General features: G+C 29.3%; 49 protein-coding genes and 1 pseudogene. 20 read left to right on the top strand and 30 right to left on the bottom strand.

Annotated elements, in window-relative coordinates; all coding sequences use genetic code 11:
• Positions 1-185: 185 nt before the first annotated feature.
• The 7 genes from lepB to Q8S45_RS12925 form a co-directional block, all read right to left on the bottom strand.
• Positions 186-1,721, bottom strand: coding sequence for a signal peptidase I (gene lepB / locus Q8S45_RS12955; protein WP_305605660.1), 1,536 nt, complete (start codon positions 1,719-1,721; stop codon positions 186-188).
• A gap of 2 nt (positions 1,722-1,723) precedes the next feature.
• Positions 1,724-2,437, bottom strand: a complete 714-nt coding sequence (gene dapB / locus Q8S45_RS12950; RefSeq protein WP_305605657.1) for a 4-hydroxy-tetrahydrodipicolinate reductase — start codon at positions 2,435-2,437, stop codon at positions 1,724-1,726.
• A 56-nt stretch (positions 2,438-2,493) separates the two neighbouring features.
• Positions 2,494-3,042 carry a DUF5683 domain-containing protein gene (locus tag Q8S45_RS12945; RefSeq protein ID WP_305605655.1) on the bottom strand — a complete coding sequence of 183 codons (549 nt, stop codon included), beginning with the start codon at positions 3,040-3,042 and terminating at the stop codon, positions 2,494-2,496.
• A gap of 26 nt (positions 3,043-3,068) precedes the next feature.
• Positions 3,069-3,968: a ParB/RepB/Spo0J family partition protein gene (locus Q8S45_RS12940; RefSeq protein ID WP_305605652.1), complete on the bottom strand. Its 900-nt coding sequence runs from the start codon at positions 3,966-3,968 to the stop codon at positions 3,069-3,071.
• On the bottom strand, positions 3,952-4,734 hold the full coding sequence (locus Q8S45_RS12935; protein ID WP_305605649.1) for a ParA family protein: 783 nt from the start codon (positions 4,732-4,734) through the stop codon (positions 3,952-3,954). Before Q8S45_RS12935 ends, Q8S45_RS12940 begins: the two co-directional genes overlap by 17 nt.
• 122 nt (positions 4,735-4,856) lie before the next feature.
• Positions 4,857-6,314 carry an aminoacyl-histidine dipeptidase gene (locus Q8S45_RS12930; RefSeq protein WP_305605646.1) on the bottom strand — a complete coding sequence of 486 codons (1,458 nt, stop codon included), beginning with the start codon at positions 6,312-6,314 and terminating at the stop codon, positions 4,857-4,859.
• A 15-nt stretch (positions 6,315-6,329) separates the two neighbouring features.
• Positions 6,330-6,965 (bottom strand): NAD(P)H-dependent oxidoreductase, encoded by a 636-nt coding sequence (locus Q8S45_RS12925; RefSeq protein ID WP_305605643.1) that lies wholly within the window; start codon positions 6,963-6,965, stop codon positions 6,330-6,332.
• A gap of 104 nt (positions 6,966-7,069) precedes the next feature.
• Between Q8S45_RS12925 and Q8S45_RS12920 the strand changes: the two genes are divergently transcribed.
• On the top strand, positions 7,070-8,341 hold the full coding sequence (locus tag Q8S45_RS12920; protein ID WP_305605640.1) for a DUF2851 family protein: 1,272 nt from the start codon (positions 7,070-7,072) through the stop codon (positions 8,339-8,341).
• Here Q8S45_RS12920 and Q8S45_RS12915 read toward each other — a convergent pair.
• From Q8S45_RS12915 to Q8S45_RS12885, 7 genes are all read right to left on the bottom strand, one after another.
• Positions 8,338-9,102 (bottom strand): MBL fold metallo-hydrolase, encoded by a 765-nt coding sequence (locus Q8S45_RS12915; protein ID WP_305605637.1) that lies wholly within the window; start codon positions 9,100-9,102, stop codon positions 8,338-8,340. The genes Q8S45_RS12920 and Q8S45_RS12915 overlap by 4 nt on opposite strands.
• A gap of 52 nt (positions 9,103-9,154) precedes the next feature.
• Positions 9,155-9,562: a hypothetical protein gene (locus Q8S45_RS12910; protein ID WP_305605635.1), complete on the bottom strand. Its 408-nt coding sequence runs from the start codon at positions 9,560-9,562 to the stop codon at positions 9,155-9,157.
• Between the two features lie 127 nt (positions 9,563-9,689).
• Positions 9,690-11,486: an acyl-CoA dehydrogenase family protein gene (locus Q8S45_RS12905; RefSeq protein ID WP_305605631.1), complete on the bottom strand. Its 1,797-nt coding sequence runs from the start codon at positions 11,484-11,486 to the stop codon at positions 9,690-9,692.
• Positions 11,487-11,608: 122 nt separating this feature from the next.
• Positions 11,609-12,793 carry an acetyl-CoA C-acyltransferase gene (locus tag Q8S45_RS12900; RefSeq protein ID WP_305605628.1) on the bottom strand — a complete coding sequence of 395 codons (1,185 nt, stop codon included), beginning with the start codon at positions 12,791-12,793 and terminating at the stop codon, positions 11,609-11,611.
• A gap of 13 nt (positions 12,794-12,806) precedes the next feature.
• A complete protein-coding gene (locus Q8S45_RS12895; protein WP_305605625.1) occupies positions 12,807-13,187 on the bottom strand; it encodes a four helix bundle protein in 381 nt (126 codons plus the stop codon).
• Between the two features lie 36 nt (positions 13,188-13,223).
• Positions 13,224-15,623, bottom strand: coding sequence for a 3-hydroxyacyl-CoA dehydrogenase/enoyl-CoA hydratase family protein (locus Q8S45_RS12890; RefSeq protein WP_305605623.1), 2,400 nt, complete (start codon positions 15,621-15,623; stop codon positions 13,224-13,226).
• Between the two features lie 13 nt (positions 15,624-15,636).
• The gene (locus Q8S45_RS12885) at positions 15,637-16,089 is read right to left on the bottom strand and encodes a MarR family winged helix-turn-helix transcriptional regulator (RefSeq protein WP_305605620.1); all 453 of its coding nucleotides are present in this window, start codon (positions 16,087-16,089) and stop codon (positions 15,637-15,639) included.
• A gap of 124 nt (positions 16,090-16,213) precedes the next feature.
• On the opposite strand from Q8S45_RS12885, the gene Q8S45_RS12880 reads away from it, so the two are divergent.
• From Q8S45_RS12880 to Q8S45_RS12845, 8 genes are all read left to right on the top strand, one after another.
• Positions 16,214-16,906, top strand: coding sequence for a hypothetical protein (locus Q8S45_RS12880; RefSeq protein ID WP_305605608.1), 693 nt, complete (start codon positions 16,214-16,216; stop codon positions 16,904-16,906).
• A gap of 164 nt (positions 16,907-17,070) precedes the next feature.
• Positions 17,071-18,000 carry an ABC transporter ATP-binding protein gene (locus Q8S45_RS12875; protein ID WP_305605606.1) on the top strand — a complete coding sequence of 310 codons (930 nt, stop codon included), beginning with the start codon at positions 17,071-17,073 and terminating at the stop codon, positions 17,998-18,000.
• A gap of 9 nt (positions 18,001-18,009) precedes the next feature.
• Positions 18,010-19,323, top strand: coding sequence for an ABC transporter permease (locus Q8S45_RS12870; protein ID WP_305605603.1), 1,314 nt, complete (start codon positions 18,010-18,012; stop codon positions 19,321-19,323).
• A 116-nt stretch (positions 19,324-19,439) separates the two neighbouring features.
• Positions 19,440-20,603: a sigma-54 dependent transcriptional regulator gene (locus tag Q8S45_RS12865; RefSeq protein WP_305605600.1), complete on the top strand. Its 1,164-nt coding sequence runs from the start codon at positions 19,440-19,442 to the stop codon at positions 20,601-20,603.
• A 53-nt stretch (positions 20,604-20,656) separates the two neighbouring features.
• Positions 20,657-21,505, top strand: a complete 849-nt coding sequence (locus tag Q8S45_RS12860; protein WP_305605596.1) for a PPK2 family polyphosphate kinase — start codon at positions 20,657-20,659, stop codon at positions 21,503-21,505.
• Positions 21,506-21,672: 167 nt separating this feature from the next.
• The gene (locus tag Q8S45_RS12855) at positions 21,673-22,491 is read left to right on the top strand and encodes a 3'-5' exonuclease (protein WP_305605593.1); all 819 of its coding nucleotides are present in this window, start codon (positions 21,673-21,675) and stop codon (positions 22,489-22,491) included.
• 1 nt (position 22,492) lies between these two features.
• Positions 22,493-22,987, top strand: coding sequence for an ABC transporter ATPase (locus tag Q8S45_RS12850; protein ID WP_305605590.1), 495 nt, complete (start codon positions 22,493-22,495; stop codon positions 22,985-22,987).
• 64 nt (positions 22,988-23,051) lie between these two features.
• Positions 23,052-25,970, top strand: a complete 2,919-nt coding sequence (locus Q8S45_RS12845; RefSeq protein WP_305605588.1) for a glycoside hydrolase family 3 N-terminal domain-containing protein — start codon at positions 23,052-23,054, stop codon at positions 25,968-25,970.
• Here Q8S45_RS12845 and Q8S45_RS12840 read toward each other — a convergent pair.
• Genes Q8S45_RS12840 through Q8S45_RS12815 form a run of 6 tightly spaced genes read right to left on the bottom strand, consistent with a single transcriptional unit; the run spans position 25,960 to position 31,405 of the window.
• Positions 25,960-27,012, bottom strand: coding sequence for a 1-acyl-sn-glycerol-3-phosphate acyltransferase (locus tag Q8S45_RS12840; protein WP_305605585.1), 1,053 nt, complete (start codon positions 27,010-27,012; stop codon positions 25,960-25,962). The genes Q8S45_RS12845 and Q8S45_RS12840 overlap by 11 nt on opposite strands.
• A 3-nt stretch (positions 27,013-27,015) precedes the next feature.
• Positions 27,016-27,921: a bile acid:sodium symporter family protein gene (locus Q8S45_RS12835; RefSeq protein WP_305605582.1), complete on the bottom strand. Its 906-nt coding sequence runs from the start codon at positions 27,919-27,921 to the stop codon at positions 27,016-27,018.
• A gap of 8 nt (positions 27,922-27,929) precedes the next feature.
• The gene (locus Q8S45_RS12830; RefSeq protein WP_305605580.1) at positions 27,930-28,622 is read right to left on the bottom strand and encodes a DUF4159 domain-containing protein; all 693 of its coding nucleotides are present in this window, start codon (positions 28,620-28,622) and stop codon (positions 27,930-27,932) included.
• A gap of 5 nt (positions 28,623-28,627) precedes the next feature.
• Entirely contained in the window at positions 28,628-29,335 is a 708-nt protein-coding gene (locus Q8S45_RS12825) for a 16S rRNA (uracil(1498)-N(3))-methyltransferase (RefSeq protein ID WP_305605577.1), read from the bottom strand.
• The gene (locus Q8S45_RS12820; RefSeq protein ID WP_305605575.1) at positions 29,335-30,453 is read right to left on the bottom strand and encodes a GTP cyclohydrolase; all 1,119 of its coding nucleotides are present in this window, start codon (positions 30,451-30,453) and stop codon (positions 29,335-29,337) included. The genes Q8S45_RS12825 and Q8S45_RS12820 overlap by 1 nt, the downstream gene beginning before the upstream one ends.
• Positions 30,454-30,466: 13 nt before the next feature.
• Positions 30,467-31,405: a transporter gene (locus tag Q8S45_RS12815; protein ID WP_305605572.1), complete on the bottom strand. Its 939-nt coding sequence runs from the start codon at positions 31,403-31,405 to the stop codon at positions 30,467-30,469.
• 99 nt (positions 31,406-31,504) lie between these two features.
• Between Q8S45_RS12815 and Q8S45_RS12810 the strand changes: the two genes are divergently transcribed.
• Entirely contained in the window at positions 31,505-31,768 is a 264-nt protein-coding gene (locus Q8S45_RS12810) for a DUF4834 family protein (RefSeq protein ID WP_305605569.1), read from the top strand.
• 25 nt (positions 31,769-31,793) lie between these two features.
• Positions 31,794-34,217, top strand: coding sequence for a YfhO family protein (locus Q8S45_RS12805; protein WP_305605566.1), 2,424 nt, complete (start codon positions 31,794-31,796; stop codon positions 34,215-34,217).
• Here the strand turns inward: Q8S45_RS12805 and Q8S45_RS12800 are convergent.
• Together Q8S45_RS12800 and Q8S45_RS12795 are read right to left on the bottom strand one after the other, a co-directional pair.
• The gene (locus tag Q8S45_RS12800) at positions 34,207-34,962 is read right to left on the bottom strand and encodes a LytTR family DNA-binding domain-containing protein (protein ID WP_305605563.1); all 756 of its coding nucleotides are present in this window, start codon (positions 34,960-34,962) and stop codon (positions 34,207-34,209) included. The genes Q8S45_RS12805 and Q8S45_RS12800 overlap by 11 nt on opposite strands.
• Positions 34,963-34,971: 9 nt before the next feature.
• Positions 34,972-37,905 (bottom strand): two-component regulator propeller domain-containing protein, encoded by a 2,934-nt coding sequence (locus tag Q8S45_RS12795; RefSeq protein WP_305605561.1) that lies wholly within the window; start codon positions 37,903-37,905, stop codon positions 34,972-34,974.
• A gap of 305 nt (positions 37,906-38,210) precedes the next feature.
• Between Q8S45_RS12795 and Q8S45_RS12790 the strand changes: the two genes are divergently transcribed.
• From Q8S45_RS12790 to Q8S45_RS12760, 7 genes are all read left to right on the top strand, one after another.
• Complete coding sequence (locus Q8S45_RS12790) at positions 38,211-38,726, top strand: methyltransferase (RefSeq protein ID WP_305605559.1); 516 nt, start codon at positions 38,211-38,213, stop codon at positions 38,724-38,726.
• Between the two features lie 6 nt (positions 38,727-38,732).
• Complete coding sequence (locus tag Q8S45_RS12785) at positions 38,733-39,920, top strand: glycosyltransferase family 4 protein (protein ID WP_305605556.1); 1,188 nt, start codon at positions 38,733-38,735, stop codon at positions 39,918-39,920.
• A gap of 84 nt (positions 39,921-40,004) precedes the next feature.
• Entirely contained in the window at positions 40,005-41,282 is a 1,278-nt protein-coding gene (locus tag Q8S45_RS12780) for a glycosyltransferase (RefSeq protein ID WP_305605552.1), read from the top strand.
• Positions 41,279-42,358 (top strand): non-hydrolyzing UDP-N-acetylglucosamine 2-epimerase, encoded by a 1,080-nt coding sequence (wecB, locus tag Q8S45_RS12775; RefSeq protein ID WP_305605549.1) that lies wholly within the window; start codon positions 41,279-41,281, stop codon positions 42,356-42,358. The genes Q8S45_RS12780 and wecB overlap by 4 nt, the downstream gene beginning before the upstream one ends.
• Complete coding sequence (locus tag Q8S45_RS12770; protein WP_305605547.1) at positions 42,358-43,827, top strand: lipopolysaccharide biosynthesis protein; 1,470 nt, start codon at positions 42,358-42,360, stop codon at positions 43,825-43,827. Before wecB ends, Q8S45_RS12770 begins: the two co-directional genes overlap by 1 nt.
• 201 nt (positions 43,828-44,028) lie before the next feature.
• Entirely contained in the window at positions 44,029-44,643 is a 615-nt protein-coding gene (locus tag Q8S45_RS12765; RefSeq protein ID WP_305605545.1) for a LysE family translocator, read from the top strand.
• 37 nt (positions 44,644-44,680) lie between these two features.
• Positions 44,681-45,178 (top strand): DinB family protein, encoded by a 498-nt coding sequence (locus Q8S45_RS12760; protein ID WP_305605542.1) that lies wholly within the window; start codon positions 44,681-44,683, stop codon positions 45,176-45,178.
• Positions 45,179-45,204: 26 nt separating this feature from the next.
• On the opposite strand, the gene Q8S45_RS12755 is transcribed toward Q8S45_RS12760, so the two are convergent.
• From Q8S45_RS12755 to Q8S45_RS12720, 8 genes are all read right to left on the bottom strand, one after another.
• Complete coding sequence (locus Q8S45_RS12755) at positions 45,205-46,263, bottom strand: D-alanine--D-alanine ligase (protein WP_305605539.1); 1,059 nt, start codon at positions 46,261-46,263, stop codon at positions 45,205-45,207.
• Positions 46,260-46,487, bottom strand: coding sequence for a DUF6095 family protein (locus Q8S45_RS12750; RefSeq protein ID WP_305605536.1), 228 nt, complete (start codon positions 46,485-46,487; stop codon positions 46,260-46,262). Before Q8S45_RS12750 ends, Q8S45_RS12755 begins: the two co-directional genes overlap by 4 nt.
• On the bottom strand, positions 46,474-47,295 hold the full coding sequence (gene murQ / locus Q8S45_RS12745; protein WP_305605534.1) for an N-acetylmuramic acid 6-phosphate etherase: 822 nt from the start codon (positions 47,293-47,295) through the stop codon (positions 46,474-46,476). The genes Q8S45_RS12750 and murQ overlap by 14 nt, the downstream gene beginning before the upstream one ends.
• Positions 47,296-47,363: 68 nt before the next feature.
• Positions 47,364-49,589: an NADP-dependent isocitrate dehydrogenase gene (locus Q8S45_RS12740; protein ID WP_305605531.1), complete on the bottom strand. Its 2,226-nt coding sequence runs from the start codon at positions 49,587-49,589 to the stop codon at positions 47,364-47,366.
• Between the two features lie 774 nt (positions 49,590-50,363).
• Positions 50,364-50,717 carry a 50S ribosomal protein L19 gene (gene rplS / locus Q8S45_RS12735; RefSeq protein WP_305605528.1) on the bottom strand — a complete coding sequence of 118 codons (354 nt, stop codon included), beginning with the start codon at positions 50,715-50,717 and terminating at the stop codon, positions 50,364-50,366.
• Positions 50,718-50,805: 88 nt separating this feature from the next.
• On the bottom strand, positions 50,806-51,483 hold the full coding sequence (gene trmD / locus Q8S45_RS12730) for a tRNA (guanosine(37)-N1)-methyltransferase TrmD (RefSeq protein WP_305605526.1): 678 nt from the start codon (positions 51,481-51,483) through the stop codon (positions 50,806-50,808).
• A gap of 116 nt (positions 51,484-51,599) precedes the next feature.
• On the bottom strand, positions 51,600-52,478 hold the full coding sequence (gene prmC / locus Q8S45_RS12725) for a peptide chain release factor N(5)-glutamine methyltransferase (RefSeq protein WP_371133027.1): 879 nt from the start codon (positions 52,476-52,478) through the stop codon (positions 51,600-51,602).
• A complete protein-coding gene (locus Q8S45_RS12720; RefSeq protein ID WP_305605523.1) occupies positions 52,457-52,948 on the bottom strand; it encodes a GNAT family N-acetyltransferase in 492 nt (163 codons plus the stop codon). Before Q8S45_RS12720 ends, prmC begins: the two co-directional genes overlap by 22 nt.
• 22 nt (positions 52,949-52,970) lie before the next feature.
• Here Q8S45_RS12720 and ribD point away from each other — a divergent pair, with 22 nt between their 5' ends.
• Positions 52,971-54,020 (top strand): bifunctional diaminohydroxyphosphoribosylaminopyrimidine deaminase/5-amino-6-(5-phosphoribosylamino)uracil reductase RibD, encoded by a 1,050-nt coding sequence (gene ribD / locus Q8S45_RS12715; RefSeq protein WP_305605520.1) that lies wholly within the window; start codon positions 52,971-52,973, stop codon positions 54,018-54,020.
• Positions 54,021-54,040: 20 nt separating this feature from the next.
• Positions 54,041-54,463 (top strand): annotated as a pseudogene (locus tag Q8S45_RS12710) (YigZ family protein); the annotation flags it as partial.
• Positions 54,464-54,608 lie beyond the last annotated feature (145 nt).

Genomic DNA, 54,608 nt, shown 5'->3' with positions numbered 1-54,608 from the left:
TTTTTAATATTTCTAAAATTTTGTCGTAATTTGATTTAAAGTTGTTCATATATTTAATTGCTTGATATACAAATAAATATACGACTTTATATAGTCAATGAACAACTTTTATTCCTGTTTTTATAAATGCACAACGGGTTTTATTATATAATTATTATCTTCCTAATTAGGCAGGAAGATAAATACTATTCAGCGTTTTTTCGTTTTCTATAGATACTATAACCAAACCAAAGTGCTAAAACACCTATAAAGTAATAGAAATAAGAAACGGGTGTTCCAGTGCCATGAACGGTAGTAAATAACCGCTCCCATCTTACTTTATTTGCAATTCCTTGTCCGCTGGTGTTCCAACTAAACCATATAAAAACTGGTTTTCCAACTACGTGATCGAAAGGAACAAATCCCCAATAACGAGCATCTTCAGAATTATGTCTGTTATCACCCATCATCCAGTAGTAATCTTGTTTAAAGGTATACGTTGTTTCTAATTTTCCGTTTATAAAAATATCATTACCATTAATGGTTAAGTTATTTTTTTCGTATTCCTCAATAATTCTTTTATAAAAAGGTATTGACTGAGCGTTTAAAGCAACGGTTTTACCAGCTTCTGGAATATAAATTGGACCAAAATTATCTGCAGACCAAGCAAATTGTTCGTTATGCGGAAAAACAGATGCATTATATTCGCCTTTTGGACTAATTTCTTTTGTTATGCTTTTAACTAATGGATTACTTTTAAGTTTTAGCGCATTTTCGTCGGTTAAATTTAAAATGTAAAAATCACTATAATAGCCTCCTTCTGTAACATTGTATCGTGCTAATGTAGAAGCACTAAGTGCTGCAGTGGTAACAACTTTATGAGTGTATTGTATTTTTGCTCTATCTGGTAAAATAGATAAATCACCATTAATATAAATATAACCATCTTTAATTTCCAATGAATCTCCTGCAATACCAACACATCGTTTTACATAATTAGATTTTTTGTCTATTGGTTTGTCAACGTGAATATTAGATTTATCAAAAAAGAATCGTACAGTATCTGTAGGCCAGCTAAAAACTACAATTTCATTTCTTTTTATTTTCTGAAACCCAGGGATTCTAAAATATGGTAATTGTGGTTTTTTAAAATAGGATCTGGTTTTAGTAAAAGGTAATGAATCGTGTACCATCGGTGCAGCAATGGTGGTCATTGGAGTTCTGGCTCCATAATGAAATTTACTAACAAATAAAAAGTCACCAATTAACAACGATTTTTCCAAAGAACTTGTTGGAATTGTGTAGGGTTGCATTATATAAGTATGAACAATTGTTGCTGCTATTACAGCAAAAACAATAGAGCTAACCCATTCACCAAGCTCTGTTTTTGATTTTAAGTCCCGTTCTCCGTTATAAGCATTATCCTTAGAATAATTTAAAACAAATGTATACAACCCCAATGTAAGAACTGCTAAAATGGAGTCTAACCTAGAGACCTTTCCAAAACTTTTAACAGTTTCTACCCATATTACAGGAAACATTAAAAGGTTTATAATAGGTATAAATAACAAAATTATCCACCAAAAAGGTCTTTTAATTATTTTCATTAAAATAATTCCATTGTAGATTGGGATTAACGCTTCCCACCATTTTCTACCTGCTTTTTCATATAATTTCCAAGTTCCTAAAAAATGTATTACTTGAATTACTATAAAAAATATGAACCATTCAGTCATTGTCATAATTATAAATTTTTATTGATACCTAAAACATCTTTCATTGTATAAATCCCTTTTTTGCCTACCAACCATTCTGCGGCAAGAACGGCTCCTAAAGCAAAGCCATTTCTGTTATGAGCCACATGTTTAATTGAAATTGAATCAACTTCTGAATAATAATCAACAGTATGAGTGCCAGGAACATCAGGAATTCTCTTTGACGTTATAGGTATTTCGTTTTCGTTTTTTGTTACATCAAGTGCCCAACTTTTAGCAGCATTATTTGCAATAACCCCTTCAGCTAATGTAATTGCGGTTCCACTTGGAGCATCTAATTTATTTACATGATGAATTTCTTCAATTGAAACATTATATGAATTGAGATTTTTCATCATTTTGGCTAAATACGCATTGAGTTCAAAAAATATGTTTACACCAACACTAAAATTTGATGCATAAATAAAAGCACCTTGTTCTACTTTACATAAATTTGTGGCATCTATATATTGATTTAACCAACCTGTAGTTCCACTTACAACAGGAATTTTGTTAAGTAGACAATTTGAAATATTGGAATAAGCTACCGTTGGAATACTAAAGTCTATGGCACAGTCTGCAATCCTAATGTCATATTCATGGGTATTTTCATCTACTTTTAAAACAATTTTATGTCCACGTTGCAAAGCAATTTGTTCAATTGTTTTACCCATTCTACCATATCCTAATAATGCTATATTCATTTGTTTAATTTTATTTTAAACCGATATATTACTTTAATGAAAGGTTTAATATATTTTTAAAAATTAAAATTTAGAGAGGCACCAACTACTGTTTTATTAGTTTTGAAATCTCGTGTTAAATTTGGTTTAAATGAAATGTTATCATCAATATCGTGTTGTAATAAATGAGCATTTGTACTTGCTTCTAAAATTTGCAATACGTAAAATGCAGCTGTGACCAACAGTGATAAATCTTTATCTTTTTTAAATGATTTTTGGGCTCTAACAAGTGCGTCTTTTGATAAAAATATATTCCCATCTTTTCCATCAAATTCATCTGGTTTTTCATTTAAACGAAGTTTATAAGCATTTCGAACTCTATTAAAATTTGAATTATTTGTACTATAAAAATAAATACTTGTTCCTAATGCTCCATATACGAATGGAATTTTCCAATATTTTTTATTGTATGCTTGTCCTAATCCAGGAAGTATTGCTGAATAAAAGGCTGATTTTGAAGGTGATAAAGCGTTAAATTCTTTATTATTTTTTACAGTATCTTTTATTTTAACTATTTCTTCTTTTTGAGAAAAAACAATAAAAATATTAGCAAACGCTACTACCATAAAAATATAAATTCTTTTTTTTATCACTATTGAAGCAGTTTTTTTATTCGATTAAAATCTTCTTCTGAATAAAATGGAATAATTAGTTTTCCTTTATTTTTTGCAGTTAATTTAACTTCAACTTTTTGACCAATAAATTCATTTATGCTTTTTAATTCTTTCGCAATAAACTCAGGCAATTCAAAAGTTGATGTAATTTTTTTTATTTTGGTAGTTGTACCTTCCTTTAAATTTTTTACCAAGTTTTCAGTTTCCCTGACAGATAATTTTTGCTTTATAATGTTTTCGTAAATTCTTAACTGGTCTTCAGAATTTTCAATATTAATTAAAGCTCTTCCATGTCCCATAGATAAAAATCCATCTCTCATACCAGTTTGGATAATTGGGTCTAATTTTAGTAAACGTAGGTAGTTGCTAATGGTAGAACGTTTTTTACCAACTCGTAGACTCATATCTTCTTGGGTTAAGTCTATTTCATCGATTAAGCGTTGGTAACAAAGCGCAATTTCAATTGGGTCTAAATCTTTTCTTTGAATATTTTCAACCAAAGCCATTTCAAGCATTTCTTGATCGTTGGCAATTCTAATATAAGCAGGAATCGTTTTCTTTCCAATTAATTTTGACGCTCTAAATCTGCGTTCACCAGAAACTAATTGAAATTTATTTCCTTCTAATTTTCTAATTGTAATTGGCTGGATTACCCCTAATTCTTTTATAGAACTTGCAAGTTCTCGTAATGCTTCTTCATTAAAATAAGTTCTTGGTTGAAAAGGGTTTACATCAATAGCATCAATATCTATTTCAAGAATTGAACCAACCAATTTATCAGCATTTTTATCATTTGCAGATAAAATATCTGAACTAGAATCGTTTAATAATGCAGATAAGCCTCTTCCCATTGCTTGTTTTTTAAACGCTTTTGCCATCGGTACTATTATTTTTTAAAATTTCGTGTGCTAAATTAATATAATTTACGGCTCCTTTGCTTGTAGCGTCATAAGATATAATACTTTCACCATAACTTGGTGCCTCACTTAAACGAACATTTCTTTGAATGATTGTATCAAATACCATATTCTGAAAGTGTTTTTTTACCTCTTCAACCACTTGATTCGATAATCTTAAACGGGAATCGTACATGGTTAACAACAACCCTTCAATATCCAATTCTGGATTGTGAATTTTTTGAACTGATTTTATAGTATTCAATAATTTACCTAAACCTTCTAACGCAAAATATTCACATTGAATAGGGATAATTACAGAATCCGCAGCAACTAAAGCATTTAAAGTAATTAAACCTAACGAAGGAGCACAGTCTATTAAGATGTAGTCATAATCATCTTTAATTGTGGCCAATGTTTCTTTTAATTTGTATTCTCTTTTATCCTTATCTACTAATTCTATTTCAATTGCAACTAAATCTATATGAGCTGGAATTATAGAAACATTTGGTGCATTGGTAGCTACAACTGCATCTTTAGCATCAACTGCATGTTCTAAAAGTTGATAGGTGCCTATTTCTACTTCTTCAACAATAATTCCTAATCCAGATGAAGCATTTGCCTGAGGATCTGCGTCTATTAAAAGTACTTTTTGTTCTAGAACACCTAAAGCAGCAGCTAAATTTATTGTAGATGTAGTTTTACCTACGCCACCTTTTTGGTTGGCAATAGCAATAATTTTTCCCATATATTAATTACTCGTTTTTTTAACGGTGTAAAAATACAATTATTTATGGTTTTTGAAAGCTAATAATGTTAACAAAGAGATAAAAAAGAAAGAGGGGCTTAAGCGTCCTCTTTCTTTTTAAATTACTTTTTAAATGGAATATTTTCTAGAATTGTAACTAGATATAACCAAAATTTTTGAGTAGATTTTATGTTTGCTTTTTCATCTGGAGAATGAGCACCCGTAATTGTAGGTCCAAAAGAAATCATATCCATTTCAGGATAATTTGTACCTAAAATACCACATTCTAAACCTGCGTGGCATGCAACAACACTTGGTTTTATTTTAAATAGTTTTTCGTACGTGTCTTTTAACAATCCTAATATTGGAGAATTTATGTTTGGCTTCCATCCTGGATATGACCCAAATAGTTCTACTTTATATCCAGCCATTTCATAAGTTGAAGTTAATGTATTTGCCAAATCCATTTTCGAAGATTCAACAGATGAACGTGTTAAACACATAATTTCAATGCCCTCATCTTTTACAATAACACGAGCTAAATTATTTGAAGTTTCAACTAAATCTTTCATATCATTACTCATCCTGTATACCCCATGAAGAGTAGCATACAAAGTATTTAATAATGTAGTTTGACTAATAAGGGTCATAACTCTTTTTGGAATTGTAATTTCTTCTAATGAAATATTTAAGTTTGAATCAACAGATTTCAACTCTTTTTTAATGTCTTTTGAAACATTATTAAATCTTTTTAAAAATGCATCTTTTTGAGAATTATAAACGGCTATTTTGGCAAAACTTTCTCTTGGTATTGCATTTCGTAAACCTCCTCCATCAATTTCAGAAACCCTCATATACTCCTGAGTTTCATACATTAAACGATTCATAATTTTATTAGCATTCCCTAAACCTTTGTGAATATCCATACCAGAATGCCCGCCGTTCAAGCCTTTTACAGCAATAATATATCCAGTTCCATTAGATGGAGAACTTACTTCATTATAACCATTTTTTGCTGAAATATCTATACCACCAGCACAACCTATGTCTATTTCAGAATCATCTTCTGTATCCAGGTTTAATAAAATTTCTCCAACTAAATAACCAGATTGAAGACCTTTTGCTCCAGTCATTCCCGTCTCCTCATCTATAGTAAATAGTGCTTCAATTGCAGGGTGAATAAGCTCTTTTGAAGCTAGAACACTCATAATTGCAGCTACGCCTAATCCATTATCTGCTCCTAAAGTAGTTCCTTCTGCTTTTACCCATTCACCGTCAATAACCATTTTAATTCCTTCTTTATCAAAATCAAAATGGGTGTCTGCATTTTTTTGATGAACCATATCTAAATGAGATTGAAGCACAACGGTTTTGCGTGTTTCCATTCCCTTAGTAGCAGGTTTTTTGATAATAACGTTTCCAACAGGGTCAACAACTGTTTCAAGGTTTAGATTTTTTCCAAAATCTACCATAAATTGGACAACACCTTCTTCTTTTTTTGAACCTCTTGGAACTGAATTTAAATCGGCAAAATTATTCCACAGGGCTTTAGGTTCTAGAGATCTTATTTCTTTACTCATAATTAAGTTTATTATTTATTCTTTTATTTCTATTATAGTTTCTTTTATAGATTTTCTTACTTTTTTCATAGTACTCATAATGTCATCTTCAGCTCTGTAACCAATAGGTAACATCAAAACAGATTGCAAATTTATTTTATTTAATTGAAGAAGTTCATCTATTTTACTTGGAATAAATCCTTCTATTGGACAAGCATCTATTTTTTCTAACGCACAAACAGTCATTAAATTACCCAAAGCAATATAAGTTTGAAAAATGGCCGATTGTTGTTTTTCCTGTAAACTTTTGTTTTCATACATTTCAATCAATTGCTTTCTAAAAGTAGCAACTACATCTTCATCAATTTCTCTAACTTTCTTTTCTAAATCAAAATAAGCATTAATATCTTTGGATGTGGTATCTTTTTCAATACACAAAATTAGTACATGCGAAGCGTCAGCAACTTGTCTTTGAAAATAAGAATGTGCAACAAATTTTTCTTGAAGTTCTTCATTTTGAACAACAATCATTTTTATAGGTTGTAATCCAAAAGAAGTTGGTGTTAAATTGAAGGCCTCTTTTAAAAGTTCAATTTTGGCAGATGATATTTTTTTTAAAGGATCAAATTTTTTTGTGGCATATCTCCAATTTAAACTTTCAATTACATTCATTTTCAATATAAATTTATTTTACAAAATTACTTAAAAATAAAGAATTTTAATGCGAATTTTTTTTATTTATTACGTTTTTGTACCTTTAATTTACAAATAATGCTATGAAAGAAAGTTTACTTCAATTTATTTGGAAACTTAAGTTGTTTTCAATTACTAAATTATGTGGTTCTAAAAGTGAATTAATCGAAATTGTATCAGTCGGTTTAGAAAATACCAATGCTGGCCCCGATTTTTTAAATGCAAAAATTAGAATAAATGGGCAACTTTGGGCTGGAAATGTAGAAATTCATGTGAAATCTTCAGATTGGTACGCACATTCCCATGAGGCCGATTCAAATTATGATGCTGTAATTTTGCATGTAGTTTGGGAAAATGATATGGAAATATTTAATACATCCAATAAGTCAATTCCAACCATTGAATTAAAACATTTTATTTTACCAAGGGTATTAACAAATTATCAAATTCTTTTTGAAAAGAAAAAAGAGTGGATTAACTGCGAAAAAAGTATAAAGGAAATTGATAATTTAGTTTTGTATAATTGGTTGGAGCGGATGTATTTTGAGCGTTTGGAGCTCAAAGAAAAGGAAGTCAAAATTATTTTTGATAATTCGAATTCAAATTGGGAAGAAACACTTTTTATATTATTAGCTAAAAATTTTGGATTAAAAATTAATGCGGAAGCATTTTTTCAACTTGCCAATTCAACCGATTTTTCAATTGTTCGTAAGGTTTCATCAAATTTAGTAGAATTTGAGGCATTACTTTTTGGTCAAGCTGGAATGTTATCAAATAAAAAGGAATCAGAATATTATAATTTGTTACAAAAGGAATATCATTATTTAAAGACAAAATTTTTGTTGCATTCAATTGTTGGTTCGCAAATTCAATTTTTTAGGTTAAGACCAAGTAATTTTCCAACCATAAGGTTAGCTCAGTTAGCCATGTTGTATCATTTACATCAAAACTTGTTTTCAAAATTAATGGAAGCAAAAAATGGAGAAGATTTTTATACCATTTTTAATATTAGAACCAGTGATTTTTGGGAAAACCATTTTACCTTTGAAAAGGAATCTAAAAAAACAGTTAAAAAATTATCTAAGTCATTTATAGATTTGATTATTATTAATACAATTCTACCTATAAAATTAATGTATTTGAAACAGAGAGGAGTTGATGATGCAGGTGCTATTTTAGAAATTATAGAAACGTTAAAACCTGAGAAAAACACCATTGTATCCAATTTTGAAAAAATAGGAGTAACTGTAAAATCTGCTTTTGAAACACAAGCCTTATTGCAATTAAAAAACGAATACTGTACTAAACAGCAATGCTTAAAATGTATGGTTGGGAAAGAGTTATTAAAAAATTAATCTTTAGGATACCAATTCTTTAATCGAACCTCAATCTGCTTATTTTCAGACGTTATTAATTTTTTAAACGCTTCAATATCACTCAAACCTTCTGTTCCTCTGTAGTGATAAGGATATACAATTTTAGGTTGAAATTCCAATACGGCACTTGCTGCTTGATCAATACTCATAGTAAAAGGTAAATTCATGCAAATAAAAGCAATATCAATATTTTGTAACATTCGCATTTCGTCTATGTCTTCTGTATCACCTGAAAAATAAACTCGTTTTTCACTATCTATGTCAATAACATACCCATTGCCACGACCCTTTGGATGACGAGAATCTTCAGTTTCAGGTAAATTATACATTGGAATGGCCTTAATAAAAAAGTTGAATCTATGAATAGCTTGCCCGTTATTTAAAATAATAATTTTCGATTTGTACGTTTCTGGTAACTTTTTTGCAACTTCTTGTGGCACAATAAATATTGCGTTAGAAATATCTAAAGAATCTAAAGTAGATTGATGTAAATGATCGCCATGAATATCTGTAATTAAAATAATATCTGGAGCATCAAGGCCTTTATATAATTTTGAGCCTCCATATGGATCTACATAAATGGTTTTTTGTTTGTAGGTTAAAACAGCACTTCCATGTAAAATGGGCTGAATAGTTAGGTTACCTTTATTAGTTTTAAAATGGTCGATATTTGAATTTTGACCAAAACTTAAAGTGCCTATTAACAAGGTGAGAGCTATCGATAAAACATGAAATTTCATTCAAAAAATATTAGATTGGGATAAATATACAATTTATTTATAATGTATAGTTTTAATATGCTTTTGGTTTATAATAGTCTTTTACCCAAGCAACTAATTGGTTTTGAGTGAGTAATTCAGCATTGAAAATACCTTTTAGTTTTGGCTCTAAACGTTTGTTATTCACTATTTCTTTTCCTAATTGATTTTTAATAAGAGATGGGCCAAAAAGAATTACAGATTCGCATTCTTCAATTTCTGCTACTATTTTTTTAAAATATAGATTTGTCAGATTAATTCGTTTATTTTCTCTATTTTTTTCATAGGTCATATATTGATTTCCAAACCTTCCAAATTTTTTTGATTCACCAGCTTCACGTTCTCGAAATTCGATTTCTGAAGCAATTGTTTTAATATCCCCTAATTTATTGATTACAAATGCCTGGGAAGTATCTAACCAAATTCCAATATTATTTTTCATAAATTAAAATTATATAATTAAATTAATGGGGTAATTTATTTGGCTGCTAATTGACACATAAAGTTACAAAAAAAAATGTTGTAACCTTTAAAGGCTACAACATTTTTTACTATTATTTAAAATGGTATTAGAAACAATACTTATTTTCTGAAGTAATTTTTTCTGAAATTACTTTACGCAACTTAATTGGATTTGGGTTGTTTGTGTATTTTGTAAATCGTTTTAGGCCCATTAACATAACACGCTGCTCATCTCCTTCAGCAAAAGAAAAGATTGCTTCTCGTCCCTTAGAATTCACTTTTTCTACAGCATTGAATAAGTTAAGTTGCGCCATTGCAATTTGAGGTAAACATGTTTCTTTTGAAGTTTTTGAAATTAGTTTCTCTGTTCTTAAAATAGCGGATTCTGCCATATAAATTTCAATCATCATTTCTGCTGCAGACATTACTAATTGTTGTTGAGATGCTAATTCCATACCATAGGTTTGAACCGCTTTTCCAGTAACCATTAAAAATGCTTTTTTAAGTTTTGCAATAATATCTTTTTCTTCCGAAAATAACACTTCATAATCTGGTGTTTCAAAAGAAGGAATACCGAGCAAACTATTACCCACTTCCATTGCAGGGCCCATTAAATCAATTTCCCCTTGCATGGCTCTTTTTAAAAGCATACTAACAGAAAGCAATCGGTTAATTTCATTGGTACCTTCATAGATTCTTGCAATACGGGCATCGCGCCACGCAGATTCCATTGGTGTATCTTCTGAGAACCCCATTCCACCAAATATTTGAATTCCTTCATCGGCCACATATTGAATTGCTTCCGAACCAAATACTTTTAATAGCGCACATTCAATTGCAAACTCTTCAATACCTTTTAATTCTGCTTCTTGATGCGATAATCCTTCTGTTTGTAAAGCATTGATTTTATTTTGAATATCTCTTGCAGCTCTATAGTTTGCAGATTCACTACTGTATATTTTTGTAGCCATTTCTGCAATTTTGTATTTTATAGCTCCAAATTGAGCAATTGGAGTATTAAATTGAATTCTCTCGTTTGCATATTTAATCGATTCGGTAATTGTTCTTCTGCCAGCCTCTAAACAAGCAACACTAAGTTTGATTCTTCCAACATTTAAAGAGTTTAATGCTATTTTAAATCCATCTCCTCTTTTTGCCAACATATTTTCGACTGGAATTTTTGTTTCATTGAAGAATACTTGACGCGTTGATGAAGACCTAATTCCTAATTTATTTTCTTCTTCGCCTAAAGTTACTCCATTAGGTTGGTTACCGTCGTATTCTAAAATAAAAGCGGTAATGTTTTTATCGTTTTCAATACGTGCAAAAACGATCATTAAACTGCAAAAACCAGCATTGCTAATCCACATTTTTTGACCTGTAATTGAATAGTATTTTCCATCTTCAGAAAGTACTGCTTTTGTTTTACCAGAATTTGCATCGCTACCAGCTCCAGGTTCTGTTAAACAATAAGCGCCAAACCACTCTCCACTTGCTAATTTTGGAATGTATTGTTGTTTTTGTGTTTCTGTTCCGTAAAATAAAATGGGCATTGTTCCAATACCTGTATGTGCTCCATATGCCGTTGAAATAGAACCAGATGCGCCAGAAATATAATCACAAACTAACATTGATGATACAAAACCCATTCCCATTCCGCCATATTCTGTTGGAACTGAAACTCCTAAGAATCCCATTTCTCCAGCTTTGGTCATTATTTCTTCTGTAAACTTGTAATCTTTTTTCTCAAGTCGATCTTTAAATGGCCAAACTTCTCGATCGATAAAATCTTGAATAGCCTCTTTCATCATTAATTGCTCTTCATTAAAATCTTCTGGGATAAAAATTGATCCGCTTTCGGTTTCTTTAATTAAGAATTCGCCACCTTTAATATTGTTTTCCATTTTTTAGCCCTCTTTTAACCCTTGAAGGGAATTTAACTACCAGAGGAAAGTAGGTTTTAATGTTTAACTTTTAATTTATTGTATATTTTTCAAACCTTTTCAAGGAAGGTTTTAAAGAAATCTTATTTTAAAAATTCATAAACTCCAGCAGCTCCTTGTCCTGTTCCAACACACATAGTAACAATACCGTACTTGCTTTTTCTTCTTCGCATTTCATTAAATAATTGAACAGATAATTTGGCTCCAGTACAACCAAGCGGGTGACCTAATGAAATTGCTCCACCATTTACATTTACAATATCTTGGTTGATATTTAACTCTCTCATTACTGCTAATGACTGAGAGGCAAAAGCCTCATTTAATTCAATTAAATCAATGTCGTTCAGCGTTAAATTTGCTTGTTTTAAAGCTTTTGGAATTGCCTTAACAGGGCCAATTCCCATAATACGTGGTTCAACACCCACTGCTGCAAATGACACCAATCTGGCAATTGGTTCAAGATTTAATTCTTTCACCATTTCTTCGCTCATAATTAGTACAAAAGCCGCACCATCACTCATTTGTGATGAGTTCCCTGCTGTTACGGTTCCGTCTAAAGCAAAAACAGGACGCAATTTTGCCAGCGCTTCTATTGAAGTTCCTTTTCTTGGACCTTCATCAACTGAAACTGTATAATTTTTAGTTTGTTTTTTACCGTTTTCGTCTAAAAATATATTCTCAACAGTTATAGGAACTATATCAACATCAAATTTATTATCAGCTTGGGCTTGTAGTGCTTTCATATGTGATTTGAAAGAAAATTCATCTTGATCTTCACGAGAAATGTTGAATTGTTTTGCAACAGCTTCGGCCGTTAATCCCATTCCCCAGTAATAATCTTCGTGCCCTTCTTTGGCAGACTTATAATTTGGAACTGGTCTGTAACCACCCATTGGAATATAACTCATACTTTCGACACCTCCTGCAATAATGCAATCTGCCATTCCCGATTGGATTTTGGCTGTAGCTATACTAATTGTTTCTATACCAGAAGCACAATAACGATTAACCGTCATACCTGCCACATCATCAATTTTTAATCCCATTAATGAAATTAATCGTCCCATATTTAGTCCTTGTTCGGCTTCTGGCATGGCGTTTCCAACAATTACATCATCTATTCTTTTTTTATCTAATTGAGGAAAATCCTTTAATAGATGTTCAATTGTTTCAGCGGCCAATTCATCAGGTCTTTTAAACCTAAAAACTCCTTTTGGGGCTTTCCCAACTGCTGTTCTATATCCTTGTACTATATATGCTGTTTTCATTTTAAAATAGATTTTAGATTTTAGATTTGAGTATTGAGATTTTATTTTCTATACTTTTTTGAAATGAGTAATTCATTTTTTGAACTTCTACTATTAAATCTAAAACTTGTTGAATTTTATCTCTAGAAATTAGATTTAATTCAGTAGTTAAAATTAATTGTGTTTGGAGTTCATAACCTGACCCATTTGCAATACTCAAAAAATGTTTAAATTCTTTGTTTGAATTTCTTCCAGCACCTTCAGCTATATTAGAAGGTATTGAAATAGAACTTCTTTTGATTTGAGAAACTAACCCATATTTTTCATCAGATGGTAACTCTGCAACAATCTTATAAACTAACTTAGTAAGTTCCATTGATTTTTGCCATATTATTAAATCTTCAATTTTGTGCATCTTATTTTCTAATTACTCAATACTAATATCTCAATATTAATTACGTAACGGTTTCCCTGTTTTTAGCATATGTTCTATGCGTTCTAATGTTTTACGTTCTGCACACAAGCTCATAAAAGCCTCACGTTCAATGTCTAATAAATATTGTTCAGACACATAAGTTGGTTCGGATAAATCTCCACCTGCCATAACATAGCCTAATTTATTAGCTATTTTTTTATCATGTTCAGAAGCATAATGTCCTTTTTCTAAACTATCTGTACCAACTAAAAACATACCTAATGCTTGTTGACCATAAACCAATACTTTTTCTGGAACAGGTTGGGTATAACCATCTTCGAGCATTTGAATTGCATGTCGTTTTGCTGTTGCAATTTGACGATCTTTATTAACAACAACAATGTCTTTATGTTCTTTAAAGAAGCCTAAATCGTATGCTTCATGTGCCGAAGTTGCCACTTTAGCCATAGCTACATTGATAAAATAATCACGTAATTTATTAAGTTTTACATCGTCTTTTAACAATCCGTCAGAAGCTCTTTTAGTCATTTCTTTTGAACCAGCACCACCAGGAATTATTCCAACTCCAAATTCAACCAATCCAATATATGTTTCAGCTGCAGCTATAACTTTATCTGCGTGCATGCTCATTTCACAAGCACCACCAAAAGTATATCCATGTGGTGTAATTATTGTAGGACAAGAAGAGTAGCGTAAACGCATTACGGTATCTTGGAAAAATTTAACCGAGAAATTAAGTTCATCATATTCTTGCTCAACAGCCATCATAAATGCCATAGCTAAGTTTGCCCCAACTGAAAAGTTTGGACCTTGATTACCAATAATTAGCGCACTGTATTCTGTTTCGGCTAAATCAATTCCTTTATTAATGGCTTGTAATACCTCGCCACCTAGTGTATTCATTTTAGATTGGAATTCAACATTTAAAACACCATCTCCTAAATGCTGAATAGATGCTCCAGCATTGGACCAAATAGTTTTTGCTTCTCTAATATTATTTAAAATAATAAAGCTGTCCTGACCAGGAATTTTCTCTAATTTTTTTGAAGGAATGGCATAGTAATACTTTGCTCCATCTTTAACGGCATAAAAACTATTTGTTCCACTTGCAACCATTTCAGTAATCCAATTGGCAACAGGAATATTTTCGGCTTGCATTAATTCAATCCCTTTTTCTATACCTATGGCATCCCATATTTCGAATGGCCCGTGTTCCCATCCAAAACCAGCTTTCATAGCATCGTCTAATCGGTATAATTCATCAGAGATTTCTGGAATTCTATTTTGAACATAACCAAACATTGCAGCAAAATTCTTTCTATAAAAATCACCAGCTTTGTCTTTTCCTTTGATTAATACTTTAAACCTATCAATAACATTATCAATAGTTTTAGTTAGTTCTAGGGTTGCAAATTTTGCTCTTTTGTTTGGACGATATTCTAATGTATCTAAATCTAACGATAAAATATTTTTTTGACCGTTTTCAACAACCATTTTATAAAAACCTTGTTTGGTTTTACTTCCTAACCATTTATTTTCCATCATTTTATCAATAAAAGATGGAAGTTTAAATAGTTCATGTGCTTCATCGTTTGGACAATTTTCGTAAATTCCATTAGAAACATGCACCAAGGTGTCTAAACCAACAACATCAACCGTTCTAAAAGTAGCAGATTTTGGACGACCAATAACTGGACCAGTTAATTTATCGACCTCTTCTACTGTTAAACCTAATTCTTTTACTTGATGAAAAAGGCTCATTATACCAAAAATACCAACTCTATTTCCAATAAAAGCAGGAGTATCTTTTGCTAAAACCGATGTTTTTCCTAAAAATTTTTCGCCATACATCATTAAAAAGTCGGTAACTTCTTGTTTGCAATTTGGACCTGGAACAACTTCAAATAATTTTAAATAACGAGGAGGGTTAAAAAAGTGAGTAACCGCAAAGTGGTGTTGAAAATCTTCACTTCTACCTTCATTCATAAATTGTATTGGAATTCCAGAGGTATTAGAAGTTACCAATGTACCTGGTTTTCTATACTTTTCAACTTTATCAAAAACAAGTTTTTTAATATCAAGTCTTTCAACTACAACTTCAATAATCCAATCAACATCATTAATCCTTTGAATATCGTCTTCTAAGTTACCCGTGGCAATTCTACCAGCGAATTTTTGATTGTAAATAGGTGATGGTTTAGATTTTAAAGAGGCTGTTAAACTATCGTTAACAATTCTGTTTCTAACTACCGAACTTTCAAGCGTTAGTCCTTTTGCTTGTTCGTCAGGGTTTAATTCTCTTGGAATAATATCTAGTAATAGTACTTCCACCCCAATGTTGGCAAAGTGGCAAGCAATTCCAGATCCCATAATTCCAGAACCAATTACGGCTATTTTTTTAATGGATCTTTTCATTGTTTTATAGTTTTTAATTAGTTGGTTTTTGTTTAAAAATGGATTTTTCTAAAATAAGCTCATTTATAATTTGAGTCACTTCAAAAAAGCACTTTAGTTTTTCTTCAGAAATATTATTTTTCACAGCTTGGTTAAATAAGATTACATGCTCTTTAGAAGTTATTCTACTTTCTCGACCATAATCGGTTAATTTAATTAAGACACTTCTACCATCGTTTGGATTCTTCTCTCTATAAATAGCACCTTTTTCTTCCATACTTTTTAGTATTCTAGATAAACTAGTTGGTTCCATTCCCATTTGTGGGCCTAGTGATGTTGATGGAGTCCCATTTTCCATGTCAATATTTAGTAATACAAAGGCCATAGCCATAGTACTATCGTATTGTGCAGCTTGTTCGTTGTACATTTTCGCAACGGCCTGCCAGGTTGCTCTAAGCACGTGATCTATAGTTTGTTCTTTTTGCATGTTTCAAATATATAAAAAAATACTATGCGCGCATAGTATTTTTTAAAAAATCTAATATTTTAAAATATTTGTTTATTATAAAAAAAAAGGATAAGTTTAAATCAAATAACAAAAGTCCAAATTTATGGGAACAAAAGAGCGAATAGGTAAATTAATAATTCAAGAAAACATTGATACTGTTGATACTAACAAAATTCCGAATACATTTGTAATTAATGTTCCAGATCCATTTGAATCGTATTATTGTCGATTTACAGATATTAATAAACCGGTGTCTATCATATTTGTTACTAAAACACCAAATTCATTTGAAAAAATTTTACGAGTTACACGTACTATTAATAAGGAACATAATCTTAATTTGAATGGTGCCAAATGTGAAATCACCATAAAAAATAGGAAATTGAATGGAGTGCGTATTAAAGGAATAAATAGGTATACTGAAATTGAGCAAATTCAACAATATTATAAGGCGGCTGGATACGATTTTGCAAAAAGCGAAAAATTTAAAGATACCGAGGCACTAATTAGAATAAATAGGTTTTTTGAATTAGAAGAATTGGAAGAAGGTATTTACAAGTCTTTGAATGATACAGATGTGCATTATATTGAAGTGCCAAGATATATGAGTTGGGAAGAGTTTAAAGTGGCAACATACGAAATTAAGCATAATATTAATGATTCGAATTACGATATAGCAAAGGGAATATTATATGCAAATGAAGGTATTACTGAAATTTTACGAATTGTAAAACCAAAAGCAAGCATTGAATTATTGAGAACAATTCAAAAAAAATATATTGAAAAATTAGAATAATACAATGTTTTATAATTTTAATAACCGAGATGATTTTTAACTAAGATTCTCGGTTTTTTTGTTAAATAAAAATGAGAATTATTGGGATTTTTCAAATTTTATAGTGGTTTTAACTGTTTTTAGCTAAATAAAAATTAATTTCGTTCAAAATTTAAAACGCCTTCATGAAACCTATTTTAAAAGTAGAAAACGTTTATAAAACATATGGTAATTATACCGCTTTAAACAATATTTCAATTGAAATACCTAAAGGAAGTATTTTTGGATTATTAGGCCCAAATGGAGCTGGAAAAACATCTTTAATAAGAATTATAAATCAAATTACCTTGCCTGATAGCGGCTCTATTTATTTAGATGGAGAACCTTTAAGTCAAAATCATATTCAATCTATTGGATATTTACCAGAAGAACGAGGATTATACAAAAGTATGACGGTTGGAGAACAAGCATTGTACTTGGCCCAACTTAAAGGAATGTCTAAACAAGAAGCGAAAAAAAAATTACTTTTCTGGTTTGAAAAATTTGATATTGGTAATTGGTGGAATAAAAAAATTCAGGAATTATCGAAAGGAATGGCACAAAAAGTTCAGTTTATAGTAACGGTACTTCACGAACCTAAATTATTAATTTTTGATGAACCATTTAGTGGTTTCGACCCAATTAACGCAAATTTAATTAAAGATGAAATATTGAAATTACGCGAAAATGGAGCAAGTATTATATTTTCAACGCATAGAATGGAATCGGTTGAAGAGTTATGTGAACACATTGCGCTTATTCATAAATCGAATAAAATTTTAGATGGAAAACTGAATGATATTAAACAACAATTTAAAACCAATACGTTTGAAGTTGGGCTGATTACAGATAATGAAGATGAATTACTTCAAGAAATTGGTCATCATTTTAATTTTGAACATTCTTCTTCTAAATTAATATATGCAGATACTAAATTAATTATTGGACTTAAAAATGGAGAAACATCAAAAGACCTAATTCAATTTCTAAATGCAAAAGCACAGATCAATCATTTTTCAGAAATTATACCAAGTGTAAACGATATATTTTTGAAAGCTGTTGCTTCACATAATTAACAATTAACCATGAATAAATTAAAATTAATAGTTAAAAGGGAATTTTTAGCAAAGGTTAAAAATAAGTCGTTTATAGTAATGACTATTTTGAGTCCGCTTTTAATGGTTGGACTTTTTGCACTTATTGTATTTCTAAACCAAAAAAATAGTGAGGAAATTAGAACCGTTGCATTTGTAGATGAATCTAATTTAATGGAATCAGTATTTATTGATTCTGAATCTACAAAATATATAAATTTAACAGAACTGGGTTTAGCATTGGCAAAAGAAAAAACCAATGAATTTTATTACGGACTCGTTTATATTCCTAAAAAAGATAGTTTAAATGAGTTGGCAAGTAGTATTTTATTTTATTCAAACGAATCCCCTAGTTTAAGTTTAGTAGGCGATATTGAACATAATTTAGAGCGTAAAATAAGAGATTTAAAAATAGAGCAACTGCAATTTGACATTGAAAAAATAAAAGCAGCAGAAACGGTGGTTACGGTTCATTCTGAAAATTTTTCGGGAGAAAAATCATCTAAAATGGGGAGTATGTTAAAAATGGCAACTGGAGGAGGTTTTGGATATTTAATTTTTATGTTTATAATTATTTATGGCACTTCGGTAATGAGAAGTGTTATTGAAGAAAAAACAAGTAGAATTATTGAAGTAATTATATCTTCTGTAAAACCTTTTCAGTTAATGATGGGAAAAATAATTGGAAACGCATTAGCAGGAATTTTACAATTTATTATTTGGATGATTTCGGCTGGCTTTTTAATGTTTGCCATTACTTTAATTTTAGGACCAGATGCAACTGAAGTAGCAGCAAACTCAACTCAGATTACAAATGGAGTGGTTCAACAAGTGCAAGAATCAGCCATGAGTGACATACAATTAGCATTGCAAGAAATTAAGAATTTACCAATTCTTACTATGTTTTTTTCTTTTATTATTTATTTTTTAGGAGGCTATTTAATTTACAGTTCTATTTATGCAGCAATAGGCGCAGCTGTTGATAGTGAAACAGATACTCAGCAATTTATGATGCCAGTTTTAATGCCATTAATAATTGCTATTTATGTTGGTTTTTCGGTTATTGAAAATCCGCATGGACCTATTGCTTTAGGGTTTTCATTATTTCCCTTAACTTCGCCAATAGTAATGTTAATGCGTATTCCATTTGGGGTACCATGGTGGCAAATAGCAGTTTCAATGTTTTTGTTAATTATAACATTTATTGGTATTGTTTGGTTTGCCGCTAAAATTTATAGAGTTGGTATTTTAATGTATGGTAAAAAACCAACGTATAAAGAATTATATAAATGGTTGAAATATTAGGCTCTGATTTACGATATACGATTTTTGATTTACGATTTAAAGGTTAAAAGATAAACTGAGAACATAAAAAATGGAGGTATTTATTTCCTCTTTCTTTTCTCAAAAAAAATATAAAAATGCCAAAAATATTAATAATTGAAGACGAAGCTGCAATTCGCAGGGTATTAAAAAAAATAATTTCTGAAGAAAATGATACCTATTTTGTTGAAGAAGCAGAAGATGGTATTATTGGAATAGATAAGATCACTAAAACCGACTATGATTTAGTGCTTTGTGATATAAAAATGCCAAAAATGGATGGTGTTGAGGTTTTAGAAAAAGTTAAAAAGCTAAAACCTGAAATTCCAATGGTAATGATATCGGGTCACGGTGATTTGGATACTGCTGTTAATACGATGCGTTTGGGTGCTTTTGATTACATTTCTAAACCGCCTGATTTAAATAGATTATTAAATACTGTTAGAAATGCACTAGACCGTAAAGAGCTAGTTGTAGAAAATAAACTTTTAAAGAAAAAAGTAAGTAAAAAATATGAGATGATTGGCGAAAGTGAAGCCATAACTCATATTATATCTATGATAGAAAAAGTAGCTCCTACTGACGCAAGAGTTTTAATAACTGGTCAAAATGGAACAGGAAAGGAGTTAGTTGCGCACTGGTTACACGAAAAAAGCGAACGAACAAAGGCTCCGATGATTGAAGTAAACTGTGCTGCCATTCCTTCAGAACTAATTGAAAGTGAATTATTTGGACATGTAAAAGGTTCTTTTACAGGTGCTGTTAAAGATAGAGAAGGTAAGTTTGAAGCCGCACATGGTGGTACTATTTTTTTAGATGAGATTGGAGATATGAGTCTTTCAGCACAAGCCAAGGTGTTGCGTGCTTTGCAAGAAAGTAAAATTACAAGGGTAGGTAGTGATAAAGATATTAAGGTAAATGTGCGGGTAATTGCCGCTACTAATAAAGATTTGCAAAAGGAAATTTCTGAAGGAAAGTTTAGAGAAGATTTATATCATAGATTGGCTGTAATTATAATTGATGTTCCTTCCTTAAATGATAGAAGAGATGATATACCTATTTTAATTCAATTTTTTGCTGAACAAATTGCTCAAGAACAAGGAGCAATTACAAAAATCTTTTCTCCTCAAGCAGTAAAATTATTACAAGACTATAATTGGACGGGTAACATACGTGAACTTAGAAATGTAGTGGAACGCTTGATTATTTTAGGGGAGAAACAAGTTTCAGAAAACGATGTTAAGTTGTTTGCAAGTAAATAATTTCACATTTCTCAACTATTTTTCTCAAATTTATAGGCTAAACATATTTTTAGATGAACCCATACCAAGTATCCAACTCAATTAAATTAGGTGATTTTTCTACTTCAGAAATTATTGAAAAAGGATCTAAGAAGTTAAAAAAACTAAATAGGCAATTAAGTAAATTGCAAGATGCCATGTATGCCGAGGGAAAATACGCTGTATTGGTTTGTTTGCAAGGAATGGATACTTCAGGAAAGGATAGTTTAATTAGAGAAGTATTTAAAGAAGTTAATGCGCAAGGTGTTGAGGTACATAGTTTTAAAGTTCCTTCTGAATTAGAAAAAAAACATGATTATTTATGGCGTCATTATATTGCATTGCCAGAGCGTGGTAAAATTGGAATATTTAACAGAACTCATTATGAAAATGTGTTAGTTACACGGGTTCATCCTGAATATATTGTTAGTGAAAATATACCTGTTGCAACAAGTGTAGATGTTTTAGATGATGCCTTCTTTGATAATAGAATGGAGGAAATTAATAATTTTGAAAAGCATATTGTAAATAATGGAACCATTATTATAAAATTATTTTTACACTTATCTAAAGATGAGCAAAAAAATAGATTGTTAAGACGACTACGTTTAAAAGAGAAAAATTGGAAATTTTCTCCTGGCGATTTAAAAGAAAGAAAGCTTTGGGATGAATATCAGTGGTGTTATCAAGAATTACTGAACAAAACCTCAACCAGCTATGCTCCGTGGTATATTATTCCTTCAGATGATAAACTGTCTTCACGTGTTATGGTGGCTCAAACTATTGTTGACACGTTAAAAAAATATAATTTTAAAGAACCAGAACTACCTGAAAAGTACAAAGTCGAAATTGGGAATTATAAAAAACAATTAGAAAGTGAATAAGTTAACTAAAATTAGTTGTTAAATTCATTATTGTGAAGTAGCAATTTAAAATATTCCTACTATTCTAAAAACTAATAATTGTTAAAAACTTTAGGAAAACACTAATTTCCTTAAATAAATCCTAACTTTCAAATTGTATCTTTACCAACTGAAAAAGCACATATATTATGGAATTAAAATTAAATAAACCTATTGTTTTTTTTGATTTAGAAACTACAGGAATTAACATTGCAAATGATAGAATTGTTGAAATTTCTATTTTGAAAGTATTTCCTAATGGCACTAAAGAAAGTAAAACATGGTTGGTAAATCCTATTATTGAAATATCTAAAGAAGCGTCTGCTATTCACGGAATTACCAATGAAAAGGTGTTAAATGAACCAACTTTTAAAGAATTAGCTCCTCAAATAAACAAGTTAATTGATGGTTGTGATTTGGCGGGTTTTAATTCGAACCGTTTTGATATTCCATTGTTGGCTGAAGAAATGCTTCGATGTGATATTAATTTTGATATGAAAGACAGAGAATCCATAGATGTTCAGGTAATTTTTCATAAAAAAGAAGAACGAACCTTAAGTGCGGGTTATCAATTTTATTGTGGTAAAATTTTGGAAAATGCACATTCTGCTGAAGCAGATACTAATGCAACCTACGAAATTTTGCTAGCACAACTAGATAAATATCCAGAGTTAGAAAATAATGTGTCGTTTTTAAACGAGTATTCTACTCATTCTAAAAGAGCAGATTTTGCTGGATTTATTCTGTTTGATGATGAAGGAGATGAAATATTTTCTTTCGGAAAACATAAAGGTAAAAAAGTTGTTGAAGTCTTAAATGATGATAAAGGTTACTTTTCATGGATTCAGAATGCAGATTTTCCATTATATACTAAAAAGGTGCTGGGAGAAATTAGAGATAGAGAAAATAAAGATTATAAAGAAAGTACCTTAGACGATTTAAAAAATAAGTTCAACCAAAAATTATAATATGTACGTTAGTTTTTATGAAATGCCAGCTACTTCAAGGGTTTGGATTTACCAAGCTAATAAAGAGCTTGCTGATACTGAAATAAATGAAATTAGTGAAAAATTAATAGTTTTTTTAAATAATTGGAAACGACATGGAGATGATTTAAAAGCATCATTTGCAATTAAATACAATCAATTTGTAATTCTTGCAGTAGATGAAAATATGAATGAAGTATCAGGTTGTTCCATAGACTCTTCAGTTAATTTATTTAAAGAATTTGAAAAAAAATATACAGTTGATTTCACCAATAAATTAAACATATCCTTTAAGAATGCTGAAAATATTAATGTTGTTTCAATGGCAACGTTTCAAGATTTTGTAAAACAAGGAAAAATAAATTCCAACACTATTGTTTTCAATAATATGGTAGCTACAAAACAGGAATTTGAACAAAATTGGGAAGTTATAGTTGCAAATAGTTGGCATAAACGCTTTTTAGTTTCGAAAAATTAATAATTTTAACCGATTTTTTTTTAATAAAAATCTAACCTATTTTAAGAATCAACTTTTGTAATAAATGATTAAAAAATATATAATTCCTATTTTACTGTTAATTGGTAGTTTTGTACAAGCTCAACAAACCAATCCGCTTGAAACTGTTGATGCCGAGGCTCAGAAAACATGGGTTGAATCACATCTAAAAAAAATGACAATAGATGAAAAAATTGGTCAATTATTTATGGTTCAAGCTTATTCGAATAAAGATGAGAAACATCAAAAAGGCATTGAAGAGCTAATTATTAAAAATCATATTGGGGGTTTAATTTTTATGCAGGGAACCCCTGAAAGTCAGGTAAGTTTAACTAATAATTATCAGTCTAAATCTAAAATTCCAATGTTAATTGGTTTTGATGGTGAATGGGGGTTAGATATGCGTTTAAAAAACACCTATCGTTTTCCTTGGAATATGACACTTGGTGCTATTAGAGATGAACAATTAATTGAAAAAATGGGTGCCCAAATTGGCGCGCATTGTAAAAGAGTTGGGATTCATATAAATTTTGCACCAGTTGTGGATGTGAATATAAATCCTGAAAATCCAATTATCGGGAATAGATCTTTTGGTGAAAATAGAGAAAATGTTACTCAAAAAGCATTAGCATTTATAAATGGGATGCAAAGTGAAAATGTGCTCGCCAATGCCAAACATTTTCCAGGTCATGGTGACACAGCCTCAGACTCACATAAAACTTTACCAATTCTAGATTTTGATATGGAACGCTTAGATTCAATTGAAATTTATCCTTATAAACACCTGATAAAAAATAAATTGGCAAGTGTAATGGTGGCACATTTAAATGTAAAAGCGTTAGAACCAAAAACAGATTTGCCAACCTCACTATCTTATAACGTTGTAACTTCATTATTGAAAGAAAAGCTTCAGTTTAACGGTTTAATATTAACCGACGCTCTTAATATGAAGGGAGCTTCAAATTTTGCAAAACCTGGTGAAGTTGATCTTGCCGCATTTATGGCAGGAAATGATATGTTGTTAATACCAGAAGATGTTCCTGCCGCTATTTCTAAAATTAAAAATGCAATAAATAATAATTCAATTAGTATTGAAAGGTTAGATTATTCTGTTCGAAAAATATTGAATGCAAAATACTGGGCTGGCTTAAATAATTTTAAACCAATAGATAAATTGAATTTAGAGAATGATTTAAATACAATTCATAATAGACTTCTTCACAGAGAGTTAGTAGAAAATTCTATCACGTTGCTGAAAAATAAATTAAATATTTTTCCTATTCAGTATTTAGAAAAAAAGAAAATTGCTTTTGTAAAATTGGGTGATGATGATCATAGTGGATTCTTAAAAATGCTTAAAAATTACACTGAAGTTGATGAGATTTCAAATGAAAATTTGGATCAACTTAAAAATGAATTGGAACCATATAATTTGATTATTATTGGCTATCATAAATCAAATGCTACGCCTTGGAAAGATTATAAATTTTTGAATAATGAATTGGTTTTGCTTCAAGAAATTGCTAGAAAAAAACAGGTTATTTTAAACGTATTTGCGAGTCCATATAGTTTACTTCAAATAAAGTCTTTTGAAAATATTGAAGGAGTGGTAGTGGCTTATCAAAATAGTGAAATTGCCCAAGAAATTACCGCTCAAATGATTTTTGGAGCTATAGATATTAACGGTAAATTGCCAGTATCAATTAGAAATGAATTTGCAGAAGGTTCAGGAATTATGTTATCTGGTTTAAAAAGATTGAGTTATGGTTTGCCTGAAGAAGTTTGGATGGATTCGAATAAATTGCAAAAAATTGATTCTATGGCAACCGTTATAATAGCTAATAAAATGGCTCCTGGGTTGCAGGTATTAGTGGCTAGAAAAGGAAAAGTTATTTATAACAAAAGTTTTGGAAATCATACCACAGAAGATTCTGTGAAAGTAGAAAATAATCATGTGTACGATTTGGCTTCGCTCACAAAAGTATTGGCAACATTGCCACTTTTGATGGAGCTGGAAGAAGATGGAAAAATAGAATTAGATAATAAATTAGAGAGTTTATTACCCTTTTTAAAAAGGTCTAATAAGAAAGATTTAACTGTTAAAGAGGTATTGTCACATAATGGAAAATTACAGGCTTGGATTCCGTTTTACAAAGGGACATTAGATAGTATTTCTAAAATGCCATCTGATGAATTTTATGAAAAAACATTTTCAAAAAGGTTTAGTTTAAAGGTTGCGGATAGTTTATTTTTAAAAACAAGTTATGAAAATGTAATTTATAAAAAGATAAAGGAGGAGCCACAACGTGAAGAAAAAGGATACAAATACAGTGATTTAGCATTTTACTTATTCAAAAATTATTTAGAAAATTACTATAATAAAGATTTGGATGAGTTAACTCAAGAACATTTTTATAAAGAATTGGGAGCTTCAAATTTAACATACAATCCTTTAATAAAAATAGCTAAATCTCAAATTATTCCTTCTGAAAAAGACACCTATTTTAGGTATCAAACGTTGCAGGGATATGTCCATGATATGGGAGCTGCTATGTTAAACGGCATTGGTGGACACGCCGGATTATTTGGAAATGCAAATGATGTTGCCAAAATAATGCAAATGTATTTACAAAAAGGATATTATGGTGGTCATAGGTTTTTAAAACCTGAAACTTTAGACAAATTTAATCAACGATATTATGCTGAAGAAGGTGTAAGGAGGGGAGTTGGATTTGATAAGCCTCAACTCGACCCAACTATTAAAGCTACTTGTGGTTGTGTTTCAGATGCAAGTTTTGGGCATAGTGGATTTACAGGAACTTATACTTGGGCAGATCCAGAAAGTGAAATAGTTTATGTGTTTTTATCAAATAGAGTTTACCCAACAATGGATAATACTACGTTGGTTACTCTAAATGTTAGAACGCAAATTCAACAATATATTCAAGATGCAATTATAAAGTAACCTTCATTGTTTTGGTTGAAATTATTCCTAATAGAATTGTTATTAATAAATATATAATAGCAATTTTCAAATTAAAAAAAGCATAAACAAAGGCTGTTTGAATCAAATAAAATATAGGAAAAGCAGTTGCTATTAACGCAAATCTAAACGTACTTATAAATATAATTTCTTTTATTTTAGGTTTAATATACCACCAAATTAGTAAAGGAAAAATACTATTTAATTTAGCAATTAAATGGAAAGGAAACCACCAATTTATTTCAATATTTTTTTTAGTAATTAAAATGGATTTGTCAGGTAAATTAATAACCATTTTATTGGCTTCTTCGGGATTTAAAAAATCGATATTTTGCTGCATTAATTGTGCGATAATTTCGTCATATTTTTTTTTATTTTCAATATGAAGTGTCAATTTTTTTAGCTCATTTTTTACTTTATTAGTAAGTGCTAAAAATCGAATGTCGGGGTTTAAATAATCTATAAACTCATTTGCTAAAATAGGTTTTCCGTAAATTACAGAAACACTACTTGGAAAATTTAAATGAGAATCAAAATTTAGCCCAATTGGAACAATCTGAATTTTTAAGTCGGGGTATTTTTGTAAGGTTGCCAAAACAATTCGTGCAAAACCTTTTTTAAGGGGAATAATTTTACGTGTTAAATGATGTTCTCCTTCAGCAAATATTTCAATCCCTTTTCCTTCTTTTAATAGTTCAACGCATTTTTCAAAAACCTCAACATTATTCTTTATAGTTTTAATTCCATCTCTTAATCTAAAAACAGGAATCATGTTTAAACTTTTCAAGAATGCACTCACCCATTTATTTCTAAAGGCACTGGCTCTTGATAAAAAATAAATTTCACACGAAATTGTTGTAGGAATCAAAAGGGCGTCAATCAATGCATTTTGATGATTTGCAATAAATAAAACAGGACCTTTATCTGGAATATTTTGGGTACCGAAAACAATAATTTTTTTATGAAAGAAAAAAAGTACAATTTTAATATAAAACCGAAATAAAATATAAAGTTTATTATTCATAAATCAGTCGTTAATTTTCTCTCTAGACCAATAACCTGCGATAAGTAATCCTGAAATTATATCCCAAATTGCCCAAAATGCTACTAATAATGCCATACCGCCTAACCCATCAAAAAAACTAAAAATGAGCAATAACCCTAAACCAGAATTTTGAATTCCGGTTTCAATAGCCAATGTTTTTTGATTTTGATAGGATAATTTCATCAGTTTCGCAAAATAAAAGCCTAATGCAATAGCAAGTATATTATGAGCAATAACAAATAAAAATACGTAGTGGATGTAATTTATAAAAATATCAAAATTGTCCGAAAAAGCAATAATTATAAAAGTTATGAAAATAATCAAAGAAATAGGTTTAAGTATTTTTGCTAATTTTTGAGCATACAATGGATTCTTACTTCGAAATAACATTCCTAAAATCATCGGAACACCTAAAATTAGCATCACTAATTTAACCAATTCCCATGGATTCAATTCAATAGTTTGCAAAATTTGCGCTGTTGGAGCATATAAATTCCCCCAAAAATGAAGGTTAAAAGGGGTCATTACTAAACATATGAGCGTTGAAAAAGCTGTTAAACTAACAGACAAAGCCGCATTTCCTTTGGCAAGTTGTGATAAAAAATTTGAAATATTTCCACCAGGGCAAGCTGCAACCATCATTAATCCCAATGCAATACTGGGCATTGGGTTAACAATTTTTATAAAAAAAAATGTTAATAATGGTAAAAGTATGAACTGAGATATAATTCCAGTAATTAAAATTTTAGGGTTTTTAATCAATCGTTTAAAATCATCTAGGGTAATCCCTAATGCAACGCCAAACATGATAATTGCAAGAGTAATATTTAAAACCCATAAACCTTCGCTATTAAAATTTATTTTAAGGGAATCTAAATTTTCAGTCATATAAATTTCTAATTTTTAAAGGCATATTCAACAATATTTGCACCCATTTTCAATGCTTTTTCTCTTGTTTCTGCTGTGTTATTATGAACTATTTCATCTTCCCATCCATCACTCAAATCAGATTCATAATCATAAAAGCAAATCAAACGATCTTTATAAAAGAGCCCAAAACCTTGTGGAGCTTTATTATCGTGTTCATGAATTTTAGGTAAGCCATTGTTAAATTTAAACGTTTGTTGAAATATTGGATGACTTTTTGGGATTTCTTGTAACTCTTGATCTGGAAATATATTTTTAAGTTCCTTTCTAATATATTGGTCCATACCGTAATTGTCAGAAATGTGTAAAAAACCACCTGAAGTTAGGTACAATCTAAGGTTTTCAATTTCGTCTTCAGAGAATAAAACATTACCATGACCAGTCATAAAAATAATTGGATAATTAAAAAGTGCACTACTATTTGCTTCTACAGTTTGTGGATTCTTTTTAATAGTAGTCTGGATGTTTTTATTGCAAAACGCAATTAGATTTGGGACTGCTGTTGGGTTGGCATACCAATCACCTCCACCATTATATTTTAAAATGGCAACTTCTTGAGATAAAACGGAGGAATTTGAAAATAGAAAAAAGGTTATAGAAAAAAGATAAATAGCTAAACTATTGTTTAAAATTTTGAAATAAAAATTTTGAAATGTAGTCATCAAATCTATTCATTTAAAAAAGCAATACTATGCACGGCAACTATACCAGCTGTTTCGGTACGCAAACGGCTTGCTCCCAAAGATACAGGAATATAATTATGTTGCAAACTTTGAAGAATTTCTTTGCTCGAAAAATCACCTTCAGGTCCAATTAAAATAGTAATTTGATTTAGGGAATTTGCAATTGTTTTTAAATTTTGCTTTTCAGCATCTTCACAATGGGCAATTAATAAAGTTCCTTTAGTATGATTAGTTATAAAATTATGGAAATTGATTTGCTCATTTAATTTTGGAAAATGATATTTTAAGGATTGTTTAGCCGCTGAATGAATTATTTTTTCCATTCGATCATATTTAACAATTTTCCGTTCTGAATGATCGCAAATAAGGGGAGTGATTTCATCAATTCCAATTTCAGTTGCTTTTTCTAAAAACCATTCGAATCTGTCGTTTAATTTGGTAGGTGCAATGGCAATATGCAAATAATAATTCCAAGGTTTTTTATGTACTTTAATGTTAATAATTTTAACTACACATTTTTTATCATTCGCAAGTTCTACAATTGAAGTAAATAAAAGTCCAGCACCGTTAGTAATAAAAATAGTATCGCCCTCTTTTTTTCGTAGCACTTTTACAATATGCCTACTTTCATCTTTATCAAAAGTGAAAGATTTAGATTCTTGGTTAATTTCTGTATTAAAAAATAATTGCATTAAATTTCTTTTTTATAAGTACAACGTTTTTTAAATGTAACAGGATCAAAGTTTTTGTAAATTGCTGCAATTGCACTATTTGTTGCAAGTTCTGGAGTTCTAATACAGTTTACAATTTTATTTCGTTCACATGTGATATGAAATTCTCTAAAAATAAGGGCATGTATACCTTTATTTTGAAATTTTGGATGAACTCCTATTAAATAAAGAAGAACATCTTTACTTGTTTTTTTTGCATGTAATAAATGAAATATACCAAATGGAAATAATTTTCCTTTCGCTTTTTGTAATGCCCTAGAAAACGAAGGCATAATTATAGAAAATGCAATAATATTTTCATCTTTATCCAGCACGAATTTTATATATTCAGGGTTGATAAAACTGATATACTTTTTTTTGAAATATTTTTTTTCTGCATCTGAAATTGGAACAAATGAAGGTAAAGAAGCATAACTTTCATTAAACAAATCAAACATTTTATCAACGTATGGGAATATATCTTTTGTTTTTGTAAAATTAAGTGAAGTAACTTGGTATCTCCTTTTAATAATTTCATTAAATTTTTCCAAAGGTTCACGGTCAACATTTTTAAGAAGAAATTTATTTTCTAAATATTCTTTTTCAATTATAAATCCTAATTTTTCAAAATGATCCTTATAATATGGGTAGTTGTACCAAGTTATCATAGAACCGACATGGTCAAATCCTTCTGTTAAAACGCCAACTTTATCTAAGTTTGAAAATCCAACCGGACCTTCCATAAACTCCAAGTTATTTTGTTTACCAATTTCTTCGACCTTACTTAACAACAGTTTAGAAACCTCTAGATCGTCAATAAAATCGAACCAACCAAAACGCATTTTTTTAACTTTTTGTTGGTTAATTTCAGTAAAATTAATAATTGCAGCAACCCTTCCTACAATTTCATTATTTTTTAAGGCAACAAAAAATTGAGCTTGGGCATGTTCAAAAACAGGATTAATAGTAGGATTGAAGGAATCTAATTCATCATCAATAATGGGAGGAACCCAATAAGGATTATTTTTATATAGTTTAAAAGGAAATTTAACAAATTCATTCATTTCCTTTTTAGAACACATTTCTTGTAATACTATCATTTCAATTTTTTTATTAATTTCTTTTTTTACCAAATATTCTTGAAAAGAAGCCACCTTTTCTTCGTTTTGGAATTGAATTTTGCTGAGGTGAATTTTTAAGAGTAAATGAATCTTGATGACGGTCTAAACGCCAAGAAAATCCAGTTGAAAGATACATATTACCATAATCTTCTAATAAATTACTTCTCACAGAAGCATCTAATTGTAAATTAGGAGAAACCAAATAAGCAACCCCTGTACCAAATTGATAATTAGGAGAAAATTCATCATAAAATTTACCCTGATTTTCTAAAAAAAACGACCAATCTTGTGTTACGGCATAGGTCATTGTAACAATGTATGAATAATGCTCCTGCAAAGAGGTTATTTTATCGGCATAAAGATTAGTTAGCACCACTAAGCGATCTGAAAAATCGTTTTGTAACAATACAGCTCCTTTATAACTTATGCCATCTTCTTTAAAATCTTTTCCTAAAAAATTGGTGTGTACTCCTACATAAGCTCCAACAGAAGGAATCAAGCGGTTTTTATCAAAAGCCATTCTTTTTTTCCAACTTCTAACTTCTTTAGTTTTATCGGTGTATTCTTTTTGATAAAATAAATATTTTGCTCCAATAGTTAATTGACTGACACCATAATGGTAAATTGGGTCTCCAAAAGGATTATTAATTTCATTAGATTGATAAGCTACTGATGCATTAAATTCGAGTTTTTCTTTAAATTTCCCATACCTAAAAAATAATTCACCACCCATTGAAGAAGGACTAACTAAAATATTATTTGAAGCATTAGATTGATAAAATAAACCAGATTCAAACTGCATTACATCGGTCCCAACACCGTAAGGACTTTCAGAAAAACCAGGTCTTTTGGAGTTTATAATTTCGGTATATTGTGCATGAACTATTTGTAAATTTAATATGATAACAAGTACGTAAAAAAAAATTTTCATAATAGTTTTGTATTGATGGTCAAATATAAGATTTTAAATAATTAAACGTTTTAGTTGTGCTCAAATTGTTATTTTTGTGCATTATTAAAGATTAGTAAAATGGGATTATTAAGAACAATTGCAATTATAATTATTGTTTACTACGTGTTTACGTTTTTAAGTAGGATATTTTTACCTATTTTTTTTAAAAAAGTAGTAGAGAACGTTGAAAAAAAGTATAAAGAGCAACAAAATCAACAGCATCAAACTACCAAAGGAAAGGTTGGAGAAACCGTTATAGATAAAAAGCCAAACCTTAAAGAAAGCAGTAATGAAGTGGGGGAGTATGTTGATTATGAAGAAATTAAAGATGATAAAAATTAAATTCTCTCACCAAAATAAAAAATAAATGAATAAAATTATTCTTACAATAAAGCCATTTTTAATTGCTTTTGTAATTTTTGTGGGCGTTTCCATGGCATACTTTGCTCCATTATTAGAAGGAAAAAAGATATTACAAAGCGATATTACCCAATTTATTGGTATGGCTAAAGAAGTTCAAGACTTTAGAGCTGAAAACGACAGTGAACCTTATTGGACAAATTCGGCTTTTGGCGGGATGCCTACATATAATTTAAGTGCCTTATACCCAAATAATTATATTAAAAAATTAGATAATATATTGCGGTTTTTACCAAGACCAGCTGATTATCTTTTTCTTTACTTTTTAAGTTTTTTTGTTTTGTTATTAGTTCTAAATGTTGATTATAAGTTGGCTATTTTAGGAGCACTATCATTTGGTTTATCTACTTATTTAGTTATAATTTTAGGAGTTGGGCATAATGCAAAAGCACATGCTATTGCATATATGCCATTAGTTTTGGCAGGAATTTTATTGGTTTTACAACATAAATATTTGTGGGGTTTTGTGCTAACAGCGATTGCAATGGGATTGGAAATTAATACGGGTCATCCTCAAATGACGTATTATTTAGGTTTTACTGTGTTAGTATTAGGAATTGTATTTTTGATTGAAGCTATTAAAGAAAAAGAATTGCTAAATTTTTTTAAAAGAATTGGCGTTTTGATTGTAGCAATGGTGTTGGCCGTTGGAATAAATGCAACAAGTCTTTTAGCAACAAATGAGTATGTTTCTAGCAGTACAAGAGGGGAAAGTGAGTTAACAATTAATCCAGATGGTACTCAAAAAGGAATTTCAAAAGGGTTAGATAAAGAATATATTACTGAATATAGTTATGGTATTTCCGAAACATTCAACTTATTTATTCCACGTTTTATGGGTGGTGGAAATTATGAAAATATAGGTACAGATTCTAATATTTATAACTTTTTAAAAGACAAAACTGAAATTTATCAAGCTAAACAATTTGCTGAGTTTGCCCCAATGTATTGGGGAATGCAGCCAATTGTTGAAGCCCCAGCTTATGTGGGAGCAATTCTGTTATTTTTATTTTTATTGGGAATTTTTTTGGTTTCAGGAAAATTAAAGAATTGGTTGGTTGCAACTGTTATTATTTCAATTTTGTTGAGTTGGGGTAAAAACTTAAATTTTTTAACCGACTTTTTTATCAATTATGTTCCGCTATATAATAAATTTAGAGCTGTATCATCTATTCAAGTTTTAGCAGAATTAGCCATTCCGTTACTTGGGATATTAGCAATCAAAGAATTTTTTAATGAAAAAATATCGCAGGAATTTAAATTAAAATCATTAAAATATACAATTTATGTTGTTGGTGGACTAGCATTGATGTTTACTGTTGTTGGAACTGGATTATTTACTTTTGAAGGATTAAGGGACCAGCAATATGATGATTTATTACCAGGATTACTAGATGCAATTATTGCTGATAGGAAAGCGTTATTTTTTGCTGATAGCCTTAGAACTTTTGTACTTGTAGGATTAACTTCAGCCATTTTATGGTTAAGTTTAAAAAATACTATTTCGAAAAATATTACAATTTATAGTATCGCAGTTCTAATTTTATTCGATTTAGTAGTTGTAAATAAGCGTTATGTTAATAGCAACGATTTTGTGATGGCTTCTAAAGTTGATAAACCTTATATAGCCTCTGAAGTTGATAAAGAAATTTTACAAGATAAAAGTATTTATAGGGTAGCAAATTTCAACAAAGATATTATGACCGATGGCGGAACTTCTTATTTTCATAAATCAATTGGAGGTTACCATGCAGCTAAATTAAAAATTTATCAAGAACTTTTTGATTATCAAATAGCTAAAAACAATATTGAAATGCTTCATATGCTAAATGTAAAGTATTTGATTTTTGCTGATGAAAATCAGAGAGAAATGGCACAAATAAATCCAGATGCAAATGGGAATGCGTGGTTTATATCCAATTTAAAAATTGTGAAAGATGCAAATGAAGAAATTTTCGCTTTGGATAGTTTAAATACAAAGATTGAAGCAGTAATTGCATCAAACAATATACCTAAAAATGTTTCTAGAACTTACGAAATGGATTCTACACGTAGTATTTCATTGGATATCTACAAGCCTAATAGTTTAACATATAGTTATAATTCGAGTAAAGATCAGTTTGTTATTTTTTCTGAGATTTATTATAAAAATGGGTGGAATGCATATATAGACGGTGTTTTAACACCTTATTATAAGGTAAATTATGTGCTCAGGGGTATGCCAATTGGTTCAGGTAAACACACTGTTGAATTCAAATTTGAACCTGAAATTATTAAAACGGGAAGAACAATTACATTGGTTTCCTATTTATTTTTAATATTAATTCCAGTAGGTTGGTTTTTTACTAAAAGGAAGAATCCTAATTTATAGAGTAATTCAGTTGTTTTAGAGTTTTTAAGAAAAGGGCTTTATTTCTTGAAGAAACTATTAATTTTTTATCATTAGAAAGTTTTATTTCTCCAGAAGTATTGAATTGTTTTATATGTTTTAAATTTAATAGTGTAGAACGATGTATTCTAAAAAAAGTAGTATTGTTTAAAATAGTTTCAACTTTTTTTAAATTGTTTGATGTGGTATAGGTTTTATTATTAATAGTAAAAAAATGGGTGTAACTACCATCAGCTTCACAATATATAATTTCGTCTAAGTCTAATATAATAAAGTCTCCATTAGCAATTGGAAGTGATATTTTTTTGCTTTTATTTTCTATTTGATTCTTGAAAGCAAAGTATTTTTCAACATCAAAAGCTGATTTTTTGGATAAAAATCTATCAATTACTGTCGTTAATTGATCTTGTTGAATGGGTTTATTTAGGTAATAAAAAGCAAAATAATCCATTGCTTTTTCTTTATAATCCCTTAGCCCCGTTGTAAAAATAACTTCAAAAGTAGCGGTGTTCGAAAAAAAATCCAATAATTCAAAACCGGTGCCATCTTCTAACTGAATGTCTAAAAACACTAATTCTGGATGCATGTCATTTATTAATTTTATACCAGATTTCACCCCAGTTGCATGACCTAGAATTATAATGCTAGATCCATATTCAAAATCTAAAATTTGTTTAAGATGATTATATGAAGAACTTTCATCTTCAATAATTATGGCATTTATCATAAAGATATTTTAATAACTAGTTAAAGGAATTTTTAGGATTACTTTTAATCCTACTAAGTTATTAAATTCATTGGTTACATTTGAGATAATAACTAATTTTTCTTCACTTTTAGACTCATTAATTAATTGTAGGCGTTCATTAATATTAGAAAATGATATTCCTGAACTTGTTGAGGATGTTGAATTTTCAAAAGTTCGAATTCCAAAACCATTATCTATAATTTCACAAACAAGGAATTGTTCATTTTCAATATTAAAATTCATTACAATTCGATTTGTTTCATTTTCATTTTTAAAGCCATGTTTAAAGGAGTTTTCAATAATAGGTTGTAAAATCATTGGAGGTACCATTATTCCGTCTAGTTCTTCTTGAGAAATGGATGTGGTGTTAATGGAATAGAAGCTATTTTTATTAAATCTTAATTTTTGCAAATTAAGGTACAACTTAGCAATTTCAATTTCATCTGTTAAGCTGATAAGATTTGATTTTGTAGATTCAAGAATTAAATTAACTAGTCCGGCAAAATTATCTAAACTTCCTTTTACTTCCTCAAGGTTTCCGTCAACTATAAGACCATTAATATTTACCAATGTGTTGTTAATAAAATGAGGATTCATTTGCGCATTAAGAGCTTGATATCGTAGTGTTAAAATTTTTTCTTTTAATTGTTGTTCATTTTTCCATTTTAAGTTTCTTCTATGAAATATGTATGCTATGAGCCCAATTAATGAAATTAGGGCAATACTTATAAACCACCAGGTTTTGTAGATAGGAGGATTAATTGAAAAGCCAAATAAAATTGGAGCAGAACTTTCTAAGTTGTTTTTTGAGATTGATTTTAGTTCAAAAGTATAATTATTTGGTGGCAATTCTGAATATCTTACAATATTACTTTTGGTAGTTATCCATTCCGATTCCAGTCCAACTAATCGATATTTAAACGTGATATTTCCCAAACTTTTAAATGAAATCCCAGAGAAATTAAATTGAATATTGTTGAAATTATGACCAAAAGTTTGATTATTTGTTTTGTCAATTGGAGTATTGTTTAAAAGAATTTCATTAATATGAGTTCTAGGCTCTATAATTGAAGTCGCTTCTTTAGAAAGATCAATAATATTCAGTCCATTTGAAGTAGCAACGTACACTTTATTATTTTTAACAAAACAATCTCTAACATCATTACTATATAATCCATCTGAAGTGGTATAACTTTTTATACAAGTAATTTCATTGTTTTTATTAAGTTCAATGCAAATCAATCCAAAATTTGTTGACAACCAAATATTATTTATTGAATCAATAAAAATGGACCTTATATTATTACTTAATAATCCATCTGTTATATCTATTTTTTTGAATATTCTATTTTTTAAAATTCCTAACCCATGTGAATTTGAACCAATTAATAGCCCATTAGCTCCATTTTCTATGGCATAAATGGTAGTATTATTAAATTCTTCACTAAGATCATATTTTTTGGTTGTGCCGGCATTATTTAGATAAAGACCAGTAGTAGTTCCAATCCAAAGGCTGTCTTTTCCAACAAGACAAATTGCAGAACTTCTTTTATCCCATAATTTCTCAATTGATTTTGTAGTTCTATTAATTTTAACAACTCCGTTTGCATTGGCTGTATAAATTTGGTTACCTGAAATTTCTAGGTCCTTAAAGTTTTTTATATCGGCAGCATGAAAATCAGAATCGAACATGTTTTTAATATTTCTGAGAAGCATATTTTCATCCATTTGAAAAATACCAAAATCATCCAAAATTAGAAGTAATTCATTATAAGATTTTAAGTGCCTTACCCTTTTAAGATTCATGTCAAGTTTATGTGATGCTATTATTTTTAAGGTTTCAGCATTTAAAATAATAATCTCACTTTGGTCGTTACCAACAACAATTTTATCTTGAAAAATGGTTATGGGATATAAGTTATTTCTGATTGAATTTTCAAATTGAATTCCATTAATATGAATGTTTGGGAAAAGAAATACGCCATTTGATTGACTACCTATCCAAACGTTATTTTCTAAATCGACGTAGGCAGTATTAGTTTTAATGTTTTTTAAAATAATTTTAGGATTGTTATAATTATTGGATTTATTAAAAATTAGGCCACCATTATTTATATTAGTAATCCAATAATTTTCTCCAACTAAGTATGCTTTAGCTAAAAAGTAATTAGTTTCATTAATTAAATAGTTATAAATATTTTTTATTATTATGTTTTCTTCTCTCATTAATAATCCTAGTTTATTATTGATAGTTTCTAGGGTAGTATTGGGAAATTTTTTAGAATCAAATTTTTTCCAGGATATTAAGTCAGAATCTTTAGAGATTGGTTTAGTATTAATAATTGTTTTATTATTTACTCTAATATGAGTTAAAACATGTATTTGTTTGTTTAAATCTTCAACAATAATTGCTGAAAATTTTAAGTTAGAATTACTTTTTAGTGCATAAGTTTTAATGCTCAAATTAGGTTGAAGAACTTTAATACTTCCAAAATTTTGATAAAACCAAATTTGACCTTTTGAGTCTTCAAAAAGGTTAGTAATAAATGTAGAGGAGTTTAATTTTTTTAAAAATGGAAGGTTTTCTTTATTGTAAAATGTACCATTTTTAATAAAACCAATATCACCATTAAAACCAGACATCCAAATTCTATTTGAAGAATCTTTAAAAAAGGACAAAATTTCATTTCCTGGTAACCCATCAGTTACTGAATAATTTTTAAAATTTAAACCATCAAATTTACTTATTCCATAATCTGTTGCAAACCAAATAAAACCGTTCTCATCTTGAACAGTATCATAAATGGTATTACTTGGTAAACCATTATTTGTAGTAAATTGTGTTAATCCAGGAATCTGAGCAATTAATTTTGGTTGATATAAACAAAATAAAACAAAAAAAAGCGAAACAACTTTTCTCATTACTGAAATTAAGTGAATATCAAATGTAACGTTTATGAATCGTTTTTTAGCATTTGTAAGGGAAATAATAACGCTTACAAATCAGGCAATCTAATAACATAAGTTGTTTGTATATTCGTACTAGTATAATTCCTAGAGGAAAGTGTATTGATAAAGATAATGTTGCTATGAAAAAGAAAAAGAAGGTGCTTAAAGCACCTTTTTTTATGCGAACCATTTCCAAAATAAGAGCAAATAATTTTATTGGTTTTTATATAATTAAATCAATACCTTGTAAAGGAAATTAATATATATATAATTACCTGATGGATAGAGAAATACATTCAAAAAGATATCAAAACACTCTTAATTTTTTAAAAAGTGTATTGCCTGCACCAGCAACAATTTTAGATTTAGGTGTAAGAAATCGGTTTAGTGAAATAATGGAGGAAAACGGATATATTGTTTTTAATACGGATGGTGAAGATTTAGATGACTTTCCAGAAATTGTAAAGAAACATAACATTGATGCAGTTACAGCATTTGAAATTTTAGAACATTTATTATCACCCTATAACGTTTTAAAGGCAATTGAATCTAAAAAATTAATTACAACCATTCCTTTAAATTTATGGTTTGCAAAAGCTTATAGAAATAAAAATGACGAAAGAGATATGCATTATCATGAATTTGAAGATTGGCAATTTGATTGGCTGTTACAAAAAGCAGGTTGGAACATTAAAAAAACGAAGAAATGGACTAGCCCTGTTTATAAATTAGGATTTAGACCTATTTTGCGCTTTTTTATACCAAGATATTACGCTGTTTATTCTGAAAAATAGTTATTTATGCGCATTGGAATGATTTTAGATAAAACGTTTCCTCCCGATCCGCGGGTTGAAAACGAAGCAATTTCATTAATAAATAATGGTTATGAGGTTTTTTTATTTTGTTTAAAATACGATAAGAAATTGGGTAATCAAACAATTAATAAAATTGAAGTAAAACGTTATTTATCTAATAAATTAGAATATAAATTATCTGCTTTAGCATACACAGTTCCGTTCTATACCTATTTAATGAAACGAAAAATAGGTCATTTTTTGAAAGAAAATAGAATTGAAGCCATTCATATTCACGATATTAGAATAGCAGATGCCGCGATAAAGGCTAATCGAAAATTGAAATTACCTGTAGTGTTAGATTTGCACGATAATATGCCCGAAATAATGAAGTTATATCCACATCTTCAAAAATTTCCAGGGAAGCAATTAATCTCTCCGCTGAGGTGGAAAGTAAAAGAAGAACAATTTATAAATAGTGTGACAAAGATATGTACGGTTTCTCAGGAATTTATTGAAGAAGTAATTGCTAGAACGAAAATTTCAAGAGATAAAATTACCCTAGTTCCAAATTCTGTTCAAAAATCGTTTTATGAAAATGCCTTAATAAACGAAGACATAATAGCTAAATATGCCTCTAATTTTATGATTCTATACGTTGGAGATACAGGAATTAGAAGAGGTTTGTTAACTGCAATAAGAGCAGTTCAACTATTGAATGAAAAGATTCCAAACATAAAGTTGGTAATCGTTGGTAAAAATACTACCGATTCTATTTTAGAAAATGAAGTAAACAAGCTGCAATTAACTAATTATGTAGATTTTGAAGGTTGGCAAAACGTTGAATTGTTTCCTTCTTATATAAAGGCAAGTAGCGTTTGTATTTCTCCATTAAATAGAAATATTCAGCACGATGTTGCGTATGCCAATAAGGTGTTTCAATATATGGCTTTTGCAAAACCAGTTTTGGTTAGCAATGCTATTGCTCAAAAAAATCTGATAGAGAAAACAAAGGCGGGGTTGGTGCATTTAGAACAAAATCCAGATGATTTTGCCAACAAAATTATAGAACTTTACAATAATCCAAAATTACAAAATAAATTAGGTAAAAACGGAAAAGCATTTATTGAAAATGAGTTTCATTGGGAAAAAACGTCTGAAAAATTAATCGATTTATATGCTAATTTGAATTAGTGAATGAACGATTTCAAATATTTTCTAAATATTGAATTTAAGAATTATAAAATAAACGAATTAACATTTTAAATTAGTAAACAATTGAAAAAAGCCCTTATAATAACATATTATTGGCCACCTTCTGGTGGATCTGGGGTACAACGATGGCTTAAATTTGTTAAGTATTTTAGAGATTTTAATGTAGAACCTGTAGTTTATACAGTTGATAATGCGAAATATCCAATTGTAGATCATTCACTTTTGAAGGAAATTCCTGAAGGAATTGAAGTTTTAAGACAACCAATTTGGGAACCAAACTCAATATTTTCATTATTCGGTAAAAAAAATATTGAAAGTGCAGGATTTTTAAATCCAAATCCTTCTTTTTTTGGAAAAATAATACAATATATTAGAGCCAATTATTTTATACCAGATGCACGAAAATTTTGGATAAAACCGTCGGTTTCCTATTTAGAAAAATATATTTCAAAAAATAAAATAGATGTTATAGTTACCACAGGACCACCTCATAGCGTTCATTTAATAGGACTCCAATTAAAGAATAGATTAAATTGTAAATGGATTGCCGATTTCAGAGATCCTTGGACCGAGATAGACTATTTTCATCAATTGCCATTAACAAAAAGTGCTATTAAAAAGCATCATAGTTTAGAACAAGAAGTGTTGAAAAGAGCCGATGCGGTTTTAGTAGTTGGAAATACCATTAAGGAAAATTTTAGTAAATATAATAATAGTGTTTATACAATTACTAACGGCTTTGATGATGAAATTATGGATACAGTAATTGAATTGGATTCAAAATTTTCGTTAACCCATATTGGTTTAATGAATTCCGATAGAAATCCAAAAATGTTTTGGGAGGTTCTAAATGAAATTTCAAATGAAAATGTGCAATTTAGCCAAGATATGGTTGTGAAGTTGATTGGAAAAGTTTCTAGTGAAGTGCTAAATTGTATTATTAAAAATAATCTTTCGAAAAAAGTTGAAATTATTAATTATCTTCTTCATAAAGAAGTTTTTAAATATCAAATGCAATCACAAATATTATTACTTTTTTTAAACAATGTTCCAAGTGCAAAAGGAATTATTACTGGAAAAATATTTGAATATTTAAGTTCAAAGCGTCCCATTTTAGCTATTGGTCCAAGCAATGGAGATTTGGCTAATATTTTGAAATTAACCAATTCGGGAACAATTATAGATTTTAATGAAAAGCAATTATTAAAAAGTTATATTTTAGAATTATATCACTTATTTCTAGCACATAAATTAGAACTTAATTCGGTAAATATTGAGCAATATCACAGAAAGGAATTAACAAAAAAGGTAAGTGAAATTATTAATGAAGTTTGTAAATGAAAAAAATTGTAACCATTTTAGGCGCGCGTCCTCAGTTTGTAAAAGCAGCTGTTTTAAGTAGAATTATTTCGAAATATAAACAAATTGAGGAAGTTATTGTGCATACGGGGCAGCATTATGATTCCAATATGAGTGCCATATTTTTTAATGAAATGGAAATTCCAACTCCAAAATATAACTTAGCCATTAATGGGATGAGTCATGGCGCAATGACCGGGCAAATGTTGCTAAAAATTGAAGAGGTTTTAATAGATGAAAAACCAGATCTTGTGGTAGTATATGGAGATACTAATTCTACGTTAGCTGGTGCACTTGCTGCAAAAAAAATGAATATTAAAGTAGTTCATATTGAAGCGGGTTTACGTTCTTTTAATATGAAAATGCCAGAAGAAATTAACCGGATTGTAACCGATCGAATTTCTGATTTATTGCTATGCCCAACGGTTACGGCTATTGAAAATTTGGACAATGAAGGTTTTGGAAATTTACCAAATAAAGTTGTAAAATGTGGTGATATTATGAAAGATGCCGTAAGTTATTACAGCCAATTTTCTGCAAATAAGTCATCTATTATTAATGATTTAAATTTTCGAAATAATAATTTTGTGTTAGCCACTATTCACCGACAAGAAAATACGGATGTATTGTCTAATTTAAAATCTATTTTTGAAGGATTAGAAAAAATCAATAATTCTATGCCTGTTGTAGTTCCGCTTCATCCAAGAACCAAAGGAATTTTAGCTAAAAATAAGCTAAAATATAATTTAAAATTTATAGATCCAGTAGGCTATTTTGATATGTTAGAATTGCTCAAAAATTGTAATTTAGTTGTAACGGATAGTGGTGGGTTACAAAAGGAAGCGTTTTTTAATAAAAAGCACTGTATTATTGCAAGAGAAGAAACAGAATGGGTTGAGCTGGTATCGAATGGCTTTGCAAAAATTGTGGGCTCAAATACAACTAATATGTTTAATTCATTCGTAGAATTTCAAGAATCAAAGGTTGATTTTAGTTTGAATTTATATGGTGAAAATAGTGGCGAGCAAATGTATAACGAAATTTATAAAATTATATAATGGGTATCGTTTTAAAGCAATCTTTTACTAATACTGTCATCCTATTTTTAGGTTTTTTTATTGGTGGTATTAATGTGTTGTTTTTATTTACCCATTTTTTGCACGAAGATTATTTTGGACTAATTACTTTTTTGCTCTCTGCAGGTAATATTTTGCTTCCGTTGGTTGTATTTGGTATGCAATATACCATTATTAAATACTATTTTTTTTATAGGAATAAGGAGGAAAAGGATACTTTCTTAACAGCAACTTTATTCTTTCCATTAGTTATTATTATTCCGTTAGCTTTTTTAGGAACCTACTTTTACGAAGGTATTTCTAATTGGCTTGCTGTTGAAAATATTCTTATAAAAAAGTACACTTATTTGATATTTATAGTGGCTGTTTTTATGGGGTATTTTGAGGTTTTTCATTCGTGGACAAAAATTCAAATGAATACCGTTTTTGGTAATTTTATTAAAGAGCTTTTTGCCAGAATTTGTACAACAGTATTATTAGTTTCAGTTTATTTTCAATGGATCTCGAATGAAGAATTTATTTATCTAGAAGTTATAATTTATGGTATACGCACTTTAATTATGATGGTTTATGCATTTTATTTATATAAACCTGTTTTTATATTTAAGTTACCAGCTAATTACAAAGAGTTATTTTCCTTTTCATTTTATATTATAATTGCTGGATCTGCCTCTGGTATTCTTTTGGAAATTGATAAATTTATGATACCTCAAATGGAGCAAATTGCTCAAGTAGCATATTATTCGGTAGGTATTTACATAGCAAGTGTTATTGCTATTCCTACCAGAGCCATGCAACAAATAACAGGTCCTATTACCGCAAAAGATATGATGGATGATAATTATGAGGAAGTTGATAATTTATATCGACAATCTTCTATTAATTTATTAGCGGTTGGAGGCCTACTTTTTCTTCTTATAAATTTAAATATTACCGAGATTTATGAAATAATAAACAAACCTCAATTCACCCAAGGAATAGGTGTGGTTTTAATTATTTCTGTTTCTAAATTAACCGAATTAGCACTTGGAACTGCAAATGCCATTTTGGTAAATTCAAGATATTATAAGATATTTTTTTACATTTCAATTGCAATGGCAATTACCGTAATTATATTAAACAAATGGTTAATAGATTTAATAGGTATTAATGGAGCAGCATGGGCAACGCTTATTGTTGCAATAATATATTCTATAGTTAAAATTGGTTATATATATTCCAAATTTAAAATTCAACCTTTTACGAAACAAACATCAGTTGTTTTGCTTGTGATTTTTATGTTTTACATCGCATTTTTATTTTGGAATTTTAATGTAAATCCACTCGTTGGAATTGTAATTAAAGGAATTATTATAACAATTGGGTATGTGGTTGTTATTAAAAAACTAAATATCTCAAATGAGATTAACGGATTAAATTTTAATCAGTTAATTTCAATATTTAAAAAATAAAAAAACCGTTTGATGTAACTGTTCAAACGGTTTTTAATTATGAAAAATCAAGACTATACTTAATTTTTAGCAGTACTAATATATCAGTCATTGATAAGTCAAAAGTAGGATTTTATTTTTAGCATAATGTAATTTTTGTTACAACTTCAAATAAAGAAATCAGCAATAAAATGAATAATTTTGTAAAAATTTAGTGTTAATATGATTTATATAACGACGTTACTTTACGGATTAATATTTTCTTATATAGGGCTGCTTTCACCGGGTATGTTAAATATGACAGCTTTAAAAACAAAATTATTAATAGGAACTAAAGAAAGTATTCAATTTGCAATTGGAGCGGCAATGATTGTATTTTTTCAAGCAGGTTTAGCGTTGTTATTCGCAGATATTTTAATTCAAAATCCTTGGATAATTGAAAAATTAAAGGTTGGTGCAATTTTTGTTTTTTTTGGATTATCAATATCTTTTTACATGTTGACAAGAAGGAAAAAATCAAAAGAAATAGCGCCAAAAAGAGGAGCGTTTTTATTACAAGGAATGGGAATGTCAATTATTAATATGCTCGCAATTCCATTTTATTTAGGGGTAGGAATATTTTTAATAGATTCTGGGATATTAGTATTAGAAAAACCATTTATATTTTTGTTTATTGTTGGAGCAACCTTGGGGTCCTTTTTACTCTTTTTCACTTATATTTTATTGGCAAATCAAATTATTAAACGTTTTTATTTTATTGCAAAAAACATTAATTACATTTTATCCTTGTTGTTTTTATGCTTAGGAATAATTACAATCATAAAAGTAATAACTTAATTTTGCATTATATTTGTTATTAAGATTTCAAAAATTTATGATTATACCTGCCATTGAAGCTAATTTAAAGCGAGGAATTGTGCTTTTAGAAGCAATTTCTGATGAACAATACAGCAATAAATCTATCGGTCCGTATTATTCGAGTATTGGAGCTCATGTTCGACATATTTTAGACGTTTTTGATTGTATTTTTGATGGTTTGCAAGAAAATAAAATTGATTTAATTGGAAGAAAACGCAACCAACTAATTGAAAATAAAACCAAACTTGGAATCCAGTATTTTAATGAGATAATCAAAAAATTGAATAATTTTAATATTGAAAACCTAAATAAAACTGTAAAAGTGACTGATGATTTAGGTTTGGGTGTAGTTACTGCTAATTATACAATTGCAGCTATTTTAATTCAGGCTCACAGTCATGCCATTCATCATTTTTCCAGTGTCGGATATGTAATAGATCAATTAAAAATTGAATTACCAGATCAAGATTTTGGATTTAACCCAACTACGCCACGAGCGTTTTCTTCAGTTTAAAAAAAGCCACTTTTTGATGTCCTATTTTAAGTAGTTAAAATACTTTTTTGAACCATTTTTATATGCTTTCTAATTTTAATAAGGCTTTTGATAAAAACAAAAGGCTTGTCATAGGCATGTTTAAAATGTTTATTATTTATTGTTGAAATTCTATAAACAATTTTCCAATGTTTTTTAATTTCTTTAATAGCCATCCAATAGGATCCTTTTTCGGAATCATAAATATGTGTTGGCTCAGAAATAATTCCATTTATTTCTAGAATTTTAAAATCTTTTCCTTTTTCAATTAATTCAAAAGAATTGTATTTTATATCTAGACGGCCGTAATATACTTTTGGTATTTGATGAAAAATGCTGTCAATTATTTCTTCAAGTTTTGGACATATTAGCTCATTTCCATTTATAAATTGAGTTCCTTTCGAATGATTACCAATTTCACTTAATACTCTTGATTCATTTTTTGGTAAAATAAAATGTAAGTCGTTAAAAAGTAGCTCTTTTAAAATGAATTCATATTTTTTTGCTCTTTTATCTTTTGAAATTAATTCCAATAAAGTAGAATCACCATCACCTGTAACAGTTAAATATTTTTTAAGGGTAATGGAGGTAATTTTTCCGTTAGGTTCATTGGGTAACCTATGGTAAAATATCCCACATTCTTTCGAGAAGGGAATAAATTCTTGAATAATAAGGTCTATTTCTTTATTTTTAGTCAGGTAGTTTATTAAATCTTCTTCAGAATTTATTTTTTTTACAAGCAATCCTCTAAAGCCAATATCAGGTTTACAAATTAAAGGGTAATTAATAGAACTGCTATTCAATTTATCTAAGATCTCTTTATTAAGTTCTCCTTTAGCAAAAAATAAAGTTAAAGGTCTATATTTTTGAGGAATTAATTGAATGGTTTTATATTTAGATTCACTTCCGTTTCCAGAATGGATAATACCAGGATTTGTTGCAGAAAAAAAGACAAGATTTCTTGCTTTAATAGCTAAATAAATAGCATAAGGTATAACAGGCAAATAAAACATATAAGACGGCCAGTATTCCCATTGAAAATATTTTTTAAGAAGGGTATCATTCATTTTTTTTTAGAAAAAAAAGCATTGAGAATTATTCGAATACTGGTGTAACCCAAATACATTGAGATAATAGCTAAAATGCATCCAATAGTAATCCACAAATAATGTTGTTGCGCTTTTATTGCTTTTAAACCAATGGTTATCAAAACCGGAGAAATAAGTAATAATGGCAATGTAATAAGTGCATATTTTAAGCCTCTGTACAATTCATTTCTATCTGTGCTCATTGGTGTAATTTTGAATAGCTGTACGTACGTTTTTATATTTTGATAATAATTGAGTAGCAATTTCTTCAGCAATATTCAGCTCTTCCATAAGCATTTTGGTTCCTCGGTCAACTAATTTATTGTTGCTTAATTGCATGTCAACCATTTTGTTATCTTTTATTCGTCCAAGTTGAATCATAGTGCAAGTAGAAATCATATTTAGAATCATTTTTTGGGCTGTTCCAGCCTTCATTCTAGAGCTTCCTGTAACAAATTCTGGCCCAACCACAACTTCAATTGGATGTTTTGCTATTTTGCCTAAGGGACTTCCTTCATTACAAGTTATACAACCCGTTAAAATAGTATGTTCGTTACATTTTTGAAGTCCACTTATTACATATGGCGTTGTTCCTGAGGCAGCAATTCCAATTACAGTATCAATTTCTGTAATTTGATATTTTTGAAGATCTTCCCAGGCCTGAGTGTTTGAATCTTCGGCAAATTCTACAGCCTTTCTTATGGCAACATCTCCACCAGCAATAATTCCTATAACTAAATTATGTGAAACTCCAAAAGTTGGTGGACATTCTGAAGCATCTAAAATACCCAATCTGCCACTTGTTCCAGCTCCAATATAAAACAAGCGACCACCAATTTTCATTCTTTTAACTATTTCATTAATTAACTGGTTTAGTGATGGTATGCTTTTTTCTACTGCATGGGCAATTGTTTGATCTTCTTTATTAATGTTTGTTAATAGTTGAAGAATACTCATTTTTTCTAAATGAGAATAATTTGAAGATTGCTCTGTTATTTTATTGAAACTCATAGTTCAAAAATATAAAAAAAAGCTTCAATTTATATTGAAGCTTTAAAAATTATAAAAAAATGCTGTTATTATATATTATCAATAATGGAATTAAAAGTTTTGCTTGGTCTCATTGCCTTAGTAGTTAATTCATTATTCAAATAATAATAACCTCCAATATTAACAGTTTTACCTTGCGCTATTTTTAATTCACCAATAATAACTTGTTCACTACTAGATAGTTCTTTATAAATTTTAGTAAAAATTGATTTTAGCTCTTGATCTGAATTTTGGATTGCTAATGCCTCTGCCCAATAAGTAGCTAAATAGAAGTGACTACCTCGATTGTCTAATTCACCCACTTTTCTAGATGGATTTTTTTTCATTTCCAATAATTTACCTGTAGCTATGTCTAATGTTTCAGCTAAAACTAAAGCTTTTTTGTTGTTAGTAGTTTCTCCTAAATGCTCTAAAGAAACAGCTAAAGCCAAAAATTCACCTAACGAATCCCAACGTAAATGTCCTTCTTCAACAAATTGTTCAACATGTTTTGGAGCAGAACCTCCAGCACCTGTTTCGAATAATCCACCACCATTCATTAATGGAACTATCGATAGCATTTTTGCACTTGTTCCCAATTCTAAAATTGGAAATAAATCTGTTAAATAATCACGTAATACATTCCCAGTAACTGAAATGGTATCTTCACCTTTTTTAACTCTTTTTAACGTGTAAATGGTAGCATCTTTTGGTGCTAATATTTCAATAGTTAACCCTGTTGTGTCTAGATCATTTAAATAAGTGTTCACTTTTTTAATTAATTGGGCGTCGTGAGCTCTAGTTTTGTCTAACCAGAAAATCGCAGGAGTATCTGTAGCTTTTGCTCTATTTACTGCTAATTTCACCCAATCTTGTACTGGAGCGTCTTTAACCTGACACATTCTCCAGATATCGCCTTTTTCTACGTTATGCGACATTAAAAGGCTACCATCATTATCAACAACTGATACTAAACCATCGCTTGGTATTTCAAAAGTTTTATCATGGGAACCATATTCTTCTGCTTTCTGAGCCATTAGACCAACATTTGGCACCGTTCCCATAGTGGTAGGGTCAAAAGCACCATTCTCTTTGCAAAAATCAATGGTAGCTTCGTAAACACCCGCATAACTACTGTCAGGTATAACAGCCTTTGTATCTTGTAGTTTTCCTTCTGAATTCCACATTTGTCCAGAAGTTCTAATCATTGCTGGCATCGATGCATCAATAATCACATCGCTTGGAACGTGTAGGTTTGTAATCCCTTTTTCAGAGTTTACCATGGCTAGTGCTGGTCCGTTTTGGATGCAATTAATAATTTCTAGTTCAATTGATTTTCTTTCATCTTCAGGCAATTGTTTAATTTTAGATGTCAAATCTCCAAATCCATTTCTAACATCAACACCTATTTTCTCTAAAACAGCTTGATACTTATCGAAAACTGGTTTAAAAAAAGAAGTCACAGCATGTCCAAAAATTATTGGATCAGAAACCTTCATCATAGTTGCTTTTAGATGTAAAGAAAACAATACATTCTGTTTTTTCGCATCATTTATTTGGGCATTTAAAAAAGCAATTAATGCCTTTTTGCTCATTGCGGTTGCATCAATTATTTCACCTGAAATTAGTTCAATTTTATCTTTTAAAACAATTTTGTTTCCAGTAGTGTCTTCAAAAATAATTTGAGCTAAGGTGTTTGAAGGTATGGTAATTGATTTTTCATTTGAGAAAAAATCACCACCTTCCATAGTAGCCACATGGGTTTTGGAATTAGCACTCCAAACTCCCATACTATGTGGGTTATTTTTGGCGTAATTTTTAACAGCTTTGGGTGCTCGTCTATCAGAATTGCCTTCTCTTAAAACTGGGTTAACGGCAGAGCCTTTTATTTTATTATATTTGGTTTGAATATTTTTATCTTCGTCGGTACTTATTTCTTCAGGATAATTAGGAATTGCAAAACCTGCATTTTGTAATTCTGAAATTGCTTCTTTTAATTGTGGAACAGAAGCTGAGATATTTGGTAATTTTATGATGTTAGCTTCAGGTTTTTTTGCTAAATCACCTAATTCTGACAAAGAATCTGATACTTTTTGAGAAGGATTTAAATAGTCAGAAAATTCTGCTAAAATTCTGCTTGCAAGAGAAATGTCTTTTGTCTCAATTTTTATATTTGAAGATTTTGTATACGCTTCAACAATTGGTAAAAATGAAAAAGTAGCTAAAGCTGGAGCTTCATCTGTTATTGTGTAAATAATTTTGGGTGTAGAGTTCATATTTTTTTATATGTTTTTATAACTAGTAAAATTTAGAATTATTGAAAATTTTAGATCACTATTTAGGGTTGAAATTAATGTTGTGCAAAGGTACTATAATTTTGTAAAATACGTATTCCGAAATCGTTATAAATAAGGTGGTATAATTTAAAATTAAATAAAAAAAGGGATATAAAAATGAAGAAATAATAATTAAGAAAACTAACTTATTTAAAAAACAAAAGCCACACTATTGATTACTCAATACTATGGCATTTTGCTGAAACATTTTTTTAATAAACCTTCAATTAAATTTTTATTTTTAAGTATGCCTTTTACAAGCCCCTATCTAAATTTTATTTTAATTGATGCAGGTTGATTCTCTTACAAAAATCAACATTTATTAATTGATGTTTCTTTAAAATAAAATCTAAATTTTTTTTGCAATTTTTTCAAATTACATACATTTAAAATTTTATTTTAAAATGTCTTTAAAACTATGTTTCCTTAACGTATGCTAAATACCGGGCTACACTACTTTCACAGTCAAGTTTTAAAAACGATGTTCAAGAACATATTATAAATTAATCTCGGACGGGTTGAAGTATAAAATCAGATTTTAAACTTAACATTACCCTCTTAGTTAAATTCACATTGTAAATTAAATACGAAAATATTAGAATTACAAATTTTAAACTATTTTAATATCAACACAATATCAACCGAGGTTATTAACAATTGTTCATAAAAAAACCGATTGTTTTCAATCGGTTTTTTAACTATTTTGAAAAACGTTTATTTACGTCTTTTCTCTTGAATTCTAGCTTTTTTACCAGTTAAACCTCTAAAGTAGAAAATACGTGCTCTACGAACTCTACCATGTTTGTTAACTTCAATTTTTTGAATTGCTGGTAAGTTTAATGGAAAAATACGTTCCACACCAACAGTACCTGACATTTTTCTAATGGTAAATGTTTCTGAAGCACCAGATCCTCTTCTTTGAATTACAGTACCTTTAAAAAATTGTGTACGTTTTTTATCACCTTCTTTAATTTCATAGTAAACAGTAATGGTATCTCCTGCTTGAAATTCAGGTAATTCATTTTTATTTACAAATTCGTCTTGAATAAATTTTACTAAACTTTCCATTCTATATTTTTTAATGGGTTTTTCAATAACCAACATTCACGATTCTCGCCAGAGGTTAATTTTGAGTGTGCAAATTTAATAAAAAAGATTAATCTTCCAACAAATCTGGACGTATTTTTTTTGTGCGTTCCATCGCCTGGTCATTTCTCCATTCATCAATTTTTGGAAAATTTCCCGATAATAGAATTTTTGGTACTTCCAGCCCTTTATATTCAGCAGGTCTAGTGTAAACAGGAGGAGATAATAAATTGTCTTGAAACGAGTCTGATAAAGCAGATGATTCATCACCTAAAACACCAGGAATCAATCTAATAATAGCGTCACAAAGTACAGCGGCACCTAATTCACCTCCACTTAATACATAATCTCCTATAGATATTTCTTTGGTAATGAAAAGTTCTCGAACTCGATGGTCAACTCCTTTATAATGCCCACATAAAATTAGTAAGTTTTTTTTTAATGAAAGGAAGTTGGCAGTTTTTTGATTTAATGTTAGAGCATCAGGCGTCAAATAAATAATTTCGTCATAGGTGCGTTCACTCTTCAATTTGGTAATGCATTTATCAATTGGTTCTATCAATAAAACCATTCCTGCTCCTCCACCAAACTGATAATCGTCTATTTTGCCATAATCGTTAATAGCGTATTCTCGTAAATCATGAAAGTGTACTTCAACCAAATTCTTATCAATAGAGCGTTTTATAATTGAATATTCAAACGGACTTTTAATTAATTCTGGTGATACAGTTATGATATCTATTCTCATTTTGCAAAGATAGGTTGTAAAGTTGAAATGATTAAAGTTTTAAAGTTGAAAATAGATTTGTAAAAATTCAATAGAAATTATCGCTGTAATTTTTAGTGAAATAGTTAATTAAAAACCTATAATTTAAGGGACTTTATCATTCGATCCACATTGTAAATATCTTTTTTTAATTCAATATTTTTAAAACCTTTCTTTTCTAATAATTCACAAGTTTCTTTTCCTAAATATTGATTTATTTCAAAATATAAATGACCATTTTTATTTAAATAGTTTTGGGCTAGATCTGCAATTTTGTCGAAAAATATAAGTGGATTTTCATTTTTTACAAATAATGCCAAATGTGGTTCAAAATTCAATACATTTTGTTGCATTTCTTTTTTTTCTACTTCACGAACATACGGAGGATTGCTTACTATAATGTCAAAATAGTCAGGTAAGCTTTTTGATTTTAAAATATCTAATTCGATAAAATTAATTGAAACCCCGTTACGTTTTGCATTTGATTTTGCTGTTTCCAATGCTTTTTTAGAAATATCTATGGCAAATACTTCTGCATTTGGCAAATTTAAAGCTAAGGAAATGGCAATACAACCACTACCAGTTCCTATATCAAGAATTTTAAGTTTTGGGTTTTGGGTTTTGAGTTTTAAGTTATCCAGAATCCAACGGATCAATTCTTCAGTTTCGGGTCTCGGTATTAAAACATTTTTATTCACATTAAATTTTAGTCCATAAAATTCAGTTTCACCAATAATATATTGAATTGGAATGTGTTCTTTTAAATTATTTAATGCGTTATTAAAAAAAGATAACTCAGTTTTATTGAATTCTAAATTTGGTTGAAGTGCCAAGTCAATTCGTGATATTTTTAACGTATATTCAATTAATAAATTAAAAAAAGATTGAATTTCAGTTTCAGGATATAACATAGAAAGTTCTAAAAAAAAGTGCTTTTTAAATTCTGAAATACGCATTACAAATCCTTTAACATCCATAAATTACAAGAATAATGTCCTGTATCACCCATGGGACCATCCAAATCTTTAAAACCAACTTTGTTATATAATTTTCGTGCATCAACCATATATGGTAACGTTTCCAAATAACATTGTTCAAAGCCAAAATCTTTGGCCTTTTGCAAGCAGATATTCATCATTTTACTTCCCAATCCAATTCCTCTTACTTCTGGTAAAAAATACATTTTTTGTAATTCACACACTTTTCCGTTGAAATTATCTAATTGTTTTATTCCAGCACCGCCGTAAATTTTTTGATCTTTTTCTATGACAAAATAAACTGCATTTTCAATATCATAAGCTTCAAATAAGGTATCTAAAATTACATCTGCATAAGCAGTTCCAACTTTAGGAACTCCAAATTCAAGTAAAATGGTTCGTATTGTTTTTGCAATTTTCGGATTATCTTCAAGTTTTATTTCTCTAATTATAAAATTATTGGTACTCATTTTTTAATACTATTTTTGTGGTGTGAATATACACGAAAAATATATAAATCGATGCATACACATTGCTAAAAATGGAATTGGAAATACCTATCCGAATCCATTGGTTGGGAGTGTTATTGTTTTAAATAATAAAATTATTGGCGAAGGTTGGCATCAAAAATCTGGTGGTCACCATGCCGAAGTTGAAGCTATAAATGACGTAAGTGATAAAAATTTACTTAGAAAAGCAACAATTTATGTTAATTTGGAACCGTGTTCACATTTTGGTAAAACACCCCCTTGTGCAAATTTAATTATTGAAAAAGGGATTAAAAAAGTAGTAATAGGTTCTTTAGATCCAAATCCGAAAGTAGGAGGAAAGGGCGTTAAATATTTACAAGATAATGGTTGTGAAGTAGTTGTAGGGGTTCTTGAAAAAGAATGCTTAGAATTAAATAAAAGATTCTTTACTGTTCATATTAAAAATAGACCATTCGTGATTCTTAAATGGGGTGAGACTAAAAATGGATTTATTGATGAAATTAGAAATGAAAAATCATTGAAAGAACCAAATTGGATTTCAAATGTTTATTCGCAACAGCGAGTTCATAAAATGAGAGCTGAAGAGCAAGCAATATTAATAGGAACCAATACCGCTTTAAATGATAATCCTTCTTTAACAGTTCGAAGTTGGTTTGGTAAAAATCCAATAAGAATTGTGTTAGACAGACAGTTGAAAATTCCTTCACATTACGAGTTGTATAGTGGTTTAGTTAAAACTATTTTTTTAACTGAAAAAACACCATCATTTAAATTAAATGAAAATGTGTTTTTTGAGGAATTAGATTTTAAATCGAATGTTCCTCAGCAAATTTGTGCCATTTTATTAAAACACGAAATTCATTCTGTAATAATTGAGGGAGGAGCCAAAACTTTGCAAACTTTTATAAATGAAAACTGTTGGGATGAGGCCTATAAATTTGTTGGCAATATGGTATTTGAAGGTGGAGTAAAGGGACCTGTTCTAAATATAATGCCAACTAAAATTGAACAAATTTCAGATGATATTTTGAATTGCTATGTTAACTATTAATCCACTTAATTTTCATATTTATTTTTAACCAAGATACATACAAAACCATTGTAAAAATTCCTGAACCTATCCAATTTAAAGAAAAAGGAAGTAAATTTTTAGGATATGTTTACCCTATAAATGACGAAAGTGATGTAAAAGAACGGATAGATAATCTAAAAAGAGAACATAATAATGCACGGCATTGGTGCTATGCATGGCAATTGGGCGTGGATGAGTTAAGATATAGAACTAATGATGATGGAGAACCTAATAATTCTGCAGGGATTCCAATTTACGGTCAAATTTTATCAAAAGAAATCACAAATGTTTTGGTGGTAGTTGTTCATTATTTTGGAGGTACAAAATTGGGAGTTGGAGGGTTAATTAGTGCTTATAAAACTGCGGCAAAATTAATTTTGGAGGAAGCTGAAATTGTTGAAAAAACAATTGATTGTAGTTTTAATTGGTAATGTACTGAAAAATAGTTGGTGGATTTTATAAAAATAATTTGTATTATATGCTCATTAATCTGAAGAGGAAATATGCTCTGGTGGAGACCAACATATTAGCAATAAGATTAATGCAATAAGGTAAAAAAGGCAGTTC

The organism is Lutibacter sp. (genome assembly GCF_030692605.1).
Lineage (GTDB): Bacteria > Bacteroidota > Bacteroidia > Flavobacteriales > Flavobacteriaceae > Lutibacter.
The sequence above is the reverse complement of the archived record's forward strand: the minus strand, read 5'-3'. Positions and strand labels throughout refer to the sequence as shown.

Bases quoted from the DNA above. Each gene is read 5' to 3' on its own strand.
- lepB (WP_305605660.1), bottom strand. From the start codon at position 1,721: ATGACAATGACTGAATGGTTCATATTTTTTATAGTAATTCAAGTAATA.
- dapB (WP_305605657.1), bottom strand. From the start codon at position 2,437: ATGAATATAGCATTATTAGGATATGGTAGAATGGGTAAAACAATTGAA.
- Q8S45_RS12945 (WP_305605655.1), bottom strand. From the start codon at position 3,042: ATGGTAGTAGCGTTTGCTAATATTTTTATTGTTTTTTCTCAAAAAGAA.
- Q8S45_RS12940 (WP_305605652.1), bottom strand. From the start codon at position 3,968: ATGGCAAAAGCGTTTAAAAAACAAGCAATGGGAAGAGGCTTATCTGCA.
- Q8S45_RS12935 (WP_305605649.1), bottom strand. From the start codon at position 4,734: ATGGGAAAAATTATTGCTATTGCCAACCAAAAAGGTGGCGTAGGTAAA.
- Q8S45_RS12930 (WP_305605646.1), bottom strand. From the start codon at position 6,314: ATGAGTAAAGAAATAAGATCTCTAGAACCTAAAGCCCTGTGGAATAAT.
- Q8S45_RS12925 (WP_305605643.1), bottom strand. From the start codon at position 6,965: ATGAATGTAATTGAAAGTTTAAATTGGAGATATGCCACAAAAAAATTT.
- Q8S45_RS12920 (WP_305605640.1), top strand. From the start codon at position 7,070: ATGAAAGAAAGTTTACTTCAATTTATTTGGAAACTTAAGTTGTTTTCA.
- Q8S45_RS12915 (WP_305605637.1), bottom strand. From the start codon at position 9,102: ATGAAATTTCATGTTTTATCGATAGCTCTCACCTTGTTAATAGGCACT.
- Q8S45_RS12910 (WP_305605635.1), bottom strand. From the start codon at position 9,562: ATGAAAAATAATATTGGAATTTGGTTAGATACTTCCCAGGCATTTGTA.
- Q8S45_RS12905 (WP_305605631.1), bottom strand. From the start codon at position 11,486: ATGGAAAACAATATTAAAGGTGGCGAATTCTTAATTAAAGAAACCGAA.
- Q8S45_RS12900 (WP_305605628.1), bottom strand. From the start codon at position 12,793: ATGAAAACAGCATATATAGTACAAGGATATAGAACAGCAGTTGGGAAA.
- Q8S45_RS12895 (WP_305605625.1), bottom strand. From the start codon at position 13,187: ATGCACAAAATTGAAGATTTAATAATATGGCAAAAATCAATGGAACTT.
- Q8S45_RS12890 (WP_305605623.1), bottom strand. From the start codon at position 15,623: ATGAAAAGATCCATTAAAAAAATAGCCGTAATTGGTTCTGGAATTATG.
- Q8S45_RS12885 (WP_305605620.1), bottom strand. From the start codon at position 16,089: ATGCAAAAAGAACAAACTATAGATCACGTGCTTAGAGCAACCTGGCAG.
- Q8S45_RS12880 (WP_305605608.1), top strand. From the start codon at position 16,214: ATGGGAACAAAAGAGCGAATAGGTAAATTAATAATTCAAGAAAACATT.
- Q8S45_RS12875 (WP_305605606.1), top strand. From the start codon at position 17,071: ATGAAACCTATTTTAAAAGTAGAAAACGTTTATAAAACATATGGTAAT.
- Q8S45_RS12870 (WP_305605603.1), top strand. From the start codon at position 18,010: ATGAATAAATTAAAATTAATAGTTAAAAGGGAATTTTTAGCAAAGGTT.
- Q8S45_RS12865 (WP_305605600.1), top strand. From the start codon at position 19,440: ATGCCAAAAATATTAATAATTGAAGACGAAGCTGCAATTCGCAGGGTA.
- Q8S45_RS12860 (WP_305605596.1), top strand. From the start codon at position 20,657: ATGAACCCATACCAAGTATCCAACTCAATTAAATTAGGTGATTTTTCT.
- Q8S45_RS12855 (WP_305605593.1), top strand. From the start codon at position 21,673: ATGGAATTAAAATTAAATAAACCTATTGTTTTTTTTGATTTAGAAACT.
- Q8S45_RS12850 (WP_305605590.1), top strand. From the start codon at position 22,493: ATGTACGTTAGTTTTTATGAAATGCCAGCTACTTCAAGGGTTTGGATT.
- Q8S45_RS12845 (WP_305605588.1), top strand. From the start codon at position 23,052: ATGATTAAAAAATATATAATTCCTATTTTACTGTTAATTGGTAGTTTT.
- Q8S45_RS12840 (WP_305605585.1), bottom strand. From the start codon at position 27,012: ATGAATAATAAACTTTATATTTTATTTCGGTTTTATATTAAAATTGTA.
- Q8S45_RS12835 (WP_305605582.1), bottom strand. From the start codon at position 27,921: ATGACTGAAAATTTAGATTCCCTTAAAATAAATTTTAATAGCGAAGGT.
- Q8S45_RS12830 (WP_305605580.1), bottom strand. From the start codon at position 28,622: ATGACTACATTTCAAAATTTTTATTTCAAAATTTTAAACAATAGTTTA.
- Q8S45_RS12825 (WP_305605577.1), bottom strand. From the start codon at position 29,335: ATGCAATTATTTTTTAATACAGAAATTAACCAAGAATCTAAATCTTTC.
- Q8S45_RS12820 (WP_305605575.1), bottom strand. From the start codon at position 30,453: ATGATAGTATTACAAGAAATGTGTTCTAAAAAGGAAATGAATGAATTT.
- Q8S45_RS12815 (WP_305605572.1), bottom strand. From the start codon at position 31,405: ATGAAAATTTTTTTTTACGTACTTGTTATCATATTAAATTTACAAATA.
- Q8S45_RS12810 (WP_305605569.1), top strand. From the start codon at position 31,505: ATGGGATTATTAAGAACAATTGCAATTATAATTATTGTTTACTACGTG.
- Q8S45_RS12805 (WP_305605566.1), top strand. From the start codon at position 31,794: ATGAATAAAATTATTCTTACAATAAAGCCATTTTTAATTGCTTTTGTA.
- Q8S45_RS12800 (WP_305605563.1), bottom strand. From the start codon at position 34,962: ATGATAAATGCCATAATTATTGAAGATGAAAGTTCTTCATATAATCAT.
- Q8S45_RS12795 (WP_305605561.1), bottom strand. From the start codon at position 37,905: ATGAGAAAAGTTGTTTCGCTTTTTTTTGTTTTATTTTGTTTATATCAA.
- Q8S45_RS12790 (WP_305605559.1), top strand. From the start codon at position 38,211: ATGGATAGAGAAATACATTCAAAAAGATATCAAAACACTCTTAATTTT.
- Q8S45_RS12785 (WP_305605556.1), top strand. From the start codon at position 38,733: ATGCGCATTGGAATGATTTTAGATAAAACGTTTCCTCCCGATCCGCGG.
- wecB (WP_305605549.1), top strand. From the start codon at position 41,279: ATGAAAAAAATTGTAACCATTTTAGGCGCGCGTCCTCAGTTTGTAAAA.
- Q8S45_RS12770 (WP_305605547.1), top strand. From the start codon at position 42,358: ATGGGTATCGTTTTAAAGCAATCTTTTACTAATACTGTCATCCTATTT.
- Q8S45_RS12765 (WP_305605545.1), top strand. From the start codon at position 44,029: ATGATTTATATAACGACGTTACTTTACGGATTAATATTTTCTTATATA.
- Q8S45_RS12760 (WP_305605542.1), top strand. From the start codon at position 44,681: ATGATTATACCTGCCATTGAAGCTAATTTAAAGCGAGGAATTGTGCTT.
- Q8S45_RS12755 (WP_305605539.1), bottom strand. From the start codon at position 46,263: ATGAATGATACCCTTCTTAAAAAATATTTTCAATGGGAATACTGGCCG.
- Q8S45_RS12750 (WP_305605536.1), bottom strand. From the start codon at position 46,487: ATGAGCACAGATAGAAATGAATTGTACAGAGGCTTAAAATATGCACTT.
- murQ (WP_305605534.1), bottom strand. From the start codon at position 47,295: ATGAGTTTCAATAAAATAACAGAGCAATCTTCAAATTATTCTCATTTA.
- Q8S45_RS12740 (WP_305605531.1), bottom strand. From the start codon at position 49,589: ATGAACTCTACACCCAAAATTATTTACACAATAACAGATGAAGCTCCA.
- rplS (WP_305605528.1), bottom strand. From the start codon at position 50,717: ATGGAAAGTTTAGTAAAATTTATTCAAGACGAATTTGTAAATAAAAAT.
- trmD (WP_305605526.1), bottom strand. From the start codon at position 51,483: ATGAGAATAGATATCATAACTGTATCACCAGAATTAATTAAAAGTCCG.
- prmC (WP_371133027.1), bottom strand. From the start codon at position 52,478: ATGGATGTTAAAGGATTTGTAATGCGTATTTCAGAATTTAAAAAGCAC.
- Q8S45_RS12720 (WP_305605523.1), bottom strand. From the start codon at position 52,948: ATGAGTACCAATAATTTTATAATTAGAGAAATAAAACTTGAAGATAAT.